The organism is Streptomyces toxytricini (genome assembly GCF_014649915.1).
GTDB classification, from domain to species: Bacteria; Actinomycetota; Actinomycetes; order Streptomycetales; family Streptomycetaceae; genus Streptomyces; species Streptomyces toxytricini.
The window spans coordinates 1-46,666 of the sequence record NZ_BMTY01000035.1; the positions used below are offsets into that span (position 1 = coordinate 1).

The window sequence follows — 46,666 nt, forward strand, 5'->3', positions numbered from 1 at the left end:
CCTTTCGCCCCACCGGCATCAGCAGGTCCCGCTCAGTGCCGGGGCCCGGCCGTTCCCCCGCCCAGACCCGGATCTGGGGGCCTTTTCGGCGGCCGGGAGGCGGTGGCCGCACGAAAGGACGACCAGAGCATCATCCGGAGACGGAAGCGCCCCAGATCGCTACGTGGCCCGGGTTTGCTCGGCGTCTGGTGGCCGTCCGGGGCCGGGCGGCGCGTCAGATCCCTACAGGGGCGCCGCCTGCTCGGCGGCTGACCGCCGGATTGCAGGTGTGGGCAGCGCTGACGCTGCCTGCTTGCCGTCTGTAGCCGAGATGGTAGGAGAGGGCAGCGAGGTGGGGGCGCTTCGCGCCCCGACGGCCTTCAGCCGCCGAAAGCAACGAGTCGAGCAGCGATCTGGGCGCTTCGCGGCCCACCACCGCGGCGGTCAGGCGCCGAGACGTGACGAGAACGGGGCAAACCGGGGTGCTTCGTGACCGAGGGCGGCCGTCCGCCGCGTAATGCCGAAGCGCGCAGCGGTCTGGGGCGCTTCGCGGCCCTCGATGGCGGTCAGGCGCTGAGCAGGCACGGCCATGTGGCGGTCTGGGGCGCTTCGCGGCCCTCGGTGGCGGTCAGGCGCTGAGCAGGCACGCCGTGTGGCGGTCTTGGGCGCTTCGCGGCCCCGGGCGGCGGCCGGACGCCGAGCAGACGGGGGCGTGTAGCGATCTGGGGCGCTGCTGTCTCCCGATGAGACTCCAGGCGCCATTTCGTGCAGGGACGGCGCCCTGGTTCTCCGCCGACGGGTCTGATGATGCGGGTGGGGCGAAAGGGGCTGCCGGAGCGGAAGAGCGCGCTCCCTGATGGCCCGCCATGGATTGCGTTGTTCGGCAGCTCTTTGTCTTTCCGGTGTGGGTCGGCCTGTCAAGGGTGGCCGTCAGGCCATCGCGGAGCGACGCGACCGCAGGGAGCGCCCTTGACGGGCCGGCCCGCGCCGGAAGGACAATGCGCTGACGGGACGCCCCCAGCACGACACCGACACCGAGTCGTCTGCCCCCGCCAATCCGGCTACCGCCGTCTCCCCGACGCCCCGGATCCTCGGCTACCGCTGTTTACCCGGCCCCGGATCCTCGGCTACCGCTGTTTACCCGGCCCCGGATCCCCGGCTACCGCCGTCTCCCCGACGCCCCGGATCCCGGGCTTCCGCCACTGCGCCGCCGCTGTCGCTTCTCTGGTGCCGGGTCGTCGGCCTCCCGCCCTGCTCCCGCTGTCGCCTCTCCGACGCCGGGTCCTCGGATTCCCCCCCCCGCCGCCCCGGCGCCGAGTCGTCCCGCTCCCGCCCGGGGCGGCTGGGCACCGTCGGCCGTCGGGAGTGTTTCGCAAAGCGGACAGCCTGCCCGGCGGGGCAGCTCACGCCGAGGTCCCCCGGCCGCGGCCAGCCCTCGAGCGAAACCGCCCCGCCGCCGGAGGCGCAGGTCGCCGGGCCGTCGTCTCACCCGGATGCCGCACCCGCCGTGCCGCGGGCGGGTGGGGCGGGCAGTGTGGGGCAGGGCCGCTCGCGGCCCCGCCCGGCGCCTCGTGCCGTACGGCACGCCGGGGCCGCAGCCGTACCGGCCGGCCCCGCGCCCGACCCCGAGGAGACCCCCCATGGCACCCTTGCCGGACCCCCGCTGGAGGCATGCCGTCGTCACCGGCGGCGCGGGCTTCGTGGGCTCGCACCTGTGCGCCGCCCTCCTCGCCCAAGGCACCGACGTTACGTGCCTCGACGACTTCAGCACCGGCCTGCCCGACAACACGGCCGACCTGCACGACCACCCGGGCTTCACGCTGCGCCGGGTCGACGTCAGCCGGCCGTTCACCGTCGACCGTCCGCCCGACCTGGTGCTGCACCTGGCCTCCCCGGCGTCCCCCGCCGACTACCTCCGGCTGCCGCTGCACACCCTGGACGCCGGGAGCCTCGGCACCCGCAACGCCCTGGAGCTGGCCCGCCGCAGCGGCGCCCGGTTCGTCCTCGCCTCCACCTCCGAGGTGTACGGCGACCCGCACGAGCACCCGCAGAGCGAGGCCTACTGGGGCAACGTCAACCCGGTGGGGCCGCGCAGCGTGTACGACGAGGCCAAACGGTTCGGCGAGGCGCTCACCACCGCGCACAGCGCCGCCCACGGCACCGACACGTGCATCGTCCGGCTGTTCAACACCTACGGGCCCGGAATGCGCGGCCACGACGGGCGCGCCGTCCCCACGTTCGTCCGCCAGGCCCTCGACGGCGAGCCGCTCACCGTGACCGGCGACGGCCGGCAGAGCCGCTCCCTGTGCTACGTCGACGACACCGTCGCCGGGATCCTCGCCGCGGCCGCCCACGGCATGCGCGGCCCCGTCAACATCGGCAACCCGGACGAGATCACCATGCTGGACCTGGCCCGCCGCATCATCGAACTCACCGGCTCCGCTTCGCAGATACGTTTCATCGCCCGCCCCGTCGACGACCCGGCGGTCCGCTGCCCGGACATCACGCTCGCACGCGGCAAGCTCCAGTGGGAGCCGCGCACCGACATGGCGGACGGCCTGCGGCGGACCATCGCCTGGTTCCGGGCCCGCAACAACAGCCCGGACCGCCGCTCCACGCCGAGTCCCTCCGGAACCTGAAGGACGGTCAGCCATGCGCGTCCTCGGCATCAACGCCCTCTTCCACGACCCCGCAGCCGCGCTCGTCGTCGACGGCCGGACCGTGGCCGCCGCCGAAGAGGAGCGGTTCAGCAGACGCAAACACGGCAAGCGGCCCGTGCCGTTCTCCGCGTGGGAACTCCCCGTCGAATCCGCCCGCTGGTGCCTGCGCAAGGCCGGCCTCCGCCCGGAGGACCTCGACGCCGTCGCCTATTCCTACGACCCGCAGCTCGCCCGCCCGGCCGACGCCATGGGACTGGACGACCCCTGGGACCACCTCCGCCAGACCTACGCCCGCGAAGCCCCCGGCTTCCTGGCGTCCGCCCTGCCCGGCCTGGACCCCGCCAAGGTCCGCTTCGTCCCCCACCACATGGCCCACGCCGCCTCCGCCGCGTTCGCCGCCGACCGGGCCGAGCGCAGCTCCGTCCTCGTCCTCGACGGCCGCGGCGAGCGCGCCTCCCACCTCGCGGCCCGGCGCACCGGAGCCTCCCTGGAGCCGCTCTGCGCGCAGGAACTCCCCCACTCCCTCGGCCTCGTGTACGAGGAGCTCACCGCCCACCTCGGATTCCTGCGCTCCTCCGACGAGTTCAAGGTGATGGCCCTCGCCTCGTACGGCACGCCGCGGATGCTGCCCGAGCTGCGGCGCCACGTCCACCCGACCGGTGACGGCGGTTTCCGGGCGACGGCCGTCCCCTGGCACGAGTTCTGCCCGCCGCGCGGCCCCGACGAGCCGTGGACGCGCGACCACGCCGACACCGCCGCCTCCGCGCAGGCCGTGCTGGAGGAGACCCTGCTCGACCTGGTGCGCTGGCTCCACGGCCGCACCGGCGACCGGACGCTCACCCTGGCCGGCGGCGTCGCCCTCAACTGCGTGGCCAACTCGCGGATCGCCCGCGAGGGCCCGTTCGACCGGGTGTGGGTCCAGCCCGCGGCGGGTGACGCCGGAACGGCGCTGGGCGCAGCCCTCCTCGTGGCCGCCGGCGCCGGCGACGACCCCGGCCCGATGGACGGCGCCGACCTCGGCCGCGAATGGTCCGACGCCGAGCTGGGTGCCTGGCTGAAGTCGGCGGGCGTCCCCTTCGAGCGTCCCCCGGACATCGCGGTCGCCGTCGCGGAGGCCCTCGCCGACAACGCCGTCGTCGCCTGGTTCCAGGGCCGCTCCGAATACGGGCCGCGCGCCCTCGGGCACCGTTCGCTGCTCGCCCATCCCGGGCACGCCGGCAACCTCGAACGGCTCAACGACGTCAAGGGCCGCGAGCAGTTCCGGCCGGTCGCCCCGATGGTCCTCGCCGACCGGGCCGCCGAGCTCTTCGACGGCCCGCTCCCCAGCCCGTACATGCTGTTCGTCCACGACGTGCGGCCGGGCTGGGCCGAGCGGATCCCGGCCGTCGTCCACGTCGACGGAACCGCCCGCATCCAGACCGTCGACGCGGCCCGCGAGCCCCTCGTCGCCCGCATGCTGGAGGCCTTCGAGCGGCTCACCGGGCTGCCCGTCGTCGTCAACACCAGCCTCAACACCGCCGGCCGGCCGATGGTCGACGACCCGCGCGACGCCCTGGAGTGCTTCGGCTCCTCGCCGGTCGACCTGCTCGCCATCGGCCCGTACGCCGTCCGCCGGGGCGCGATGTTCCGCACGTCCCCCGAGGGGTGGTCCGCGTGACCGGACCCGCGCCCCGCTATGCCGTCGTCATCCCCACGGTCGGCCGCCCGCAGCTGACCGCGTGCCTGGAGGCCCTGGCCGCCGCCCGCGGCCCCGGCCCCGGCCGTGTCGTCGTCGTCCACGACCGCCCGGGCCCCGGCGGCACCCTCCCGCCCCTGGAGGTCCCCGACGCGCTGGCTTCACGGACCCTCCTCGTGCCCGGGACCGCCCGCGGCCCCGCCGCCGCCCGGAACGCCGGCTGGCGGGCCGCGGGCTCCGTCCCCTGGGTGGTCTTCCTCGACGACGACGTGGTGCCCGGCCCCGACTGGGCCGAGGCCCTCGACCGCGACCTCGCGGCCGCCGGTCCCGGGACCGCGGCCGTCACCGCCCGGATCGAGGTGCCCCTGCCGCAGGACCGCCGCCCCACCGACTGGGAGCGCTGCACCGCCGGCCTGGCCACCGCCCGCTGGATCACCGCGGACATGGCCTTCCGCACCGCCGCCCTGCGCGCCGCCGACGGCTTCGACGAGCGGTTCCGGCGGGCGTTCCGCGAGGACGCCGACCTGGCCCTGCGCCTTGTGGCCGGCGGCTGGACCCTCGCCGAGGGCACCCGCCTCACCCGGCACCCCGTCCGGCCCGCGGACCGCTGGATCTCGGTCCGCACCCAGGCCGGCAACGCCGACGACGTCCTCATGGACCGGCTCCACGGCCGCGGCTGGCGGCGCCGGGCCGCGGCCCCGCTCGGCCGCCGCCCCGCGCACCTCGCCGTCACCGCCGCCGCCTGCGCGTCCGCGGTGTGCGCGCTCCTCGGCCGCCGCCGCGCCGCCGCCTGGTGCGCGGCCGCCTGGCTCGCCGGCACCGCCGAGTTCGCCGCGGCCCGGATCGCGCCCGGGCCCCGTACCCGGGACGAGGTCCTCACCATGGCCGTGACGAGCGTCCTGATCCCGCCCGCGGCCGCCTGGCACTGGGCCCGCGGCCTCGCCGCGCACCGGCGGGTGCCGCCCACCCCCGCAGCCGGCCCCCCGCCGGCGCCCGCCCCGGAGGGGCGGCGGACCGCAGCCGCCCCGGCGGGTGCGCCGTGACCGCCCGCACCCCGGCCCCCGCGGCGCTCCCCGACCGCGGCCCGGGCGGACCATGGCTGTGGACGGGGCCTCCGGCGGCCGGCCCCGCGCACGACGGCCTGCCCCAGGCCGTCCTCTTCGACCGCGACGGCACCCTCGTCGCCGACGTCCCCTACAACGGCGACCCCCGCCTGGTCCGGCCCGTGCCGACCGCGCGCGAGGCCGTGGCGGTGCTGCGCCGGCTGGGCGTGCCCACCGGCGTCGTCAGCAACCAGTCCGGAGTCGGCCGCGGCCTCCTGACCCACCACCAGGTCCGCGCCGTCGCGGACCGCGTCGACGCCCTGCTCGGCCCGTTCGGCGCATGGGCCGTCTGCCCGCACCGGCCCGAGGACGGCTGCCGCTGCCGCAAGCCGGCGCCCGGCCTCGTCCTCGCCGCCTGCACCGCCCTCGGTGCGGACCCCCGCCGCACGGTCGTCATCGGCGACATCGGAGCCGACGAGGACGCCGCCCGAGCCGCCGGCGCGCTCGCCGTCCTCGTACCCACCCCGGCGACCCGCCCCCAGGAGGTGGGGGCCGCCCGCCACACCGCCCCCGACCTGCTGGCCGCCGTACGCCTCGCGCTCGACCTCGCCCTGCGCCGCGAGCCGGCGCCCCGCCGGGCGGCCTCCCACCCCGGCGGTGACCCGTGGTGAGGGCCCCGCGCACCCTCGTGGTGCGCCTCGACAGCGCCGGCGACGTCCTCCTGTCCGGCCCCGCCGTCCGCGCCGTCGCGGCCGGCTCCTCCTACACGGCCATGCTGTGCGGCCCCCAGGGCGCACCCGCCGCCGCGCTGCTCCCCGGCGTCGACCGGGTCCTCGTCCACCACGCGGCGTGGGTGGGATTCGCCCCGCCGCGGACCTCCCGCGAGGAGTGCGACCTGCTGCTGGACGCGCTCGCCGCCGACCGCTTCGACCGGGCGCTGGTCCTCGTCTCCCACCACCAGAGCCCCCTGCCGGCGGCCCTGCTCCTGGCGCTCGCCGGGATCGGGGACACCGCCGCCGACTGCACCGACTACCCCGGCTCCCTGCTCTCCCTGCGCCACCGCCGCCGGCCCGGCAGGCACGAGGCGGAAGCCGCCCTCGACCTGGCGCGGGACTTCGGCTACCCGCTGCCCGCAGGCGACGACGGTGCGCTGGGGATCCTGGAGCCGCCCGAGACCGTCGGCCTCACCGGCCCCGACCCCTACCTCGTCGTCCACCCCGGAGCGGCCGTCCCCGCCCGGGCGTGGAGCCCCCAACGGGCCGCCCGAGCGGTCGCGGCGCTGCACGACGCGGGGCACCGCGTGGTGGTCACCGGCGGGCCCGCCGAGCGGGAGCTGACCGCCCGCGTCGCCGGCAGGCACGCCCTCGACCTCGGCGGCGGCACCCGCGACCTGCACGAACTCGCCGGAGTGCTGGCCGGGGCCCGGGCGGTCGTCACCGGCAACACCGGCCCCGCCCACCTGGCCAGCGCCGTCGGCACCCCCGTGGCCTGCCTGTTCGCCCCCGTCGTGCCGGCCGAGCGCTGGCGCCCGTACGGCGTCCCGCACGTCCTGCTCGGCGACCAGCAGGCGGCCTGCGCCGCGACCCGCGCCCGCACCTGCCCGGTGCCCGGCCACCCCTGCCTGGACTCCGTACGGGACGAGGAGGTCCTCGCGGCCGTGGCAGCCCTCCTCGGCGCCGCACCCGGCCGCGGAAGAGCCGGCGTCCGCCGCGCAGCCGCCCACGACCTAGGAGCAGCACGGTGAACATCCTCCTGTGGCACGTGCACGGCTCCTGGACCACCGCCTTCGTCCAGGGCCCGCACACCTACCTGGTGCCCGTCACCCCCGACCGCGGCCCGGACGGCCTCGGCCGCGCCCGCACCTTCGACTGGCCCGGCTCGGTCCGCGAGGTGACCCCCGGGCAGCTCGCCGACACCCCCGTCGACGTGGTCGTGCTCCAGCGCCCGCACGAGTGGCGGCTCGCCGAGGAGTGGCTCGGCGGCCGCCGGCCCGGCCGGGACGTGCCGGCCGTCTACCTGGAGCACAACGCCCCCGACGGCCCGGTGCCCTGCACCAGGCACCCCGCGGCCGACCGCGACGACACCGTCCTCGTCCACGTCACCCACTTCAACCGGCTGTTCTGGGACTGCGGCAGCACCCGCACCCGGGTGATCGAGCACGGCATCGTCGACCCGGGCCACCGCTACACCGGCCGGCTGGCCCGCGCCGCCGTCGTCGTCAACGACCCCGTCCGGCGCGGCCGGTACACCGGCACCGACCTGCTGCCCGGCCTCAGCGAGGCCGCCCCGCTCGACGTGTTCGGCATGCGCACCGAAGGACTCGCCGAGCACCTCGGGCTGGACCCGGAGCGCTGCCGCGGCCGGGACCTGCCCCAGGCGCTGCTGCACACCGCCATGGCCGAGCGGCGCCTGTACCTGCACCCCGTCCGCTGGACCTCCCTCGGCCTGTCCCTGCTGGAGGCCATGCACCTCGGCATGCCCGTGGTGGCGCTGGCCACCACGGAGGCCTCGGCCGCCGTTCCGCCCGGTACGGGCACCCTGTCGACCCGCCCCGAGGAGCTGGCCCTGGCGGCCCGCCACTACCTGAACGAACCGGAAGCCGCCGCGGAGGACGGCGCCCGCGCCCGCCGGGCCGCACTCGACCGGTACGGCCTCAAACGCTTCCTGTCCGACTGGGAGCACCTGCTCACGGAGGTACGGTCATGACGCCCCCCGCCCGACCCGACCGCGGCCGCCCGCTGTCGATCGCCCTGGTCTCCGAGCACGCCAGCCCGCTGGCCGCGCTCGGCACCGCCGACGCGGGCGGGCAGAACGTCCACGTCGCCTGCCTGGCCGGCGCCCTCGCCGACCGGGGCCACCGCGTCACCGTCCACACGCGGCGCGACTGCCGCGACCTGCCCGACACCGCGGAGCTCCGCCCCGGAGTGCGGGTGCACCACGTCGACGCCGGTCCGCCGCAGCCGGTGCCCAAGGACGAACTGCTCCCGCACATGGGCGCCTTCGGCAGCCGGCTGCTGGCCGAATGGCGGGCCGGCCCGCCGGACGTCGTGCACTCCCACTACTGGATGTCCGGGGTCGCCTCCCTGACCGCGGCCGGCGTGCTCGGCGTCCCCCTGCTGCACACCTACCACGCCCTCGGCACCGTCAAGCGGCGCCACCAGGGCGCCGCCGACACCAGCCCCGCCCAGCGCATCCCGTGGGAGCGCGACATCGGGCTGCGCTGCGACCGGGTCCTCGCCACATGCCGCGACGAGGTGGGCGAGCTGATCCGGATGGGCGTCCCCGAGGACCGCGCCGACGTCGTGCCGTGCGGCGTCGACCCCGCGCGTTTCCACCCCGACGGCCCGGCCGCCCCCCGGGACCCGGCGCACCCGTACCGGCTGCTGCAGCTCGGCCGCCTGGTACCCCGCAAGGGCGCGGCCGTCTCCATCGCCGCCCTGTCCCGGCTTCCCGGCGCCGAACTCGTCGTCGTCGGCGGACCGCCCGCCGAGCACCTGGACCGCGACCCCGAGGTCGCCCGGCTGCGCGCCGCCGCCCGGCAGGCCGGGGTCGCCGACCGGGTCCGCTTCGCCGGCGGCCTCGGCGGCGCCGACGTCCCCGCCGTGCTGCGCAGCGCCGACGTGGTGCTCTGCCCCGCGGACTACGAGCCCTTCGGCATCGTCCCGCTTGAGGCCATGGCGTGCGGCCGGCCGGTCGTCGCCAGCGCCGTCGGCGGCCAGCTCGACACGGTCGTCCACGGGGAGACCGGGCTGCTGGTGCCGCCCGGCGACCCCGCCGCCCTGGCCCGCGCCGTGTCCCGGCTGCTGGCCGCCCCGCTGCTGCGGGCCGCGTACGGGAAGGAAGCCCGCCGCCGCGCCGTCGCCCGGTACGGCTGGGACCGCGTCGCCGCCGCCACCGAGGCCTCGTACCGGTCGGTCCTGGAACGCCGCTCCCGGCCCGCCGCAGCCGCCCTCGGCGTACGCCGCCCCGCGCCCGCCTGAACCGTCCGCCGCGTCCGGAAGGAGGTGAGGCCGACCGCGTCCCGCGGGCCGGCCCCCACCATGAACCCCCACCCCCGCACGCAGCGCGAGCCCGAGGGCTCCGCGCGCCCCGGCTCGCCGCCCCCGACGGCGGTCCGAGCCCACTGCACCTCCCTGCAGGCCGCCCTGGAGCGGATGTGCCGCGACAGCACCGGCCTCCTCGAACGGTGGGCCGGCGAACTCGCCCGCGCCCTGCCCGCCGGCGCCCGGCTGCTCGCCGCCGGCAACGGCGGCAGCGCCGCGCAGGCCCAGCACCTGACCGCCGAACTCGTCGGCCGCTACCGCCGCGAGCGGCCCCCCTTCTCCGCGATCGCCCTGCACGCCGAAACCTCCAGCGTCACGGCCATCGGCAACGACTACGGCTACGACCACGTCTTCGCCCGGCAGGTCGCCGCCCACGGCCGGCCGGGCGACGTCGCCCTGTTCCTGTCGACGTCCGGCCGCAGCGACAACCTCCTGTCGGCGGCCGCCGCGGCCCGCGAGCACGGCCTGCGGGCGTGGGCCCTGACCGGCCCCGCACCCAACCCGCTCGCCGACGCCTGCGACGAGGCGCTGTGCATCGACGCCGACACCAGCGCCACCGTCCAGGAGGTCCACCTGGTCGCCGTGCACCTGCTCTGCGAGGCCTTCGACGAGGCACTGGACCGGGAGACCGCCGCGACGCCGCGGAGCCCCGGCACCGGCCGGGCCGCCGCCCGCGTCCGCCGGACCGCCGCAGCACGCCCCGCCGGCGCGGCCGACGGCCGGCCCCTCCCCGCCGTGCCCGTGACCGGGAGGACGCCGTGACCGCGTCCTCCGCACAGGCCCCCCTCGTCGTCGTCGGCGACGTCCTCCTCGACCGGGACATCGACGGGGCCGCCGACCGCCTCGCACCCGATGCGCCCGTCCCCGTCGTCGACGTCGCCTCCGACCGCTCCCGGCCCGGCGGCGCAGGACTCGCCGCCGCGCTGGCCGCCGCCCGCTCCGGGCGCGAGGTCGTCCTGGTCACCGCGCTCGGCAGGGACGGCGCGAGCCGCCGCGTCCGCGAGGCCCTGCGGGGCCGGATCCGGCTCGTGGAGCTGCCCCTGTCGGGCACGCTCCCGGTCAAGACGCGCGTCCTGGCCTCCGGGCGCCCCGTGGTCCGCATCGACCGCGGCGGCGGCCGCGCCGGGCCCGCCACCGGGGAGTGCGACGAACTGCTCGCCGCGGCGCACACCGTCCTCGTCGCCGACTACGGCCGCGGCACCGCCGATGCCCTGCGGCCCCTGCTCGCCCGGGCCGCGCACCGGGTGCCGCTGGTGTGGGACCCCCACCCGCGCGGCGGGCCGCCCGTCCCCTGCGCCCGCCTGGTCACCCCCAACGCCGCCGAGGCCCGCGCCCTGTGCCCAGAGGAGGGCAGCGGCACGTCCCTCGGCGCGTACGCACGCCGCGGCGCGCTGCTCGCCGCCCGCTGGCAGGCCGCCTCCGTGGCCGTCACCCTCGGCGAGCGCGGCGCCCTGCTGACCCGCCCCCACGCGGACGCCCCGCTGCTCGTGCCCCCGCCTTTCCGGGCGTACGGGGACACCTGCGGCGCCGGCGACTGCTTCGCCGCGCACACCGCCGCCGCCCTCGCCGACGGCGCCCTCCCCGAGGAGGCCGTCTGGCACGCCGTCACCGAGGCGGCCGCGTTCGTGGCCGCAGGGGGCGCCTCCAAGGCGGCCCTGTGGCGGCGGCCCGACCCGGCCCCCGCCGCGCCCGACGGCTCCGACGCCCTGGCCCTCGTACGGGAGGTCCGGGCGCGCGGCGGCACGGTCGTGGCGACCGGAGGCTGCTTCGACCTGCTGCACGCCGGCCACGTCGGCCTGCTGGACAGCGCCCGCCGGATCGGGGACTGCCTGGTCGTCTGCCTGAACTCCGACGCGTCCGTGAGCCGGCTCAAGGGGCCGGGCCGCCCGCTGACACCGCTCGCCGACCGGACCCGGGTGCTGCAGGCGCTCGGCAGCGTGGACGCGGTCCTCCCCTTCGAGGAGGACACCCCCGCCGAGGTGCTGTCCCTGCTGCGGCCCGACATCTGGGTCAAGGGCGGCGACTACGCGGTCGACGACCTGCCGGAGGCGGCCCAGGTGCGGGCGTGGGGCGGGCAGGCCGTCGTCCTGCCCTACCTCGACGGGCGCTCCACCACCGGCCTGGCCAGGCGCGCGGCGCGCGCCTCGGCGGCCGGGCAGGCCGGGGCCGGCGTCCCGTGAGGGCCGCCCCGCCGCCCGCCGGGCCGGCCGCGGCCCCCGCCGCGACCGGCCCGGCCGCACACCCGTCCCCGCCACCGCCCCGCCGGCTGCGGCGCGCCACACCGCCCAGGGCCGCCGTGCTGCGGGCGCTGGGCCTCGGCGACCTGCTGACCGCCGTCCCGGCGCTGCGCGCCCTGCGGAACGCCCTGCCCGGGCACGAACTGGTCCTGGCGGCTCCGGAGCGCCTCGCCGACGCCGTGCGGGCCCTCGGCACCGTGGACCGGCTGCTGCCCGCGCACGCCCCCGGGCGCGGTGTGCCGACGGCCCTGCCCTGGCCCGGCCCCCCGCCCGACGTCGCCGTCGACCTGCACGGGTGCGGCCCGCCCTCCCGGATGCTGCTCGCCGGCCTGCGGCCGCGCCGCCTGCTCGTCTTCGCACCCCCCGACCGCCCGCAGGCGCCCGGGCCGCGCTGGCGCCCCGACGAGCACGAACGCGACCGGTGGTGCCGCATGCTCCGCTGGTACGGCCTCCACGCCGACCCCGGCGACCTCGCCCTCCCGCTCCCCGACGAGCCCTCGCCGGCGCCCGGCGCGGTGGTCCTGCACCCCGGCGCCGACGCCCCGGCCCGCCGCTGGCCGGCCGAGCGGTTCGCCGCCGTGGGCCGCGCCCTGGCCCGGGACGGGCACCGCGTCGTGGTCGTCGCGGGCCGCGGCGAAGGCCCGCTCGCCCGCCGCGTCGCCGCGTACGCGGGCCTCGCGCCCGATGCGGTCGCCGGCGGAGAACGGGACCTGCCGTTCGGCCGGCTCGCCGCGCTCGTCGCGCACGCCCGCTGCGTGGTGGCGGGGGACAGCGGCGTGGCCCACCTCGCCTCCGCGCTGCGCACCCCCTCCGTCGTCCTGTTCGGGCCGGTCGCGCCCCGCCTGTGGGGACCCCCGCCCGACGGCCCCCACCGCGTGCTGTGGCATCCCTCGCCGGACGACGACCCCCTGCGCCCGGGCGACGCCCACGGAAGGCTGACCGACCCCCGGCTGCTGCGGATCTCCGCCGCCGAGGCCCTGGCAGCCGTACGGGCCCTCCCCGAGCCGCCGGCCAGGGCCTGACGGCTGCCCGGCCGGGATCAGGCGGCCGCGGCCACCGCCGGCGGGGAGACCGCCGCTACGGGGCACGCGGCCCTGACCGGCGCGACCGGCGCGGTGCGGCGGGCGGTGCGGCGGCGGGCCAGCCAGCCGGCGCCGACGGCCGCGGCGATGACGAGGCCGCCGGAGACCAGCGCGGCCCGCACCCCGAGCTGCTCCATCAGCAGACCCAGCACGGGCGGCGCGGCTAGCCCCCAGCCCGTGCGCACCGTGGACCAGGCGCCGAGCACCCGGCCCCGCATGCGCGCCGGCGGGTCGGTCTGCAGCAGCGTCGACTGGGCCGTGTCGCCGACGGACTCGGCGACGGCCATCGGCAGGACCAGCACCAGCAGCACCGCCAGCGACGGCGACAGGCCTGCGAGGATCTGCAGGAGGGCTCCCAGCACGGTGAGTGCGGCGACGAGCCGGACGCCGGGGAGCCGCAGCCGCGCCCCGAGGACCGCGCCGATGATGCCGCCCGCGGCGAGGACCGTGGACACCGCGGAGAAGGAGGCGGCGTCCCCGGCGAGCGGGCCGGTGACGAGCACGACCAGCGTCAGCGAGTAGTTCCGGCCGAAGAGGGCGCTGATGCCGTTGAGACCGGCGAGGGCGACCAGCCGGCGCCGGCCGAGGAAGTACCGCAGCCCGGCCCGCATGCCCGCGGCGGGCTCCGCCCCGTCCCCGGAAGCCCCGCCCGCGGCCGGCGCGGCGTGCTGCTCCGCGCCGGGAGCCGGGCGCAGGAAGGGGATGACGCAGGCCACGAAGAGGAAGGAGAGCCCGTTGACGGCGTACGCGGCGGCCGTGCCGAACGCCGCGACCGTCACACCGGCCAGCGCCGCCCCGACGAGTCGGCCCGCGCTGTGCACCAGCGACCCGACCCCGATGGCGGACGGCACGTCCCGCGCGGGGACCAGGTCGTTTCCGAGGAGCGCGCAGGCGGGCCCGTCGACGGTCGCGACGACGCCCGTGACCACGGCCAGGGCCAGCAGCACCGGCAGGTTCAGCAGGCCGAGGGCGACGAGCAGACAGGTCGTGAAGGCGACCACGCCCAGCAGGGCCTGGCAGACCGCGGCGGTCACCTTGTGCGGGAACCGGTCGACGAGGGACCCGCCGGCCAGGCCGAGGAGCAGTCCGGGGGCCGCCTGGAGGGACACCGACAGGCCGGTGAGGGCGGCCGAGCCGGTGATCTGGAGCACCAGCAGGTTCTGCACCGTCAGCTGGGTCCAGGTCCCTGCGTTGGAGACGAAGTTGGCGGCGGCCCACCAGCGCATCCCGCGGTGGCGCAGGGCGCGCCACGGCGAGCGGTCGCCGGGCGCGCCGGCAGGCGCGGGGGCGGAGGCGGGCGCGGCGGGGGAGGGCGCGGCGGAGCGCGCCGGGGAAGCAGAGGTAGACACAGCGGTACCGGGGAACGGGGCCAGGACGGGTCACGGGCGGATCCGGCGTCTCGGCGCGGCCGGCGCCCGCACCGCATGGTCGCGGTGCGGGCACCGGGGGAATCGTCCCGTTCGGCCCATGCTGGCAGACCGGCTCCGCGAGGGGGGCGTGACCGCCGTCACCGGCCCCCGAATCCGCCCGCCCACAGGGCCCGTTGGGGGCCGGGTGGGTTTGCTCACACCGACCCGGCGGCGCCCGGCCGGTGCACGGGCGGCGCAGCCCGGCGTGCCCGCCCCGGCCCTGCCCCGCACAGTGGAGGCGCAGACACCGCCGGGCCGCGCCCGCGTACGCCCGGCGGCCGGTGTACCGCGACGAAAGGCGTGTGACCGCGATGGACAGCTCCTCGCCCCTCGACCTGCTCGGCAGGCAGGCACTGGTGACCGGCGGGGCGCGCGGCCTGGGCGCCGCGATCTGCCGCCGGCTGGCGGCCGCGGGAGCCCGGGTGCTCGTGGCCGACGTGCGGCGCGACCTCGCCGAGGGCCTCTGCGAGGACCTCACGGCCCGCGGCGGGCAGGCCCGCCACCTGGACCTCGACGTGCGGGACCCGGCACAGGCCGCGGACGCCTTCCGCACCCTCGACGAGTCCGGCGAGGAACTCCACGTGCTCGTGAACTGCGCCGCCGTGGACGTGACGAAGTCCGCCGAGCACCTCACGGCGGACGAGGTCACCCGCGTGGTGTCCACCAACCTGCTGGGCCCGATGTACCTGTGCCTGGAGGCGTACCGCCGGATGGTGGCCCGCGGCGGCGGCCACATCGTGAACATCCTCTCCACCGCCGCCAACCGCACCTGGACGGAGGCCGGCCCCTACGCGGCCAGCAAGACGGGCCTGCGCGCCTTCACCCACACCCTCTTCAAGGAGGCGCAGCGCGACTGCCTGGGCATCGGCGTCACGGGCGTCATCGCCGGCGGCATGGAGACCGCGTTCATCATGGACCGCTTCCCCGACGCGGACGTGTCGATGCTGCAGAGCCCCGACATCGTCGCCGACACCGTCATGTACGCGCTGTCCGTGCCGGGCGGCAGCGCGGTCCCCGAGGTGGTCGTCGTCCCCCGCCGGGAACCGTCCTGGCCGTGACGGCCGCCGGCCCGGCCGGCCGCGGCGGTCAGCCGCCGAGCAGGCGCAGGACTGCCCGCTCGACCGCGCCGCGGGTGGCCGGCGTGCCGAGTTCCGCGTCCTCGCCGAGCCGCCCCAGCGCGGACGCGATGGTGACGCCGTCCTCGTACCGCTCGAAGACCAGCGGATCGATGTAGGAGGCACGGCACACGGCCGGGGTGTTGCCCAGGTACTCGCTGACCTCCCGCACCGCCCGCGCCGCGGCCCGCTTGCGGACGGCCTGCGAGCCGTTCGCCGTACGGGCCGACACGGCGAGGGCGACCGCGGCGAGGACCGTGGCGTGCCAGGTCCGGAAGTCCTTGGCCGTGATGTCCCGCCCGGACCGCTTTTGCAGGTAGGCGTTCAGGTCCGCGGCCCGCACCTCGCGCCAGGTGCGGCCCTCCCGGTACGCGAACAGCCGGGGGCCCGGCTCCTGCCGGCGCAGCAGCGCCCGCACGACGGCCAGGGCCGCATCGTCGACCAGCGCCCGCACCACGTGGCGGCCGGACTTCGCGGGGAAGTCCAGGCAGACCTCCCCGCGGCTGCACCGGGCGTGCTCGCGCAGCAGGGTGGTCAGGCCGTGACTTTCGTTGTCGCGGGCGTACCGCTCCCCGCCGATCCGGAAGAAGCCCAGGTCCAGCAGGCGCGCCGCGCACGCCAGGACCCGGTCCCGGCCGAGGCCGCGGCCCGCGAGGTCCTCCTCGACGGCCTGGCGCAGGCGCGGCAGGCTGCGCGCGACGCGGCGCACGTGCTCGTGCTTGGCCGCGTCGCGCTGCTCGCGGAACGCCTCGTGGTACAGGTACTGGCGGCGGCCCGCCGCATCGGTGCCGATCGCCTGGATGTGGCCGTTGGGCCAGGGGCAGATCCACACCGCGGTCCATGCGGGCGGGATGGCCAGCCGGCGGACCCGCTCCCGCTGCCCGGCGGCCAGCGGGGCGCCTGCGGCGTCGAGGTAGCGGAACCCCCGGCCGTGGCGCACCCGCTGCCATCCGGGCCGGTGCGGGTCACTCGTGCGCAGCCTGGTCACGGGGCGGCCGGTTCAGCGGTCCAGGGCCCGCTGCAGCTCGGCCTTGTCCATCTGCGAGCGGCCCTTGATGCCCTTCTTCTTCGCCTCGTTGTACAGCTGCTCCTTCGTGGGGCCCTCCGAGCCGCTGTGCGACCGCTGTCCGCCCCGCTTGGACGAGGACATGTCCTGCGTGGAGGACCGGCTGGCGGTCTTCGACTCGCCGGAGCGGGCACGCTCCTTGTTCACCGTCCGCGCGGCGATCTCCTCGGCCCGCTTCTCCGACTCGCCGCGGTCCCGCGCGGACTCCTTGATGTGCTCGTACTGTCGCTCCCGCTTCGGGGACGATCCTCGGGGCATCTCCTGCTCCTTCCCGTGCCGTGTGTGCTGTCGGTCGCTCAGCCCTTGCGCCGTGTCTTCGGCGCGTCCGGGGAGCGGACGCCCGAGAACGCCGAGTCGTCCTTGGCCCCGCTGGGGCGCCCGGACCGGCCGCGCCGGCCGAGGTCGTGGTGGCCCTCCTGGGCCTGGCCCGCCATGTCCTCGCCGCGGCGGGTGTGGGACTCCACCGGCGACCCGGTGTCGGGCGGGCCGCCCTTCGAGCCGCCCTTGCGGCGCTTGTCGGGGGAGTCGAAGGAGCGCCGGGCACTCGGGTTGTCCTGCTTGTGCGTCGCGTCGACGTCGCCGGACCAGCCGTGCTGCTCGGTGCCCTCGTGCCGGCTCGGGCCCTCGCCGTGCGGAACGTGTGACTTCGGGCTGGTGGACATGAGCCGATCCTCCTCGCCTCGTGGCCCCCCTCGGGCATCCGCCTGCCCCGTCGGCCCCCGGCCAATCCCCCCGTACAGGGGAGTCCCGCGTGTCCGAGGCGAAGGCCCGGGTAGGCGCGGCCACGTGTCTCCCGTTCCCGACACGGGCGTACGGCCCGGAGGAGGAGTACCCGTGACCGACACCAACACCGGCACCGGCGGCGGCGTGGCCCCCGACCCGACGACCCTGTACCCCCGGCCCGACTTCCCGGAGCAGGAGCAGCAGCCGCCGGGCGCCACCCGGGCGATGGAGCCCCGGCCCGACCACGGCGAGGACTCCTACCGCGGCAGCGGCCAGCTCCTCGGGCTCAAGGCCGTCGTCACCGGAGGGGACTCCGGAATCGGCCGCGCGGTGGCGCTCGCCTTCGCCCGCGAGGGGGCCGACGTGCTGTTCACGTACCTGCCGGAGGAGGCCGAGGACGCCGACACCACGATGCGCCTGGTGGAGGGCAGCGGCCGCCGGGCGGTGGCGGTGCCCTGCGACCTGCGGGAGGAGGAGGCCTGCGCCGCCGTCATCGCGCACGCCGCCGCCGAGTTCGGGCGCATCGACGTGCTGGTCAACAACGCCGCCTACCAGATGGCCCAGCCGGAAGGCATCTCCCACATCAGCACCGAGCAGTTCGACCGGGTCGTGCGGACGAACCTGTACGCCATGTTCTGGCTGTGCAAGATGGCCCTGCCGCACATGCCGGCCGGCGCCAGCATCATCAACACCGCCTCCGTGCAGGCCTACAAGCCGAGCCCGCCGCTGCTGGACTACGCCATGACCAAGGGGGCGATCGTCACCTTCACGCAGGGCCTGGCCCAGATGCTCGCGGAGGACGGGATCCGGGTCAACGCGGTCGCACCGGGCCCGGTCTGGACGCCGCTGATCCCGGCGACGATGCCGGACCCGCAGGAGTTCGGGAAGCAGAGCCCCCTGGGGCGGCCGGCGCAGCCGGCCGAGATGGCGCCCGCGTACGTCTTCCTGGCCTCGTCCCGGGCGAGCTACATCACCGCCGAGGTCCTGAACGCGACGGGCGGGACGCCGCTGCCCTGAGCGCAGCGGCGTCCCGCCGGTCTTCCGGGCCCGCCTGTCAGGCCCCGTCCCGTCCTTCAGGCCCCGTCCCGTCCTTCGTCCTCCGTCTCGATGACGTGCACGGCCGCCTCCTCCGCGGAGGCGGCCCCGCCGTCGATCCCCGCGTCCCGCGCCACCACGGATATGTGCCGCACCGGCATCTGCTCGTCCGAGGCGGTCATCCGCCCGGCGCGCTCGCGGCCCGCCGTGGACCGGTCGCCGCCCGGATCGGCGGTGACGTCCTCGCCGCGGTCGTCGCCGCCGGTGCCGGCGGGCTCGGCGAGGTCCTCGCCCGGGCTCGCCTCCGACCCGCCGTCCGCCTCCGCGGAAGGGTCCGGTTCCGGCTCCTCCTGGGCGAGCCGCTGGTCCAGCGTCTCCCCGTCGCGCTGCTCGCCGGCGGTCGTGCCGTACCGGGTGACCGCCCGCGGGCGGTCGGGCGGCGAGTAGCCGGTGTCGAGCGTGTCGTCCAGGTCCGGTTCGTCCAGGGCGTTCTCCATGTCCGGCTGCAACTCGCCGGGTTCCGCTTCGGCCGGCGGCTGGTAGACGCCGTTGCCCTGCGATTCGCTCGCGCTCATGCTCCGCCTCCTGTCGGGGTGTCCGTGGGTGCTGCGCCGCCTCCGGCGCCGGCTGTCCGCGTCCGCGTCCGGCCCGGACCGGTCTCGAGCAGGCCGAGCATCTCCTGCATGACCCTGTCGAAGTCCTGCCACGGCCCCCGTCGAGCCCCGTCCGCCGGGCGGGCGGCGGGGCCGCCCTGACTGCTCGTCCTCGACACCATCGTGAACCACTCCTCCGTTCGGCTCGACAGCTCCTCCCCGGCGGCGGCCGGGCGGCCGCCCGGGGGTTGCGCGCCTTCCCACGGAGGGCGGCTCCCATGTGCCGCAAGCTGGTGTTTCACCCGTTCGGACAACCCGATCGGACCCGACGGCCCACGGGGGCCGCCCAGGTCCGATGCGGCGTCCCCGGATGGGGACGCGGTGCCGGCCGGGGGTCGGGGCAGGGAGCCCGGCCGGCACCGGGGAGGCCGCAGCCGCGGGACTGAGCGGTTGCGGGCGTGGCCTTGCCGTTCGTGCGGCGCCGCAGTCGCCCGCCGAGGGCTCCGGGAGGTGCCGTTGCCGGAAGGGTGCCGCGGCGCACCCGGCGTCTTTCCCGCGGCCGGCGGCGCAAACCCGCCCGGGACGCGCGCCGCTCCGCCGCATGCCGGACGGCATCGACGTCCCGCGGGCGAAACACCCCGCCGCGCGGCCCAGGCCGCGCCCCCGTCCGGCCCCCGCCTGCGTACGGTGGACCGCTCGCCGCGGCCCGCCGGGAGACCGGTGGCGCAGCCGCGGCTGAGCCGCCGCCGTGCGGGTAAGAGCGGCGAGCGTTCCGTTGGTTCGGTACGGACACGACCCGAAGGGAAGCCCCATGGATGCGATCGTGCTGCTGCGCGAGGACCACAAGACCGTCGAGAAGCTGTTCAAGCGCTTCGAGAAGACCGGCGACGAGGACACGGAAGAGCGCCGGGAGATCGCCGACAGCGTGATCGAGGAGCTCACCGTCCACGCCTGGATCGAGGAGCAGATCTTCTACCCGGCCGCCCGGGAAGCGGCGCCGGACACATCCGACCACGTCCTGGAGAGCGTCGAGGAGCACCACGCGGTGGTGTGGATGCTCTCCGAGCTGAAGGACATGGACCCCTCCGACGAGCGGTTCAAGGCGAAGATGAGCGTCCTCATGGAGAACGTCCGCCACCACGTCGAGGAGGAGGAGAAGGACTGGTTCCCCGACGTCCGCAAGGCCATGGGCCGCAACCGGCTGCAGGAGCTGGGCGAGCGGATGGCGGCCGAGAAGGAGAAGGCCCCGCGCGACCCGCTGACCGTCCCCAGCGCCGACAGCCGCTGACCGCCGCCCGCACCGCCCGCCCGCACCCGCGGGCGGGCGGGCGCCGTGCGGCCGACCGCTCGACCTTCGCCGACGGGGGTGTGGGCGGGTCGGATGCGGGTATCACCACATGTTCCGCGTACCCCCATCCCGCCCCCCACCTCGCGGAACGGAGGCCCCGGTCGCCATGTCCCACTGCAAGACCCCCGACTACCGCTCCGGGCGGCGCGGCAGGCACTGGACCCACGCCCTTCGCAGCGCCGAGAAGGCCGGAGCGGTCATCGTCACCGATGACACGGGCGAGCCCGTCCGGTTCGCCGCCGGAGGCAGCGGCCCCGGCCGCTTCCGGCCGTGGACCGGCCCCGACGGCCACCGCTACGACAGCTACGAGGTGCACCCCGAGTGGTAGCCGCCGAGGCCCTCGCCGCCCTGCAGCGCCTGCCGTCCGCGCGGGGTCACTGCAGGATGCGGGCCTTCGCCCGCTGGAACTCCTCCTCGGAGATGTCGCCGCGGGCGCGGATCTCCGACAGCTTCGCCAGCTGGTCCACCTCGCTGGTGCCGGACTTCCCGGCCGTGCGCCGGATGTAGTCGTCCATGGCCTCCTGCTGCTCCTGCACCTGCTGGAGCTCCCGCCGGCCCATCTTCTTGCCCCTGGCGATCACGTACACCAGGACGCCGAGGAACGGCAGGATGAGCACGAACACCAGCCAGGCGGCCTTGCCCCACCCGTTCAGGTCGTGATCGCGGAAGATGTCGCTGATCACCCGGAACAGCAGGAAGAACCACATGATCCACAGGAAGATCCACATGGTCGTCCAGAAGACGCCGAGGACCGGATAGTCGTACGCCAGAGTCACGGAACCGTCCATTGCTTTCCTCCCAGCGGGGCGATGAGGACGGGATCGACTCTGCGGCCGCGGCGGCCGCCGCGGATCACCCCCGGCGGGTGAACCGGCACCCTGCGCGCGGACGCGCGGCGGGGTCAGCCCCCCGCGGCCGTGACGCGTCCCGTGCGGGCGGCGTCCGCGAGCGCCGCGAAGTCACGCTCGTTCTGGTCGGCGTACGACTCCGCGAAATCCGCGACCGCCCGGTCGAAGGTGTCGGCCGCGCCCAGGTAGGAGGCGATCGCGATCGGGTCGCCGGAGCGGGCGTGCGCGCGGGCCAGCGAGCGGCCGCACACCCGGGCGAGGAGCCGCATGCCCTGCGGGGACATTCCCTCGGTCGTGGCGGAGCCCTTCCAGTCGAGCAGCTGGCGGACGTAGAAGTCGCGCTCCCGGCCGTCGAGGCCGGTCAGGCGCTCCCAGCCGAGGAAGATGTCGCCGGCGGCCTGCATGAGCCGCTGCCCGGCCACGACCCGCTGCCCCTGGTTGTCGTACGCGGACGGCGCGGTGTACGGGGCGAGCACGGACGGGCCGGCCTCCTTGGCCTGGAGCAGCAGCGGGTCGCTCTCGTCCCGGCCGAGCAGCAGGAAGATCCAGCAGCGGGTGCCGACGCTGCCGACCCCGACCACCTTGCGCGCCATGTCGACGACCCGGAACCGCCCGACCAGGGCCCGCAGTTCGGGCGCGAGGCTCTGCGCGTACGTGTCGACGAGCCGGCGCAGGCCGGTGTCCAGGTCGGTCGGGCCGGCTCCGTCCAGCAGCTCGGCCAGCGGCACGACGAGGGGAGGGTCGGGGGCGATCCGCAGCCTCCCGTCGACTCGGTGGGTGAGCTTGGAGAACGCCCGCAGGTGGTCCCTGGAGCGGGCCTTGGCGAAGACCTTGTCCGCGCGGGCCAGCAGGGCCCCGCCGCCCTGCGCGGCCATCGCGCGCAGGTCCGCGGAGTCGTCCCGGGCGTACCAGACGTCGAGGACGCGCATGCCGGAGAAGCCCTGCATCCGCAGCCGGTACGCGCGGACCGCGTCGAGGACGACGGCCGCGCGTTCGGCGGCGTCGAAGCCGTTGTCCCGGCCGGCCGCGGCGAGGCTGGCCGCGAGCCGTTTGACGTCCCATTCGAAGGGCCCGGGATGGGTCTCGTCGAAGTCGTTCACGTCGAAGACGAGGGACCGCTCGGGCGAGGCGAACAGGCCGAAGTTCAGCACGTGCGCGTCGCCGCACAGCTGCACCTCCAGCCCCGTGTGGGGGGCCGTCCCGAGGTCGTGGGCCATGACCGCGGCCGCCCCCCGGTAGAAGCGGAACGGCGACTCCAGCATGCGGGCGCGGCGGATCGGGACCAGTTCCGGCACCCGGGCCGCCTCCTGCTCCAGCAGGATCCCCACCGGGTCGGGCCGGTCCGGGCCGGGCTCGAACCGGGCCTGCTCCGAGCGGCGCACGCTGCTGCGCGCCGCCTTGCCCCGCTCGGCGCGCTCCGACGGGGTGAGCGCGACCGGGCCGCCGCCTCCGGCAGTGAGGGACCTCGTCACGGCGGTGCCTCCTCTCGCCCCGGGCCGGCCGGTGCGCCGGGCCGGGCACACGGGTTCAGATGACGTGCAGGTCGCGGGCGCGCTCCACGGCGTCGCGGCGGCGCGAGACGCCCAGCTTGCGGAAGATGCCGCGCATGTGCGTCTTGACGGTGTTGACGGACAGCCGGAGTTCCGCGGCGACCTCCTCGGTCGACATCATCCGCGCCACCAGGGCCAGCACCTCCTTCTCCCGCGGGCTGAGCTCCTCGACCGGCATGCCGTCCGCGGCGCGCGGTGCGGCGGCCGTGACCCACTCGTAGGAGCTGCTGTGGCCGTTGAGGCCGGCCGCGAGGTGCCGGAGCCAGGGGCCGGCCTCCGCGAAGGGCCGCCGGAGCAGCTCCGGCCGGGCCGTGTCCAGGGCGTGCAGGAGCCGGTCGCGGGCCGCGGCCTCGTCGCCGTCCAGCAGGGCGCAGTGGGCGCGGAGCAGGGCGAGCCGCACCCGGTCCGGGAGCGTGGCCTCCGCCGAACCCTCGGCCCGCTCGATCAGCCGCAGCGCCTGCGCGGACTGCCCGGCGGCCAGGTGCGCCTGCGCGAGCAGCACCGTACGCGCGGGCAGCGCCTCGGGGACGGCCCGCAGCGCGGTGAGCGCCGTGTCGTGGTCGCCGTGGGCCAGGGCGGCGCCCGCGTGGGCCACGGCGAGCCGGGCGGCCGCACCGGGCGGACCGGGCGGCCGCGGCTCGTCCAGTACGGCCAGTGCCGCGTGCCAGCGGCCGCCGGCGACCTCGAGCTGGGCCCGCAGGGCGGAGCGCTCAGCCGCCAGGACCGGGTCGTGCAGGGTGTCGGAGTGGTCCGCGGCGCGGTCCAGGTGGGCGGCCGCGGTCCGCAGGTCGCCCCGCTCGACCGCGACGGAGGCCAGTGCCAGCCAGGCGGCCCCGGAGCGGTTCTCCTCCGGTACGCCGCCGCGGTCCGCCGCGTCCAGGGATGCCGTGCCGTGCTCCTCCGCGGCCGACAGGGCGCCCGCCGCGGCGTCGGCGAGGGCGAGCCGGCCCAGGCAGCGGGACAGCAGGGCCGGCGCCCCGTCGGCACACGCCCGCACCGCCTCGGCGAGGCCCTCCCGCGCCGCCCGGATCCGGCCGTCGCACAGCAGGGCACGGGCGCGCCCGTACAGGCACAGCGGCTCGATCTCGGGATGCCGTGCCCGCTCCTCGCCCGGCAGCAGCAGCACGAGCTCGGCGATGCGCCGCGCGGCCGCGTCGGCCTCGGCCGGGCCGGGGGCGGACAGCAGCCTCAGCAGCTCCAGGGTGAGCAGCTCGGCCGGGCCGGCGGCCGGCTCGTGCACCAGCTCCCGTTCGGCCCGGGGGAGCCTGGCCCGGCAGCCGGCCACGTCGTCGCGGGCCAGGCAGCAGGCCGCGGCGACCAGGGCTGCGGCTGCGCCGGGGGTGTGCTCGGGCATGCGGGCGAGGGCCTCGGCGGGTGCGGCGGCCGGCACGGCGGCGGTGGGAGGTGAGGCAGCGGTGGGCGGTGCGGCGGCCGGCCCGGCGAGCAGCGGGCCCACAGCGAGGTGCCGGACCGCCTGCGCCGCCGCATAGGGCCACTCGCCCCCCGCGGCCGCCTCCTCCACCGCCTCGGCGGTCCGGCAGTGCGCCGCGTACCAGCGGGCGGCCCGGCGGTGCAGCAGGGTCTCCAAGGCGGGCTGCCGGCTGCGCAGCCGCCCGCGCAGCACCGCCGTGAACAGGGGGTGGACCCGGAACCAGCGCGTCCCGGCCACCGGTTCGACGAAGGCGTGGCGGCGCACCAGGTCGTGCAGGACGGCCTCGCAGTCGGTGCGCCCCGTCAGCGCGGCGGCGAGACCGGGATGGACCCGCCCCAGGACCCCCGCCCGCAGAAGCAGCTCGCGGGAGGCGGCGGGCTGGACGGCGAGCACCTCCGTCAGCAGGTAGTCGGAGACGGCCTGCCGGGCAGCGGCCGCGGAGCCGGCGAACTCGAGGGGGTCCCCGGCCCGCGCCATGGCCAGGGCGCACAGCCGCAGTCCTGCCGCCCACCCCTCGGTGCGTTCGAGCAGCAGGTCGACGACGCGCTCGTCCGGCGGGCGGCCGCCCTGCGTCTGGAGCAGGCGGGCGGCCTCGGAGCGGGTGAAGGCGAGCTCCCGTCCGCCGATCTCCGCGAGCCGGCCCTCCACACGGTAGCGGTGCAGCGGCAGGGCAGGCTCGGACCGGCCGATGACGACGAGCCGGAAGGCGGGACCGGCGTGCTCCACGACGAAGCGGAGGCCGGAGGCGGCGTCCGGGCCGCGGACCCGGTCGAGGCCGTCGAGGACGAGGACCAGCGGCGCCGGCAGCTCTTCGAGGGCGGCGGCGATCCGCACCGGCAGGCCGGGATCGGAGCCGTCGCCGCGGCCGCCGTCGCCGCCGACCGGCACCCCGGCGCGGCGGAGTCCTTCCACGGCGTGCGCCCAGAAGCTCTGCGGGGTGTCCTGCTCGTCCAGTGACAGCCACACGACGGGGGAGGAGGATGCCCGCGACCGCGCCCAGGAGGCGACCAGCGCGGTCTTGCCGCTGCCGGCGGCCCCCGTGACCAGCGTCAAAGGACCCTGTATACCGCGGTCGAGCCGCCCGGTCAGCCGCTGCCGGCGCACCAGGCCGGGCGGCGGATCGGGCAGGGCGAACTTCGCACCCAGCACGGGGGCGCGCACGAGGGAGACGGTCATAGGCCCAAGTCCCGTGGAGGCGGCTTCACCGCGGTCGCGGTCCCTTCCGTGCACGATCCTCCGATCGTGTCCGCTCCGCCCGCCGGAGCCGCAGTTCGGCGGCGGACGGAGCCCAGGTCGCTGGCCACTCCATGCTCACGCCCCGTGCCCTTGATCGCCACGCAGCGCTCATCGCCCGGCACGGGGGATGCGCGCCGAACCGTCCGGACCGCCAATGGAGGCCACGTCCCGTACGCCCGACGGCGGAGGTCGACCACGTGAGCACCCAAGCCAAGGCGCGCCTCGCCCTGCTGGCCGGGGCAGCGGCGCTGCTGCTCATGCTGCTGTTCGCCGGCTACCGCAGCGTCCTGCTGGTCGCGGCGGGGCTGGTCGGGGTGGCCGCCACGGCGGCCGCCGCCTGGCTGGTGCTCGCCCACCGCGGGCCGGTGCGCTGGCTGGGGCTGGCGGCCGTCGTGGCGGTGCCCGTCCTGCTCGTCGTCTCGTACGTGCGCGCGGGGCTGCTGTGGGTCGTCCTGTCCTCGGCGGCCCTGTGGTTGGCGGCCGTGGCCGCCGGGCGGTCGGCCCTGGCGGACGAGGCGCACGCCCGCATGCCGGAGTACCCGGCGGACCGGCCCGCACGGCCCTTCCTGATCATGAACCCGCGTTCCGGCGGCGGGAAGGTCGGCGCGTTCCACCTCAAGGAGAAGGCGGAGGAGCTCGGCGCCGAAGTCGTGCTCCTCGAAGGCCCCGAGCCGATGGACGTCACCGCCCTCGCCCGCGGCGCGGTCGCCCGCGGGGCCGACCTGCTCGGCGTCGCAGGCGGCGACGGCACCCAGGCCCTCGTCGCCGCCGTCGCCGCCGAGCACGGCCTGCCGTTCCTCGTGATCAGCGCCGGCACCCGCAACCACTTCGCAATGGACCTCGGCCTGGACCGCACCGACCCGGCGGCCTGCCTGGACGCCCTCACCGACGGCGTCGAACTCCGGGTGGACCTCGGACGCGTCGGGGAGCGCCCCTTCGTCAACACCGCCTCCTTCGGCACGTACGCCGAGGTCGTCCGCAGCCCCGCCTACCGCGACGACAAGATGCGCACGACCCTCGACCTCCTCCCCGACCTGCTGGCCCGGCAGGCCGGGCCCCGGCTCACGGTCCGCGCCGACGGCACCACCGTCGACGGCCCGCAGGCGGTGCTCGTCAGCAACAACCCCTACGGCGCCGGCGACCCCGCCGGCCTCGCCCGGCGCGCCCGCCTGGACGCCGGCACCCTCGGGGTGTTCGCCGTGAAGGTCGCGAGCGCCGCCCAGGCGGCCGGCATCCTCCGCGGCCGCCGCTCCACCGGGCTGGTCGCGCTCGACGCCCGCGAGGTCGTCATCGACGCGGACGCCCCGCACATCAGCGCCGGCATCGACGGCGAGTCCCTGACCCTGCCCACACCGGTGCACTGCCGGATCGAAGCGGGTGCCCTGCGCGTCCTGGTGCCGCGGCGCCGCCCCGGCAACCGCGCCGCAGTGCCCGTCAACTGGGCGGAGATCCGCAGACTGGCCCGGACCATGGGCCGGGCCGCCGCCGGCGGCCGCCCGGTGCAGGGCGGCGAGCGCGACCATCCCGGAGGCCACCGCCACTGGCACCGCCGCATCGCCGGCGAACGGCCGCGCTTCGACTACAGCGGCGCCGTGTACGGGTCGCTGCTCGCCGCCTCGGTCGTCGTCGGCACCGGTGTCGGCGGGCAGTACCCCCGGGTCCACCTGATCGTGCTGCTGCTGTCCACGGCAGTGGTCTTCTGGGCGGCCCACGTCTACGCCCGCCTCTTCGGGGCGTCCCTCGCGAACGAGCCGCTGACCTGGCACGAGTTCCGTACCGTCTGCCGCGACGAGAGACCGCTCATCGAGGCCGCGCTGCCGCCGGCGGCAGCCGTCGCCATCGCCCCCCTGCTCGGCTTCGACGCCCGGGCGACGTCCTGGTTCGCCCTGGCGGTGGCGCTGGCCGGCCAGGTCGGCTGGGCGGTCCTCGGCGCCGTACGGGCGGGCGCGCCGCGGCGCCTGGTGGTCATCACGGCGGTGGTGACGGTCCTGCTGGGCGCGGCCATCGTCGCGGCGAAGGCGGGCCTGTCCCATTGAGCAGCCCTGGCGGAGGCAGGCCGGCGGTTGGGGCCGTCACCCTCTTCGGGTGATGCGCCGGGCCGGCCGCGAGCCCACCGTCGAAGGGCGCAACGGCGCCGCAGGAAAGGGTGGTCGATCATGTGCCGATGGCTCGCCTACACGGGGACGCCCGTCCTCCTGGACCAGCTCCTGTACAAGCCGGCCCATTCACTGATCGACCAGAGCCTGCACTCGCGGCTTGGCGTCGAGACGACAAACGGGGACGGGTTCGGGATCGGCTGGTACACCCAGGAGCCCGACGTGAACACCCCGGCGATCGTCCGCGACGTCGGCCCCGCCTGGAACAACCGCACTCTCCGGGAGATCGCCGAGCACGTCCGGTCGCCGCTGTGCTTCGCCCACATCCGGGCCTCGACCGGGACGGCGGTCCAGCAGACGAACTGCCACCCCTTCCGCCACGGCCACTGGATGTGGATGCACAACGGCTCCATCACCGGCTTCCACGGGCTGCGCCGCGAGCTGTGCATGGCCGTCGACCCCGTCCTCTACCTGGCGATGGAGGGGACCACGGACTCCGAGGCGATGTTCTTCCTCGCCCTGACCTTCGGCCTGGAGGAGGACCCGCCCGGGGCGGTCGCCCGCATGGTCGGCTTCGTCGAGCAGGTCGGCCGCAAGCACGGCATCGAGGCACCCATGCAGATGACCGTCGCCGTCACCGACGGCACCGCGGTGTGGGCGTTCCGCTACGCCAGCGCGGGCGTCGCCCGCTCGCTGTTCTACAGCACCCGAGTGGAGTCGCTGCGGGCCCTGCACCCCGACCTCGAGTACTTGCGGGAGCTGTCCGACGACACCCGGCTGATCGTCTCGGAGCCGCTGGGCGACCTCCCCGGGGCGTGGAACGAGGTCCCCGAGCACTGCTACGGGGTCGTACGCGAAGGGCACGGCGAGATGCACTCCTTCACCCCGCTGCCCGTGTGAGGGAAACTCCCGGGTTCCGCCGTGCATGGCCCGGCCCGCCGCGGGCATCCGCGTCCGTGTACAGCCCCTCTACCGGGAGGTGAGCGGAGCATGGCCGCAGGCAAGAAGGCCAAGAACGTCGGCAAGACCGTCAAGGGCAAGGTGAAGGAAACCACCGGCAAGTCCGTCGGCAACGAGAGCCTCGAGGCAAAGGGGCGGGCGGAGCAGGCGGCGGCCGATGCCAAGCAGGCCGGTCAGAAGGCCAAGGACGCGCTGAAGCACTGACGGGCCGCGCGAGCAGCGGGGGCCGCCGTCACAGGACGGCGGCCCCCGCTGCCGCGTGCGGCCGCTGCCGCGCTCACCGGCGGGCCCGGCGGGTCCGCCGGCGCGGCGGCTCCTCTTCCTCTTCCTCGTCTTCCTCCTCTTCCTCGTCGGCGTCCTCGTACGCGCCCTCGTCCTCGTCCTCCTCCTCGGGAGCGGCTTCGTCCTCGTCCTCGTCCTCGTCCTCGTACTCTTCGTCCTCGGGCGCGCCCTCCTCGTCGGCGTACTCACCGCCCTCTTCGTCGCCCTCTTCCGGATACTCCTCGTCGTCCTCCGGTTCCTCCCCGTCCTCGCCCTCGGCGGACTCCTCCTCCTCGACGGCCTCCTCGTGGCTGCGCACGACCTCGCCGTCCTGGATCTCCCCGCGCCAGCCCTCGGGCTCCTCGTCCGTCAGCGTCACGTACCGGACGAAGTGCTTCAGGTCCAGGCGCAGGCGGCGGCCCTGGGCGCGCCAGATGTTGCCGGTCTTCTCGAACAGGCCGGCCGGGTAGTACTCGACGACGAGCACGATGCGGGTGAGGGACGGCGTCAGCTCGTGGAAGCTGACGCAGCCGCGCGTGGTGCCCTTGGCGCCCTCGGAGGTCCACACGATCCGCTCGTCCGGGACCTGCTCCTGCACGGTGGCCTTCCAACTGCGGGTGGACGGGCCCACCTTCACCTTCCAGTCGCTGGTGGTGTCGGCGCCCTGCGAGACGCTGCGCACGCCCTTGGCGAAGGAGCTGAACTTCTCGTACTGGGTCCAGTGGTCGTACACGGTGCGCACGGGGAGGCCGATGTCCACGGTCTCCGTGATGTGGGTCGGTTTGGAACCGCTCTTGCGGCCCTTGCCCTTGCCGCCGCCCAGCAGCCCGCCGCCCACCTCCTTGACCTTGTCCTTGAGGCCGCCGAGCGAGCCGCCGACGGCCGCCTTGAGGGGCGAGTCGCCCTTGAGCATGCGGCCGCCGATGTCGGCGAGAGTGCCCCCGTTCTTCGCCACGTCCTCCAGCTGGCCGGTGAAGTCGCCGAGCTTCTCCCCGGCCTTGTCGGCGAGTTGGCCGGCCTGCGCGGAGAGGAAACCGGTGACTTCGTCGAGGAGCTGGTTGACGGGGGACGGGGATTCTCCGGAAGGGGCCCGGTCGGCCCGGTCGGTGGTGGCCATCGTGTTACCTCCGCGTCGACGGCTTGCGGGCCGACGTCTTCTTCGCCTTCTTCGCCGGCGAGGCCTTCTTGGCGCTGCCGGAGCCGCCGCCGCGGGCCGGCGGACGGGACGCGGTCTTCTTGGCCGCCGTCTTCTTCGCCGCGGTCTTCTTGGCCGCGGTCTTCTTCGCAGGGGCCGCCTTCTTGGCCGGTGCCGCCTTCTTGGCCGCCGCCTTGCGCGCGGGCGGAGCCGTGGAGGCCTTCTTCGCCGGGGCGCCCCTGGACGGGGAGGCGGCCTTCTTCGCTGCGCCCGTCCGGCCACCGGAGCCGGAGCCGCCGCGGTCCGCGGGGGCGGACTTCCGGGCGGGGGCGGCCTTCTCGGCCGGCTTGCTCCCCGGGGCGGCCTTCTTGGCGGGCTCGCCGCGGGGCGCGGCCTTCTTCGCCGGGGGCTTGGCGGGGGCGGGCGCCCTGCCGGCGGGCTTGGCGCGGGACGAGGTGGCCCGTTTCGAGGCCTCGGAGGGCGTCCGGCGGGTCCGGGAGGCGGCCCGCGCGGGGCGCGGCTCCTCCTCCTCTTCCTCCTCCGGTTCCTCTTCCTCTTCTTCTTCCTCCTCGGGTTCAGGCTCCTCCTCCTCTTCTTCCTCCTCCTCTTCCTCCTCCTCCGCTTCAGGCTCGGCCCAGCGGTCCTCCTCGTACGGGCCCTCCTCCTGGTCCTCGTAGGGCTCGTCCTCGTACGCTTCTTCCTCGGGCGCCTCGTCCTCGTACGCTTCCTCCTCGGGCGCCTCGTCCTCGTACGCCTCGTCCTCGTCGTACTCGTCCTCCTCGCCGTCCCTGCCGGGGGCCGGCCCGCGGGTCAGGTCGAGGGTGCGCTGGTGGAGGGTGTCGGCGAGGTCGGCGATCTGCCGGTTGGCGGCCGCGGTGAGGGCCTTCCGGCCCGCCTGGAGGGCTTCGCCGCGCACCTGCTCACGCAGTTCGGCGACTTGCGGCAGCTCGCTCAGGGTGCGCAGCCCCTGGGTCATCAACTGGCCCGGTTGCAGCCCGAATCTGCGTCCGGCCAGGTACGTGGCGAGCGACAGGGCCATGCGGCCCTTCTTCGCCCGGCCCAGTACGTAGCCTCCCGCGATGGCGGCTGCCAGGGCGATCTTGCTCGTGTCCTGCATCAGCCCTGTCCTTCCGGAGGGGGTGGGGGGCGGCCGGGGCCTGGGGCTCCCGTGGTCCGCGATACCTACAGGCCTGCTCACACTGACGTCCGGTATGCACTGTTATGCGAAAAAAATCCGCAGCAGGAGGTGTGCCGCGCGCCGACCGGGGGAGGGGCCGTGCATCGACGGAGACGACGTTCGAGGGGAGCCCATGACCGCGCCGGAACCCGCCCGCCGCAGGCGCCGCCCCGTGCAGGACGACGACGGGGAAGCCCGGCCCGCCGCCAAGCCGGCGCGCCGGGCCCCCGCCCGCCGGGCGGGGGCCGCCTGGGTGCTCCGGGCCGCCATGGAGCAGCTGTCCGAGCTGCTGGGGCGGCACCCCGACTCGGTTTCCGCGCTGAAGCCGACGGAAGAGGGCTGGGAGGCGGTCGTGGAGGTGGTGGAGCTGCCGCGCATCCCCGACACCACCAGTGTCATGGCCAGCTACCGGGTGGCCCTCGACGAGGAAGGCCAACTGATCTCGTACGAACGGACCCGGAGGTACAGCCGGGGCATGATCGACCGGCCGCGCTGACCGCGGCGGCCGGGAAGGGACGCACCATGACGATGATGCCGCAGGGACCGGGCGCGGGCGTGGCCCGCACCGGAGGCGGCGGCGGAACGAGCAGCCTCTACGACGTCCTGGAGCTGATCCTCGACCGCGGCCTGGTCATCGACGTCTTCGTGCGGGTCTCGCTCGTGGGCATCGAACTGCTCAAGATCGACGCACGGATCGTGGTGGCCAGTGTGGACACCTACCTCCGTTTCGCCGAGGCCTGCAACCGGCTCGACCTGGAGGCGGGGCGCCGTGCGCCCGCGCAACTGCCCGACCTCGTCGACAACATGATGGAGAGCGGCAGCCGCGGCAAGACGAAGGGCGCCCTGAGCGGCGCCGTGGAAGCCGTGACGGACTCCCTCTCCGGCGGCGCCAAGGGGAAGGCCGCCAAGGACGAGGAGCAGGCCGAAGAGGAGTACGCGGAAGAGGAGGCCCCGCGCCGCCGGCGGCCCGCCCGGCGCCCGGTCCGCCGCGAGAGGGAGTGACCCATGCCCGTCTACGTCTACGCCGTCACGCTGGGCGACCACCCGTGCCGCCTGGACGGGGTCTCCGGAGTCGGAGCCGGGTCCGCGCCCCTGCGGACGGTACCGGCCGGGGACCTCAAGGCCGTGGTCAGCGACGTGCACGAGGAGGTCGGCCCGCGCCGCCGCGACCTCGTCGCCCACCAGGCGGTCCAGGACCGCCTCCTGGAGGACGGGACGCCGCTGCCCCTGCAGTTCGGCTACACCGCCCCCGACGACGACGCCGTACGGCAGGTGCTGAAGGAGCAGGCGGACCTCTACCTCGGGGCGCTGGAGCGCGTCCGCGGCTGCGTGGAGTACAACGTCAAGGCCTCGTGGGACGAGGAACACATCCTCCGCCGGATCCTGGAGGAGTCGCCCTCGGCCCGCAGCCTCAACGAGCAGATCCGCGCCGGCACCGACGACCCCCGGCTGGCCCTGGAGCTCGGCCAGTACGTCGCCGACGAGGTGCAGCAGCGGCACTCCGACGCGGCGGCCGGGATCATCGACACGCTCGTGCCGCTGGCCCGCGAACACGCGGTGCACGCCCCCACCGGCGAGGACTTCCTCAACCTCTCCCTGCTGGTCGCCCGCGGCCCCGACGGGGAGGGCGCCCTCCAGGTCGCGCACGCCGACCTCGTGGCGGACGGTGAGACCGGAGTGGAGATCAGGGTGGCCGGCCCGCTGCCCCCGTACAGCTTCGTGGGCTAGAGGAGGAGCCATGGGCCTGCTCGGAAAGCTGTTCACCGCACCCTTGATCCCCGCCCGCGCGGTGGTGTGGGTGGCGCAGCGGGTCGCCGACAAGGCGGAGGCCGAGTACTACGACCCGGCGCCCGTCTGGGCCGAGCTCAGACTGCTGGAGCGGCGGCTCGCCGACGGGGAGATCGACGAGGAGACCTTCGACGTCCAGGAGCGGTTCCTGCTGGACCGCCTCATGGAGATCGAAGAGTTCCACCACCGCAACCCCTGACCGGGACGTGACGGAGGCGAAGACGTGACCGACCCCATGGCCCGCTCCTTCGGCTCGCGCCCCGCGATGGCCGGCTACCCGCCCAGCTCCTCGGCGAGTCTCGCCGACATCCTCGAACGCGTCCTCGACAAGGGCATCGTGATCGCCGGCGACATCCGCATCAACCTCCTCGACATCGAACTCCTCACGATCAAGCTGCGCATCCTCATCGCCTCCGTCGACAAGGCCAAGGAGATGGGCATCGACTGGTGGGAGCACGACCCCGCACTGTCCTCGCGGGGACGCGAGGAAGCCCTCGCCGCCGAGAACCGCCGCCTGAGGGCCGAGCTGGAGGAGATGCGCCGCGCCCCGCTGCCGCCGGACCGGGCCCTGCCGGACACCGCCCTGCCGGAGGCGGCTCCCGACGAGGCGGAGCGCCCCGTACGCCGCACGGGGAAGCGCAGGCCCCCGCCGTGAGCACCCCCCCAGCGGGCCCGTCCCTCGTCTACGCCTACGCCGCCACCCCGCCCGCGCCGGCGCTGGACCACGTCCTGCCCGCCCTCACCGGCGTCGCAGGGCGCCCGGTCGACCTGCTCGCCCTCACCGATGCCGGCCACGGGCCCGCCGCAGCGTTCGCCGTCAGCGACGTCCCCCGGTCCGAGTGGGACGAGGAGGCCCTCAAGGTCCGCTTCGAGGACCTGGACTGGCTGGAGGAGACCGCGCGCGCCCACCACCGCGTCATCGAGGGGCTCGCCGCCCACACCACCGTCCTGCCCCTGCGCCTGGCCACCCTGTACGCGGACCGGGCCAGTGCCCTGGCGGCCCTCCGCCACCACGGCCAGGCGCTCGCGACAGGCCTGGCACGGCTGAGCGCCCACACCGAGTACGGCGTCAAGCTGTACGTCCGCCCGGCCGCCGCCGCGGACCCCGGCGCCACCCCACCTCCCGCGGCCGGCGCCGCCGCGTCCAAACCGGGCGCCGGACGGGCCTACCTGGAGGCCAGGCGCGCCCAGCAGCACGCCCGCGACGACCACTACGCCCAGGCGCGCACCGCCGCCGAGCGCATCGCCGCGCTCGCCGCCCCCCACACCGCCGACCACGTGCGCCACCCCGCCCAGAGCGGCCCGCTCACCGCCTCCGGGGCCGGGGAGAACGTCCTCAACGACGCCTACCTCGTCCCCGACGCCGCGGCGGAAGCCTTCCGGGAGGCCGTGCACAGCGCCGTACGGGGCCTGTCAGGGGTCCGGCTGGAGCTGACGGGCCCGTGGGCCCCGTACTCCTTCGCCGCGCCGCCGCCCCCGCCGACCGCCGCCGCGCCGTGAACGCCCCCGACCGCCGCGCCGCCGGCCTGCCCGACCGGCAGGTCGCCCTCGTCGACCTCCTCGACCGGCTGCTCGCCGGCGGCGTCGTCATCACCGGCGACATCGTCCTGTCGATCGCCGACATCGACCTCGTCCGCATCTCCCTCCGGGCCCTCATCAGCTCCGTCGCCACCGCGGAGGCCCCGCGCCCGGACGAGGACGGCGCCCGCCATGGCTCCTGACACCCCCGCCGCCCCGCAACCCCAGCCCGCGCAGCCCTCGCCGCCCGCCACCGGGCCGGAGCGGCCCGCTCCCGTTGCGCCGGAACCCGACCTCCGGCGGGTGGGCAGCGCGATGGCCGACGCGCTCCGGCTGCTCCCCGCGACCCCCGCCGCGGAAGCCGCCGACCGAACGGCCGGCCCCGGCCACCGCATGCGCACCGGCCCCGACACCGTCGGCGACGACCTCGTGAAGCTCGTCCTGACCCTCGTCGAGCTCCTCCGCCAGCTCATCGAACGGCAGGCGCTGCGCCGCGTCGACGCAGGCGGGCTCACCGAGGAGCAGGAGGAGGAGTTGGGCGCCACCCTCATGGCCCTGCACGACCGGATGACGGAGCTGTGCACCGAGCACGGCTACTCCCTCGCCGACCTCAACATCGACCTCGGCCCGCTGGGCCCCCTCCTGCCGCCCTCCGGCTGAACCACGCCCGCGGCGCCGCCGTCAAGCCCCGACTTCCAGGGGCGTGCCGGTCACGCCGCCCCCGGGGCTCAATGGAGTCACGGGCCGCCCCGGACACCGCGGCCGGCCCGATCCGCCGACCCCGGGAGACACCATGACCACCCGCCCGCGCCCCTCCTCCCTCCTGACGGCCGCCCTCGCCGCCGGAGCCGTACGCATCGCCCCCGGCGCCCAAACCACCCGCACTCCGGCAGCCCCCGGCACGGCGCCCGCCGTCCCCGCCCTGCCGCCGTACGGCAGCCCAGCCGCCCGGCCGCGCCCCGCCATGGTCCGGAGGGTCGGGCTCCCGGTGAGGGGAGCGGCCGTGTAGCCGGCGCGGCCGGCCCCGCGTGCGCGCCGGAGGTGCCGCTGCTCGGCGCGGCTGTGCGTGCTGCCGACCGGACTTTCGCATGCGGTGTCGGAAACGATTCCGTCCGCGGCGGGCCTGTCGGGCCGTCAACTTTCGATGACGTGCAGATGGTCCCTTCGTCGTACGAGAACACCGCCTGCCGTCGATAACGTTGTGGTCATGACAGATGGAAAGGTGGAGAAGCCCGACGGCTCCACACCCCTCAAGACCGCCGCGGGCGTCGCCGTCGGCCTCGTCGTCGGCCTCGGCCTGATCGCCCTCCTGTGGCGGGCGGGCTGGCGGGTGCCGTTCGTGACCGGATGGCTCTCGCTGAAGATCGCCGTCAAGGCGGGTGTCCTCACGGTGGGCGGCCTGATCGCCTTCGCAGCATGGCGGCACAAGCGGCGCACCGCCGCACACGACGGCGACGCGCCCGGCGCAGAGTCGCAGCCGCCCTCATGACCTGCGGCCGGGCAGTGGGGGTCCGACACCCCCGCTGCCCGGTCGCAGGCCGCACCCCGGGCGCGGCGTGCTCGTTGACCGGACATGAAGAAGATCATCACTACTGCCCTGACCGCTCTCGCCGCCGCTTTCACCGCAGCGCTCGCCGCCGGCCCGGCCGCCGCCGACGAGACCCACCGCGACTCCCACAACGCCCCCGTCGTCGCCCTGGTCAACACCGGCCAGATCGACGACCCGATGGAGGACGTGCTGGAGCACCTGCTGCTCTTCGGCGACCTCCGCATCGCCGACTGACCGCCGTCGCTGCGGAACTTTCGTCCAAGACGGGCCGCCGCGCATCGGCGATCGTGGGTCCATGAGCAGCAACGCAGCGGGGGAGAGCCCCGCGGACCCCAGCGCAGGGGACCGGTGGCAGGTCGCCCGGCCGGCCGCGGTCCCCTCCCTCGGCGGCGTCGCCATGGCCGGGTACCGCGACCGCACCGGCGGCCCGTTCGACCTGCGGGTCCTCCCGCAGCCCGCCGTGATCGTCGTCCTCGGCCTCGGGGACGCCCCCCTCACAGTCGACGGCGGCGCCGGTCCGCCGCAGCCCGTCCGCAGCCTCGTCGCGGCGCCGACGCCCGGCGCGGCCCGCATCCGCGGCGAACGGGTCCGCTGCATCGAGATGCGCCTCTCTCCTCCTGCCGCCCACACCCTGCTGGGCCCCGCGCTCCGCGAACTCGACGGCACCGTTGCGCCGCTGGAGGACCTGTGGGGCAAGCGCGAGCGCCTCCTGCGGGAGCGGCTCGCCGACACCGCCGCCTGGAGCGACCGCTTCTCGCTGGTGAACCGCTTCCTCTCCGACACGGCCGCCCGTGGCCCGCGTACGGCCCCCGAGGTCGCCGCGGCCTGGGAGCACATCACCGCCCGCGGCGGACGCGTGCGGGTCGCGGACCTCGCCGCCTCCTGCGGGTGGAGCCGCAAACGGCTGTGGTCCCGCTTCACCGCGCAGACCGGCCTCACGCCCAAGCGGGCCGCCATGCTCGTCCGCTTCGACCGCGCAGCCCGCGCCCTGCGCGCCGGCGCCGACGCCTCGGAGGTCGCCTCGGCCTGCGGCTACGCCGACCAGTCCCACCTCCACCGCGACGTCACCGCGTTCGCCGCCTGCACCCCCGCAGCGCTGGCCGCCCTTCCGTGACGCACCCCCGGCCGGTCCGACGCCGGCCGGCACCCGACCCGATCACCCGCATGAGGAGACGACAGACCGTGACGAGCACCGAAGTCCGCCCGGCGGACCCGACCGACCGCCCCCTGGCCGTACGGCTCGCCTTCGGCGGCCTGGCCGCTCAGGCGCTCCGCGCGGCGGTCCGCCTGCACATCGTCGAACTGCTCGGCAGCGGGCCACGCCGGGCCTGCGACGTGGCCGCCGCCGCGGAAGCCGAACACCAGCCGGTGACCCGGCTGTTGCGCGCACTCACCGGGCTCGGCCTGCTGGAGGAGCCGACACCCGACACCTTCTCCGCCACCCCCGCCGGCGCCCTCCTGCACCCCGACCACCCCCACTCGCTCGCGTCCTTCGTGCGGGTGTTCACCGACCCGGCGATCGTGCGGGCCTGGGAGCACCTGGACGACAGCGTCCGCACCGGCGACGCCGCCTTCGACACCGTCTTCGGCACCGACTTCTTCGACCACCTCGCCCGCCACCCCGAGCTGTCCGCCGACTTCGACACCGCGATGGGCCAGGCGACCGCCGAGGCCGCCTCCGTGCTGCCGCACGCCTACGACTTCGCCCGGTTCACCGCCGTCACGGACGTCGGCGGAGGCGACGGCACCCTCCTCGCGGCGGTCCTCACCGCCCACCCGCACCTCACCGGCACCGTCCACGACACCGCCCGCGGCCTGCGCGGCGCACCGGAGACGCTCCGCCGGCACGGCGTCACCGGGCGCTGCACCCCAGCCGCCGGGGACTTCTTCCGGTCCGTCCCGGCCGGCTCGGACCTCTACCTCCTCAAGAGCGTCCTGCACGACTGGCCCGACGACCGCGCGGTCACCATCCTGCGCCACTGCCGCGCCGTGCTGCCGCCCGGCGGACGCGTCCTGATCGTCGAACCCGTGCTGCCCGACACCGTGGAGGACACCGGTGCCGCCGCGCACGCCCTGGACGGCGCCGTCACCTACCTGAGCGACCTGAACATGATGGTCAACCTCGGCGGGCGGGAGCGGACCCGGGCCGATTTCCACGACCTGTGCGGGCGCGCCGGGCTCTCCCTCCTGTGGGCCGCCCCCCTGGAGGGGGCGGCCCCGTACTTCCTCCTGGAGGCCGCCTCCGCCTGACCGCGCGGCGGCCGTCAGGCCGCCTTGCGCACCGCCACTTCGGCCGCCCTGGCCACCAGGGAGTCCTCCCGCTGCGCCGTCGCCTCCGGCTTGGTGCTGAGGACGGCGATCACCACCGGCGGCCGGCCGGGCGGCCAGGCGATGCCGACGTTGTTGTTGACGGCGTACGAGCCCGCTCCGGTCTTGTCCGCGACGGCCCAGTCCGCGGGCAGGCCGGCCCGGAGCCGGTCCTTGCTGGTGGTGTTCCCGAGCAGCCAGCCGGTCAGCAGCTCCCGGTGCCGCGGCCGGAGGGCGTCGCCGAGCACCAGGCGGGCGTACGTCCGCGCGATCGCGCGGGGGCTGGTGGTGTCGGTGGACACCCAGGGCTCTGCGGAGTTCAGCTCCGGCTCCCACCGGTCCAGCCGCGTCACCGGGTCGCCCAGGGACCGGCAGAAGGAGGTGATCGCGGAGGGCCCGCCCAGCTCCTCCAGCAGCAGGTTCCCGGCCGTGTTGTCGCTCTGCGCGATGGCGGCGGAGCACAGCTCGGCCACCGTCAGCCCCGCGGCGATGTTCTTCTCCTGCCGCGTGATCTCGCCGCCGCCCGCCCGGTCGACGTCCGCCTGCGTGTAGTGGATCCGCTTGGCCAGGTACTCCCCTCCCCGGTCGAACCGCTGCATCACCGCGGCCGCCGCGAGCGTCTTGAACAGCGAACACTGCGGGAACAGCGCGTCGGCGCCGTGCGCCACCGTCCGCCCCGTGGCGGTGTCCCAGGCGTACACGCCCAGGCGCGCCCCGTACTCGCGCTCCAGCGCGCGCAGCGCCGGAACGGCCGCCCCCGCGCCTGCGCCGTCTCGCGCCCCTGCCGCGTGCGCCGTGCCCGTCGGCAAGGCGGCGGCCAGCGCCGCCCCCGCCCCGATGGCCAGGGCCGTACGGCGATTCGTGGTCATGTGGACCTCCCTGTCGCTTCACCTGCGCTCTCGTAGGGGGAAGACACCGACAAGATCAATTCGGTTCCAACCGGCAGGCATCCGGAAATGGCCGGAAGGCGGCGTCCCAGCAGAATGGTGCACAGGACATGATTCGTGCGACGCGAGGACGACGACCGCCCGGGAGGCATCGTGAGTGACCGGCCCGTCCTGCTGCCCTACGCCGACCCCGCCTTCGTGGCGAACCCGTTCCCGCTCTACCGGCAGCTGCGCGAGGAGGGCCCGGTCCGCCGCGCCGTCATCGCCGGCGGCCTCGAAGCCTGGCTCGTCACCCGTTACGAGGACGGACTGGCGGCCCTGTCCGACTCCCGCCTCAGCAGCGACGTCCGCGACGCCGCCGACGCCCGCCTCCAGCAGCAGCTGCCCGCCACCGAACGCGAGTCGCTGCTCGGCACCATGCTCCGCAGCGACCCGCCCGACCACACCCGGCTGCGCCGCCTGGTCTCCAAGGCGTTCACCGCCCGCCGCGTCGCCGGCATGCGGCCGCGCATCCAGGCGATCACCGACGACCTGCTCGACGCCGTCGTCCCGGCCGGCCGCGCCGACCTCGTCGCCGACTTCGCGCTGCCGCTGCCCGTCACGGTGATCAGCGAGCTGCTCGGCGTACCGGTGGACGACCGCCACGACTTCCAGCACTGGACCGACCGCATGATCATGCGGGGTGCGGAGCCCCCGGACCCGGCCGCCGTCGAGGAGGCCTGGCGGCACATGCACGGCTACGTCACCGGCCTCGTCCAGGCCAAGCGGGCACACCCCGTCGACGACCTGCTGAGCGCCCTCGTCACCGCCCGGGACGAGGACCGGCAGCTGACGGAGCCCGAGCTCACCGCCATGGTGTTCCTGCTGCTCGCCGCCGGCTACATCACGACCGTCAACCTGATCGCCGGCGGCATCGCCACCCTGCTCGACCACCCCGACCAGCTGGACCTGCTCCGCGCCGACCCAGGGCTGCTGCCGGGCGCCGTCGAGGAGTTCCTCCGCTACGACGGCCCGGTCAGCCCCGGCATCGCCCGCTTCGCCCGAGAGGACGTCGAGATCGCGGGCGTGGCGATCCCCCGCGGCGCGACCGTGCTGATCGCCTCGGCCATCGCCGACCGCGACCCGGCCCGGTTCCCCGACCCCGAGCGCCTCGACATCACCCGGAAGGACAACGCCCACCTGGCCTTCGGGCACGGCATCCACTACTGCCTGGGCGCACCGCTCGCCCGGCTGGAGGGCCAGATCGCCATCGGCACGGCCCTGCGCCGGCTCCCCGGCCTCGCCCTCGCCGTCCCCCGCGCCGAACTCCGCTGGCGTCCCGGCGGGCTGCGCGGCCCCCAGGCCCTTCCCGTCACCTTCACCCCGGGGGAGAAGGCCGACCCCGCGCCCCTCGGCTGAACCGGCCCGGCCGTCCGGGTGGTCCGCGGGCCGCATCCGACGCCTCCCCGCCCCGCGCGGGCAGCGTGGTGGGAAACGGAGGAGAGGGACGCGATGCCGCTCTACCTGTCGAGGTTCAGCTACACACCGCAGACGTGGGCGAGGCTGACGGAGCACCCCGAGGACCGCGCGCAGGCCGCCCGCACGTACATCGAGTCCGTCGGCGGGAAGCTCCACGGCTTCTGGTACGCCTTCGGCACGCACGACGGCTACAACCTGTGGGAGGCCCCGGACAACGTGTCCATGGCCGCGGTCGCGCTGGCGATCAGCGGGGGAGGGGCGCTCGGCTCGTTCGAGACGACCGTCCTGCTGACCGTCGACGAAACACTGGACGCCCTGCGCAGGGCCGGGCAGATCGGCTACCGGGCCCCCGGCGCCGAGGGCTGAGCTGCGGCGGCCCGGCGCCCCCGCCGCGGGTCCGCCCGCCGTGCATCCGCCGGCCGGCCGTAAGCCGAAGGGAAGGATGTACCGGGCCGCCGAACGGACAGGAGCCGGGCATGGACACCGCCGGAGCACGCGCCGCAGCCAGGCGCCCCCTGCCGCTGCTGCTCGCCCTGCTCGCCGCGGCCTACGGCGTCGCCGCCCTCGGCGCCCTGGCCGGCAGCGGCTCACGCGAGGTCTACGCCTCGCTCCGGCTGCCCGCCTGGGCGCCGCCCGGCTGGCTGTTCGGACCCGTGTGGACCGTCCTCTACGCCACCATCGCCGTCGCTGCCTGGCTCGTCGTCCGCCGGGGCCACCCCGAGCTGCGGCGCCCGGCGCTCCTGTGGTGGTCCGCCCAGCTGCTGCTGAACCTCGCCTGGACGCCCCTGTTCTTCGCCGCAGGCCGCTACGGACTCGCGCTCGCCGAGATCTGCCTGCTCCTGGCGGCGGTGGCCGCGACGATCGCAGTGTTCGCAAAGGCCTACCGGCCGGCCGCGCTGCTCCTCGTCCCGTACGCGCTGTGGGTGGCCTATGCGACCGCCCTCAACGCCTCCATCTGGCTCCTCAACCGCTGACCGCCCCGCCGGGCAGCCGCGCGCCGCCGTCCGCCGAGCCGGGCAGCAGCACCGCGGCGGAGTGCGGGGAGACGCGGTAGCGCCGGTACGCGCTGGCCAGCAGCCGGCCGCGGCGGTCGGTGAAGGTGCCGCGAACCTCGTACGCGCCGCAGGACGCATGGCCCGACGGCAGCCGCTCCGGGCGCAGGCGGATCTCGTAAGGGCCGCCCGCCCGGAAGCTCCCGAGGTGCGTCTCGCAGGGGAGGCCGGGTACGCCCTCCCGGCTGCGGACCTCGGTGTACGTGAGCCCGTCGACGTCCCGGCCCAGGCGGAAGACCAGCGACAGCGTGACGACACCGCCCTCGGGCAGGTCGAGGGGCTCGAGGGTGTCGGAGTGCTGCGCAACACGGATTCGGACGGACGCGCCCTCCTCCTGGAGGAGCACCATGTCCACGAGTTCGAAGTCGGCGGCGCCGGGTCGGCCGTTCATGGCCGGCACCTGCCCGGCGGCCGGTGCCGGAAACCCCGGACCGCCCGCCGGGCGGACCCCCGTGCCGCCCCGGCCGCTCAGGTGTCCTTGCCCCGGCCGCTCATCATGTCGCGGAGCCGGTCCACGAGGCCCACGCCCGGGGCGAGCAGCTTGTTCGCCGGCGGCTGGTCCGGGGCCGCCGGGTGCGGCCGGGTCGGCGCCGTCTTCTTCGCCTGGCGGACCTTGTCGCCCAGTTCGTGGAGCGTCTCCGCCGAGCAGGCGGCGCGCAGCCGGGGGAAGAGGTTCGCCTCCTCGTCCGCGACGTGCTCGCGGATCTCCGCCATCAGCTGCCGCACCAGCCCGTCGAACCGCGGGTCGTCGGCGTCGCAGCCCTCCAGCTCCTTCATGGTCCGCTCGGCGGCAGCGTGCTCCTCCAGCTCCTTGTCGGCGAGTGCGCCGCCGGACGGGACGTGCTCGCGGACCGCCGGGTACAGGTAGGCCTCCTCCGCCACCGAGTGGCGCACCAGCTCGATCGTGACCCGGTCGACCAGGTCCTTGCGCCGGGGGTGCCCCGACGGCAGCTCCTCGATGTTGGTGAAGAGCTCGGCCACCTCCTCGTGGTCGGTGGTCAGCTCGGCGATCACGTCCCCGCCGTGTCCCATGTGGCTCCTCCTCCGTACGGGCGGCCGAGCCGGTCGCGGCCGCGGCCACCAGTGAAAGCCGCCCCGGGACGCCCGGACGCCATTGCGCCGGGCGGGCGTGTGTCGCGCCGCCGTGTGACCGACGCCACCCTCCGACCAGTGATTTCTCCCATTCCGGTCCGGTTGTCCGGGCCGCTATGGTCGTCGTTCCCCCCTCCTCCGGCACCCGGATGGCCCCCTGTGTCCACGACGTCCAGCCTCGCCCCGGTGATCACCGCCACCGCGCAGTGGCTCACCCGCGCCTATCCCGCTTCGGGCGGCGCCCTCCAGCTCGCCCTCGCCGAGGCGCAGGCCCTCCAGGCCGCGACCGTCGCCGCGTGGCTGCGCTACCCGACCCGGATGGACGCGGAGCTGGCGGCCCTCACCGGGGCCCGCGGGTCCGGCTCCCTGGACTGGGCGGCCGGCGCGGACGACGGCCTGCCGCTCCCGGGCCCCTACGACGGCGCGCACGACGCCGACCCGGTCGCCCCCGCCCCCGTCGAGGACGCGGAGGCGTGGCGCAGCTGGGTCGACGAGGCGGTCGCCAGCTGGGCGGCCTGCCTCCTGGCCCGCCCCGACCTGGCGTCGGCCGCGGTGGACGCCCTCGCCGGCACCGAGCACGCCGGGGCGGTACCCGTCGGCTTCCGCCGGCTGACCAGCCCCACGGAGGGCGACGTCGCCGCCGCCGCACTCCTGCGCCACCCCGACCTCCTGGAACCGGTCGCCCGGCTGTACCGGGACGGGCTGCTGGAACGCCTCGGCCGCCGCCCCGCCGAAGCCTGACCACGGCCACGCCGGCCTTCCCTCCCCGCTCTCCGCGCCGCCCCTCCACGACTCCGGCCCGCGCGTGCCGATCATGAGCGATGATGTTGCCTGCACAGACAGGAAGTTGACGGAGCAGCAGCAGTTGGGGGGCCACCAGCAGTGGACGACGCAGTCGAATTGGCGGACATGATCGCGCAGTTGCGCGCGGAGCTGAGTCGTGCCATGACGGCCGGAGACGACTCCGACCTGCGGTTCCGCGCCGAACAAGTGGAGTTGGAACTGACCGTCGGCATAGAGCGCACCAACGAGCCGGGCGTCAAGGTCCGCTTCTGGGTGTTCGACGCCGGCGTGGCCGCCAAGCGGTCGTCGACCGTCACCCAGCGCCTCACGCTGACGCTCCAGCCGGTGCACACCGACCTGCCGGACGAGCCGGCGCTGATCTCCGGCGCCGAACTGACCGGTGAGGACTGACGGGACGGCCGCGGCGCCCGGGGGAGCAATGGGCAGCGGCGGGCTGGACCCGCACCGCATCGCCGAGGTCATCGTCGCCACCGCGGCCGGCAACCGCCGCGGATCCGGCTACCGCGTCGCGCACGCCGTCGTCCTGACCGCCCTGCACGTCGTGGCGGGAGCCTCCGGCGTACGCGTGCGCTTCGACGCCGACCGGCCCGGCCAATGGGCGGCGCCGGCGCGGCTGGCCTGGTCCGACCCGGAGACCGACGTGGCCGTGCTGGAGTTCGCCCCGCCGCCCGGCGCCCCGCCGGTCGGCCCGGCGCCGTTCGGGCGGATCGGCGACGAGCGGCACGCCGTCATCGACGTCCACGCGGCGGGCTTCCCCCTGTGGAAGCGCCGCCGCGGCCCCGACGGCCGGCAGTTCCGCGAACTCCACCAGGCGGACGGCACCGTGGCGGCCCTGTCGAACCTTCGGACGGGCACCCTGGAGGTCACCGTGCCGGTGGCCGCCGCCGACCCCGACCCACAGGTCTCCCCCTGGTCCGGCATGTCGGGCGCCGCGCTGTGGGCCGGCTCCCGCATCGTCGGAGTCGTCGCCGAACACCACCGCTGGGAGGGCCTGGGCAGGCTGACCGCCGCCCGCATCGACCACACCCTGCGCCGCGTGGACGCACCCCACCGCGACCGCCTCGCCCGACTCCTCGGCATCGGCGCGCCGTTGGCGCTCCCGGACGCGGCGGCCGGCGCGGTCCCCGGCTCCGGCGCCCCGCCGGCCGCCCGGACCGTCAAGGTCGTCGGCCTGCCCGTCGCCCACGGCCTGGAACTCTTCAAGGACCGCGACGAGGTCCGCGCCCGCATAGGCCGGCACCTCGCCGACCCCGCGATCCGCATGGTCACCGTCACCGGCCGCCGCGGCATGGGCAAGAGCGCCGTCGCCGCGAAGGTCGTCGCCATGCTGGAGCAGGGAGACTGGCCCGGCGGCACCGCAGCGGTGTCCCCCGCGGCGATCGTCAACGTCAGCACCCGCACCGGCGGGCTCTCCCTGGAGCGGCTGTACTTCGACTGCGCCCGCGCCATGCCCCCCGCCCGCGAGGCCCGCCTGCGGGAGGTGTGGGCGGCGAACCACCCAGTCCCGGACAGGATAGGAGAGCTGTTCGCCGCGATGGGCGAGGACCTGTTCGTCGTCCTGGTGGACAACCTCGAGGACCTGCTCCAGGACGACGGCACGCCCGACGACCGCGAACTCGCCGTGTTCTTCGACTGCCTCTTCCGGGCCCGGCGCGCCCCCCGCCTCCTCGTCACCTCGCAGATCCCCCTCCGGCTGCCCCCCGAACTGCGCCGCTTCACCGCCGAGGTCGAACTCTCCGAAGGGCTGCCGGCCGCCGAATCCGTCGCCCTGCTCCGCGAACTCGACCAGGACGGCGCCCTCGGCCTCGCCCGGCTGTCCGACGCGCAGCTCCTCAAGGCGGCTCTGCGCGTCCACGGGGTGCCACGCGCCCTGGAGCTCCTCGTCGGCGCCATGGCCGACGACATCCTCGAACTGCCCACCCTCCAAGAGGTCCTGGAGGACTTCACCCTCCGCGGGGACGTCGTCGCCGGTCTCGCCCAGGACCGGCACCGCCGCCTCGGCGAGGACGCCCGCACGGTCCTCGGCGTCCTCGCCGTACTGCGCACGCCCGTTTCCCGGGAAGCCGTCGAGTGGATCGCCGGAGGCCTCCTGCCCGGCCTCGACACGCCCCGCGTCATGGCACAGCTCCTCCGGATGCGCATGCTCTCGGCCGACCGGGCCACACGCACCTATGCGCTGCACCCCCTGGACGCCGACCTCGCGTACGGGGCCCTGCCGGCCGGCGGCCCGCTGGGAAGGCAGGCCCTGGAGCGGCGCGCCGCCGACTGGTACGCCAGGACCGCCCCGCCCCCCGCCGACTGGCGCGACCTGGACGACGTACAGGCCCACCGCCGCGAGTTCGGCCACCGGCTGCGCGCCGGCGACGCCGACCGGGCGGCGCTCGTCCTCGGCGCGATCGGCCCCTGGATGACCCGGCACGGATCGGCACTCGCCGTCATCTCGATGCACCTGACCCTGGAGGGAAAGTTGACCGACGACCCCGCACGCCTCGCCCACCTCATCAGCCACGGGCATGCCCGGCTGAGCGCAGGCCCCCTGAGCCAAGCCGTCGACCTCTTCACGGAGGCGGCCGGCCTGGCCGAGCGCCTCGGCGACCGCACAGCGCTCCAGGACGCCGTGTTCTGCCTGGGCGACGCCCACCGCCAGCTCGGCCGCCTCGACCACGCGGCCGGCCCGCTCGCCCGGGCCGCGGACCTGGCACGCGACAACGGCGACACCGAGGCCGAGGCGCACGCCGTGCTCAGCCTCAGCCTCGCCCACACCACCCTCGGCGACGGCGAGGCGGCGTTGGCCGGAGCGGACCGCCTCAGCGGCATCGCCGCCGACACGCAGGACCCCCTCACCGCCGCCCGCGCATGGAACGCCCGCTTCACCGCCCTGCTGGCCCTCGGCCGCTGGGAGGAGACCGTCACCGCCGGCGAGCAGGCCGTACGCGCCTACGCCGAAGCCGGGGTCCGGGAGGCCACCGACTACGCGCTCAACGCCCAGGGCGTCGCCCGCCTCGCCCTCGGCCGCCCGGACGAGGCGGCCGCCTCGCTGGAGGCGGCGCTCGCCGCCGCGTCCGCCATGGAGAACCCGCGCACCGAGGGCGTCTGCCTCTACAACCTGGCCTGGACGCACTGGACCCGGGGCCGGTTCGAGGAGGCCGCGGCGACCGCGGAGCGCGCCGGGGCCTCGCTGCAGCGGGCCGGCGCCGCCGAGGCGGGGGCCGGCGGCGCACTCGCCGACGCGGCCCGCGCCCGGGCGGCCGGTGACCCGGAGGCTGCGGCGGACGCCCTTGACCGGGCCGCCGCGCAAACCGGCCGCAACGTCGAGATGGTCCGCCCGGCCTGGCTCACCGAGGAGGCGCGGACCCTGCGCACGGCCGCATCCTGACCGCCCCCGGCGGCCCGGCCCTGGCACGCCGGCCCCGGAACGCCGGGGCCCGGCCGCCGGGGTCAGCCGGGCTGCCGGGGTCAGCCGGGCTGCCGGGGTCAGCCGGGCTGCCGGGGTCAGCCGGGCTGCCGG

General features: G+C 76.0%; 49 protein-coding genes. 36 read left to right on the forward strand and 13 right to left on the reverse strand.

Annotation, left to right across the window (positions count from 1 at the left end):
• The first annotated feature begins 1,619 nt into the window (after positions 1-1,619).
• From IE170_RS31090 to IE170_RS31135, 10 genes are read left to right on the forward strand one after another with little or no spacing between them, the layout of a single operon-like run.
• Positions 1,620-2,618, forward strand: coding sequence for an NAD-dependent epimerase/dehydratase family protein (locus IE170_RS31090; protein WP_189812821.1), 999 nt, complete (start codon positions 1,620-1,622; stop codon positions 2,616-2,618).
• Positions 2,619-2,631: 13 nt separating this feature from the next.
• Positions 2,632-4,296, forward strand: coding sequence for a carbamoyltransferase family protein (locus IE170_RS31095; RefSeq protein WP_189812822.1), 1,665 nt, complete (start codon positions 2,632-2,634; stop codon positions 4,294-4,296).
• Positions 4,293-5,357, forward strand: a complete 1,065-nt coding sequence (locus tag IE170_RS31100) for a glycosyltransferase family 2 protein (RefSeq protein ID WP_189812823.1) — start codon at positions 4,293-4,295, stop codon at positions 5,355-5,357. Before IE170_RS31095 ends, IE170_RS31100 begins: the two co-directional genes overlap by 4 nt.
• Positions 5,354-6,028 (forward strand): D-glycero-alpha-D-manno-heptose-1,7-bisphosphate 7-phosphatase, encoded by a 675-nt coding sequence (locus tag IE170_RS31105; protein WP_189812824.1) that lies wholly within the window; start codon positions 5,354-5,356, stop codon positions 6,026-6,028. The genes IE170_RS31100 and IE170_RS31105 overlap by 4 nt, the downstream gene beginning before the upstream one ends.
• Positions 6,025-7,101 carry a glycosyltransferase family 9 protein gene (locus IE170_RS31110; protein ID WP_189812825.1) on the forward strand — a complete coding sequence of 359 codons (1,077 nt, stop codon included), beginning with the start codon at positions 6,025-6,027 and terminating at the stop codon, positions 7,099-7,101. Before IE170_RS31105 ends, IE170_RS31110 begins: the two co-directional genes overlap by 4 nt.
• Positions 7,098-8,063, forward strand: a complete 966-nt coding sequence (locus tag IE170_RS31115) for a glycosyltransferase (protein ID WP_189812826.1) — start codon at positions 7,098-7,100, stop codon at positions 8,061-8,063. Before IE170_RS31110 ends, IE170_RS31115 begins: the two co-directional genes overlap by 4 nt.
• Complete coding sequence (locus IE170_RS31120; protein ID WP_189812827.1) at positions 8,060-9,337, forward strand: glycosyltransferase; 1,278 nt, start codon at positions 8,060-8,062, stop codon at positions 9,335-9,337. The genes IE170_RS31115 and IE170_RS31120 overlap by 4 nt, the downstream gene beginning before the upstream one ends.
• 60 nt (positions 9,338-9,397) lie before the next feature.
• Positions 9,398-10,162 (forward strand): D-sedoheptulose-7-phosphate isomerase, encoded by a 765-nt coding sequence (locus IE170_RS31125; RefSeq protein WP_189812868.1) that lies wholly within the window; start codon positions 9,398-9,400, stop codon positions 10,160-10,162.
• Positions 10,159-11,580 (forward strand): D-glycero-beta-D-manno-heptose 1-phosphate adenylyltransferase, encoded by a 1,422-nt coding sequence (gene rfaE2, locus IE170_RS31130; protein ID WP_189812828.1) that lies wholly within the window; start codon positions 10,159-10,161, stop codon positions 11,578-11,580. Before IE170_RS31125 ends, rfaE2 begins: the two co-directional genes overlap by 4 nt.
• Entirely contained in the window at positions 11,577-12,659 is a 1,083-nt protein-coding gene (locus tag IE170_RS31135) for a glycosyltransferase family 9 protein (RefSeq protein ID WP_373299085.1), read from the forward strand. Before rfaE2 ends, IE170_RS31135 begins: the two co-directional genes overlap by 4 nt.
• A 17-nt stretch (positions 12,660-12,676) precedes the next feature.
• Here IE170_RS31135 and IE170_RS31140 read toward each other — a convergent pair whose 3' ends face one another.
• Positions 12,677-14,068, reverse strand: a complete 1,392-nt coding sequence (locus tag IE170_RS31140) for an MFS transporter (protein WP_189812829.1) — start codon at positions 14,066-14,068, stop codon at positions 12,677-12,679.
• A gap of 371 nt (positions 14,069-14,439) precedes the next feature.
• Here IE170_RS31140 and IE170_RS31145 point away from each other — a divergent pair, with 371 nt between their 5' ends.
• A complete protein-coding gene (locus IE170_RS31145) occupies positions 14,440-15,186 on the forward strand; it encodes an SDR family oxidoreductase (RefSeq protein WP_189812870.1) in 747 nt (248 codons plus the stop codon).
• Positions 15,187-15,214: 28 nt separating this feature from the next.
• On the opposite strand, the gene IE170_RS31150 is transcribed toward IE170_RS31145, so the two are convergent.
• The 3 genes from IE170_RS31150 to IE170_RS31160 are packed head-to-tail and all read right to left on the reverse strand — an operon-like array spanning position 15,215 to position 16,971.
• Positions 15,215-16,231, reverse strand: coding sequence for a DNA topoisomerase IB (locus IE170_RS31150; RefSeq protein WP_189812830.1), 1,017 nt, complete (start codon positions 16,229-16,231; stop codon positions 15,215-15,217).
• Positions 16,232-16,243: 12 nt separating this feature from the next.
• Positions 16,244-16,567, reverse strand: coding sequence for a plasmid stabilization protein (locus IE170_RS31155; RefSeq protein ID WP_189812831.1), 324 nt, complete (start codon positions 16,565-16,567; stop codon positions 16,244-16,246).
• 38 nt (positions 16,568-16,605) lie between these two features.
• Positions 16,606-16,971: a hypothetical protein gene (locus IE170_RS31160; protein WP_189812832.1), complete on the reverse strand. Its 366-nt coding sequence runs from the start codon at positions 16,969-16,971 to the stop codon at positions 16,606-16,608.
• Positions 16,972-17,143: 172 nt separating this feature from the next.
• On the opposite strand from IE170_RS31160, the gene IE170_RS31165 reads away from it, so the two are divergent.
• On the forward strand, positions 17,144-18,049 hold the full coding sequence (locus tag IE170_RS31165; protein WP_308428446.1) for an SDR family oxidoreductase: 906 nt from the start codon (positions 17,144-17,146) through the stop codon (positions 18,047-18,049).
• Positions 18,050-18,105: 56 nt separating this feature from the next.
• Here IE170_RS31165 and IE170_RS31170 read toward each other — a convergent pair whose 3' ends face one another.
• Positions 18,106-18,642, reverse strand: coding sequence for a DUF5709 domain-containing protein (locus IE170_RS31170; RefSeq protein ID WP_189812833.1), 537 nt, complete (start codon positions 18,640-18,642; stop codon positions 18,106-18,108).
• A gap of 829 nt (positions 18,643-19,471) precedes the next feature.
• Between IE170_RS31170 and IE170_RS31175 the strand changes: the two genes are divergently transcribed.
• Together IE170_RS31175 and IE170_RS31180 are read left to right on the forward strand one after the other, a co-directional pair.
• Positions 19,472-19,948: a hemerythrin domain-containing protein gene (locus tag IE170_RS31175; RefSeq protein WP_189812834.1), complete on the forward strand. Its 477-nt coding sequence runs from the start codon at positions 19,472-19,474 to the stop codon at positions 19,946-19,948.
• A gap of 166 nt (positions 19,949-20,114) precedes the next feature.
• On the forward strand, positions 20,115-20,336 hold the full coding sequence (locus tag IE170_RS31180; protein ID WP_125543256.1) for a hypothetical protein: 222 nt from the start codon (positions 20,115-20,117) through the stop codon (positions 20,334-20,336).
• Positions 20,337-20,382: 46 nt separating this feature from the next.
• On the opposite strand, the gene IE170_RS31185 is transcribed toward IE170_RS31180, so the two are convergent.
• From IE170_RS31185 to IE170_RS31195, 3 genes are all read right to left on the reverse strand, one after another.
• Positions 20,383-20,796 (reverse strand): SHOCT domain-containing protein, encoded by a 414-nt coding sequence (locus tag IE170_RS31185; RefSeq protein WP_189812835.1) that lies wholly within the window; start codon positions 20,794-20,796, stop codon positions 20,383-20,385.
• A 113-nt stretch (positions 20,797-20,909) separates the two neighbouring features.
• Entirely contained in the window at positions 20,910-22,328 is a 1,419-nt protein-coding gene (locus IE170_RS31190; RefSeq protein ID WP_189812836.1) for a DUF2252 domain-containing protein, read from the reverse strand.
• 55 nt (positions 22,329-22,383) lie between these two features.
• Positions 22,384-25,014 (reverse strand): winged helix-turn-helix domain-containing protein, encoded by a 2,631-nt coding sequence (locus IE170_RS31195; RefSeq protein WP_189812837.1) that lies wholly within the window; start codon positions 25,012-25,014, stop codon positions 22,384-22,386.
• A gap of 257 nt (positions 25,015-25,271) precedes the next feature.
• Here IE170_RS31195 and IE170_RS31200 point away from each other — a divergent pair, with 257 nt between their 5' ends.
• The 3 genes from IE170_RS31200 to IE170_RS31210 all read left to right on the forward strand — a co-directional run bounded on the left by IE170_RS31200 (position 25,272) and on the right by IE170_RS31210 (position 28,334).
• Entirely contained in the window at positions 25,272-27,110 is a 1,839-nt protein-coding gene (locus IE170_RS31200; RefSeq protein WP_308428447.1) for a diacylglycerol/lipid kinase family protein, read from the forward strand.
• Positions 27,111-27,230: 120 nt separating this feature from the next.
• Entirely contained in the window at positions 27,231-28,070 is an 840-nt protein-coding gene (locus IE170_RS31205) for a class II glutamine amidotransferase (RefSeq protein WP_189812838.1), read from the forward strand.
• Positions 28,071-28,160: 90 nt separating this feature from the next.
• Complete coding sequence (locus IE170_RS31210) at positions 28,161-28,334, forward strand: CsbD family protein (protein WP_189812839.1); 174 nt, start codon at positions 28,161-28,163, stop codon at positions 28,332-28,334.
• Between the two features lie 73 nt (positions 28,335-28,407).
• Here the strand turns inward: IE170_RS31210 and IE170_RS31215 are convergent, their stop codons facing one another.
• Together IE170_RS31215 and IE170_RS31220 are read right to left on the reverse strand one after the other, a co-directional pair.
• Positions 28,408-29,508: an SRPBCC family protein gene (locus IE170_RS31215; protein WP_189812840.1), complete on the reverse strand. Its 1,101-nt coding sequence runs from the start codon at positions 29,506-29,508 to the stop codon at positions 28,408-28,410.
• 4 nt (positions 29,509-29,512) lie between these two features.
• Positions 29,513-30,643: a histone protein gene (locus tag IE170_RS31220; RefSeq protein WP_189812841.1), complete on the reverse strand. Its 1,131-nt coding sequence runs from the start codon at positions 30,641-30,643 to the stop codon at positions 29,513-29,515.
• Between the two features lie 193 nt (positions 30,644-30,836).
• Here IE170_RS31220 and IE170_RS31225 point away from each other — a divergent pair, with 193 nt between their 5' ends.
• The 13 genes from IE170_RS31225 to IE170_RS31285 all read left to right on the forward strand — a co-directional run bounded on the left by IE170_RS31225 (position 30,837) and on the right by IE170_RS31285 (position 37,808).
• On the forward strand, positions 30,837-31,199 hold the full coding sequence (locus IE170_RS31225) for a gas vesicle protein GvpO (RefSeq protein ID WP_189812842.1): 363 nt from the start codon (positions 30,837-30,839) through the stop codon (positions 31,197-31,199).
• A gap of 26 nt (positions 31,200-31,225) precedes the next feature.
• On the forward strand, positions 31,226-31,705 hold the full coding sequence (locus IE170_RS31230; RefSeq protein ID WP_189812843.1) for a gas vesicle structural protein GvpA: 480 nt from the start codon (positions 31,226-31,228) through the stop codon (positions 31,703-31,705).
• 3 nt (positions 31,706-31,708) lie between these two features.
• The gene (locus IE170_RS31235) at positions 31,709-32,431 is read left to right on the forward strand and encodes a GvpL/GvpF family gas vesicle protein (protein WP_189812844.1); all 723 of its coding nucleotides are present in this window, start codon (positions 31,709-31,711) and stop codon (positions 32,429-32,431) included.
• Between the two features lie 10 nt (positions 32,432-32,441).
• Positions 32,442-32,690 (forward strand): gas vesicle protein GvpG, encoded by a 249-nt coding sequence (locus tag IE170_RS31240; RefSeq protein ID WP_189812845.1) that lies wholly within the window; start codon positions 32,442-32,444, stop codon positions 32,688-32,690.
• A 36-nt stretch (positions 32,691-32,726) separates the two neighbouring features.
• A complete protein-coding gene (locus IE170_RS31245; protein ID WP_189812872.1) occupies positions 32,727-33,146 on the forward strand; it encodes a gas vesicle protein in 420 nt (139 codons plus the stop codon).
• Positions 33,143-33,991 (forward strand): GvpL/GvpF family gas vesicle protein, encoded by an 849-nt coding sequence (locus IE170_RS31250; protein WP_189812846.1) that lies wholly within the window; start codon positions 33,143-33,145, stop codon positions 33,989-33,991. Before IE170_RS31245 ends, IE170_RS31250 begins: the two co-directional genes overlap by 4 nt.
• Entirely contained in the window at positions 33,988-34,212 is a 225-nt protein-coding gene (locus tag IE170_RS31255; RefSeq protein ID WP_229885326.1) for a gas vesicle protein, read from the forward strand. The genes IE170_RS31250 and IE170_RS31255 overlap by 4 nt, the downstream gene beginning before the upstream one ends.
• A complete protein-coding gene (locus tag IE170_RS31260) occupies positions 34,202-34,669 on the forward strand; it encodes a gas vesicle protein K (RefSeq protein WP_373299087.1) in 468 nt (155 codons plus the stop codon). Before IE170_RS31255 ends, IE170_RS31260 begins: the two co-directional genes overlap by 11 nt.
• A 133-nt stretch (positions 34,670-34,802) precedes the next feature.
• Complete coding sequence (locus tag IE170_RS31265) at positions 34,803-35,018, forward strand: hypothetical protein (RefSeq protein WP_189812848.1); 216 nt, start codon at positions 34,803-34,805, stop codon at positions 35,016-35,018.
• Positions 35,019-35,216: 198 nt separating this feature from the next.
• Positions 35,217-35,498: a hypothetical protein gene (locus tag IE170_RS31270; protein ID WP_189812849.1), complete on the forward strand. Its 282-nt coding sequence runs from the start codon at positions 35,217-35,219 to the stop codon at positions 35,496-35,498.
• An 84-nt stretch (positions 35,499-35,582) separates the two neighbouring features.
• On the forward strand, positions 35,583-35,792 hold the full coding sequence (locus IE170_RS31275; protein WP_189812850.1) for a hypothetical protein: 210 nt from the start codon (positions 35,583-35,585) through the stop codon (positions 35,790-35,792).
• 61 nt (positions 35,793-35,853) lie between these two features.
• On the forward strand, positions 35,854-36,672 hold the full coding sequence (locus tag IE170_RS31280) for a helix-turn-helix domain-containing protein (RefSeq protein ID WP_189812851.1): 819 nt from the start codon (positions 35,854-35,856) through the stop codon (positions 36,670-36,672).
• Between the two features lie 50 nt (positions 36,673-36,722).
• The gene (locus IE170_RS31285; protein ID WP_189812852.1) at positions 36,723-37,808 is read left to right on the forward strand and encodes a methyltransferase; all 1,086 of its coding nucleotides are present in this window, start codon (positions 36,723-36,725) and stop codon (positions 37,806-37,808) included.
• 14 nt (positions 37,809-37,822) lie between these two features.
• Here IE170_RS31285 and bla read toward each other — a convergent pair whose 3' ends face one another.
• Positions 37,823-38,734: a class A beta-lactamase gene (bla, locus tag IE170_RS31290; RefSeq protein WP_189812853.1), complete on the reverse strand. Its 912-nt coding sequence runs from the start codon at positions 38,732-38,734 to the stop codon at positions 37,823-37,825.
• Positions 38,735-38,905: 171 nt separating this feature from the next.
• On the opposite strand from bla, the gene IE170_RS31295 reads away from it, so the two are divergent.
• From IE170_RS31295 to IE170_RS31305, 3 genes are all read left to right on the forward strand, one after another.
• Positions 38,906-40,150, forward strand: coding sequence for a cytochrome P450 family protein (locus IE170_RS31295; protein ID WP_189812854.1), 1,245 nt, complete (start codon positions 38,906-38,908; stop codon positions 40,148-40,150).
• A 93-nt stretch (positions 40,151-40,243) separates the two neighbouring features.
• Positions 40,244-40,576: a GYD domain-containing protein gene (locus IE170_RS31300; RefSeq protein ID WP_189812855.1), complete on the forward strand. Its 333-nt coding sequence runs from the start codon at positions 40,244-40,246 to the stop codon at positions 40,574-40,576.
• A 110-nt stretch (positions 40,577-40,686) separates the two neighbouring features.
• Entirely contained in the window at positions 40,687-41,184 is a 498-nt protein-coding gene (locus IE170_RS31305; protein WP_189812856.1) for a TspO/MBR family protein, read from the forward strand.
• Here the strand turns inward: IE170_RS31305 and IE170_RS31310 are convergent.
• Both IE170_RS31310 and IE170_RS31315 read right to left on the reverse strand, forming a co-directional pair.
• The gene (locus tag IE170_RS31310) at positions 41,174-41,653 is read right to left on the reverse strand and encodes a rho GDP-dissociation inhibitor (protein ID WP_189812857.1); all 480 of its coding nucleotides are present in this window, start codon (positions 41,651-41,653) and stop codon (positions 41,174-41,176) included. The two genes, IE170_RS31305 and IE170_RS31310, sit on opposite strands and share 11 nt — an antisense overlap.
• 77 nt (positions 41,654-41,730) lie before the next feature.
• The gene (locus IE170_RS31315) at positions 41,731-42,294 is read right to left on the reverse strand and encodes a hemerythrin domain-containing protein (protein ID WP_189812858.1); all 564 of its coding nucleotides are present in this window, start codon (positions 42,292-42,294) and stop codon (positions 41,731-41,733) included.
• Positions 42,295-42,513: 219 nt separating this feature from the next.
• Here IE170_RS31315 and IE170_RS31320 point away from each other — a divergent pair, with 219 nt between their 5' ends.
• From IE170_RS31320 to IE170_RS31330, 3 genes are all read left to right on the forward strand, one after another.
• On the forward strand, positions 42,514-43,095 hold the full coding sequence (locus IE170_RS31320) for a hypothetical protein (RefSeq protein ID WP_189812859.1): 582 nt from the start codon (positions 42,514-42,516) through the stop codon (positions 43,093-43,095).
• 141 nt (positions 43,096-43,236) lie between these two features.
• A complete protein-coding gene (locus IE170_RS31325) occupies positions 43,237-43,548 on the forward strand; it encodes a trypco2 family protein (protein ID WP_189812860.1) in 312 nt (103 codons plus the stop codon).
• A gap of 28 nt (positions 43,549-43,576) precedes the next feature.
• A complete protein-coding gene (locus tag IE170_RS31330; protein WP_189812861.1) occupies positions 43,577-46,534 on the forward strand; it encodes a trypsin-like peptidase domain-containing protein in 2,958 nt (985 codons plus the stop codon).
• Positions 46,535-46,666 lie beyond the last annotated feature (132 nt).

What these genes read in the sequence shown, in the direction of transcription:
- IE170_RS31090 (WP_189812821.1), top strand. Translation starts at nt 1,620, where the DNA reads ATGGCACCCTTGCCGGACCCCCGCTGGAGGCATGCCGTCGTCACCGGC.
- IE170_RS31095 (WP_189812822.1), top strand. Translation starts at nt 2,632, where the DNA reads ATGCGCGTCCTCGGCATCAACGCCCTCTTCCACGACCCCGCAGCCGCG.
- IE170_RS31120 (WP_189812827.1), top strand. Translation starts at nt 8,060, where the DNA reads ATGACGCCCCCCGCCCGACCCGACCGCGGCCGCCCGCTGTCGATCGCC.
- IE170_RS31125 (WP_189812868.1), top strand. Translation starts at nt 9,398, where the DNA reads ATGAACCCCCACCCCCGCACGCAGCGCGAGCCCGAGGGCTCCGCGCGC.
- IE170_RS31145 (WP_189812870.1), top strand. Translation starts at nt 14,440, where the DNA reads ATGGACAGCTCCTCGCCCCTCGACCTGCTCGGCAGGCAGGCACTGGTG.
- IE170_RS31155 (WP_189812831.1), bottom strand. Translation starts at nt 16,567, where the DNA reads ATGCCCCGAGGATCGTCCCCGAAGCGGGAGCGACAGTACGAGCACATC.
- IE170_RS31160 (WP_189812832.1), bottom strand. Translation starts at nt 16,971, where the DNA reads ATGTCCACCAGCCCGAAGTCACACGTTCCGCACGGCGAGGGCCCGAGC.
- IE170_RS31170 (WP_189812833.1), bottom strand. Translation starts at nt 18,642, where the DNA reads ATGAGCGCGAGCGAATCGCAGGGCAACGGCGTCTACCAGCCGCCGGCC.
- IE170_RS31175 (WP_189812834.1), top strand. Translation starts at nt 19,472, where the DNA reads ATGGATGCGATCGTGCTGCTGCGCGAGGACCACAAGACCGTCGAGAAG.
- IE170_RS31180 (WP_125543256.1), top strand. Translation starts at nt 20,115, where the DNA reads ATGTCCCACTGCAAGACCCCCGACTACCGCTCCGGGCGGCGCGGCAGG.
- IE170_RS31185 (WP_189812835.1), bottom strand. Translation starts at nt 20,796, where the DNA reads ATGGACGGTTCCGTGACTCTGGCGTACGACTATCCGGTCCTCGGCGTC.
- IE170_RS31195 (WP_189812837.1), bottom strand. Translation starts at nt 25,014, where the DNA reads ATGACCGTCTCCCTCGTGCGCGCCCCCGTGCTGGGTGCGAAGTTCGCC.
- IE170_RS31205 (WP_189812838.1), top strand. Translation starts at nt 27,231, where the DNA reads ATGTGCCGATGGCTCGCCTACACGGGGACGCCCGTCCTCCTGGACCAG.
- IE170_RS31210 (WP_189812839.1), top strand. Translation starts at nt 28,161, where the DNA reads ATGGCCGCAGGCAAGAAGGCCAAGAACGTCGGCAAGACCGTCAAGGGC.
- IE170_RS31215 (WP_189812840.1), bottom strand. Translation starts at nt 29,508, where the DNA reads ATGGCCACCACCGACCGGGCCGACCGGGCCCCTTCCGGAGAATCCCCG.
- IE170_RS31220 (WP_189812841.1), bottom strand. Translation starts at nt 30,643, where the DNA reads ATGCAGGACACGAGCAAGATCGCCCTGGCAGCCGCCATCGCGGGAGGC.
- IE170_RS31225 (WP_189812842.1), top strand. Translation starts at nt 30,837, where the DNA reads ATGACCGCGCCGGAACCCGCCCGCCGCAGGCGCCGCCCCGTGCAGGAC.
- IE170_RS31230 (WP_189812843.1), top strand. Translation starts at nt 31,226, where the DNA reads ATGACGATGATGCCGCAGGGACCGGGCGCGGGCGTGGCCCGCACCGGA.
- IE170_RS31235 (WP_189812844.1), top strand. Translation starts at nt 31,709, where the DNA reads ATGCCCGTCTACGTCTACGCCGTCACGCTGGGCGACCACCCGTGCCGC.
- IE170_RS31240 (WP_189812845.1), top strand. Translation starts at nt 32,442, where the DNA reads ATGGGCCTGCTCGGAAAGCTGTTCACCGCACCCTTGATCCCCGCCCGC.
- IE170_RS31245 (WP_189812872.1), top strand. Translation starts at nt 32,727, where the DNA reads ATGGCCCGCTCCTTCGGCTCGCGCCCCGCGATGGCCGGCTACCCGCCC.
- IE170_RS31260 (WP_373299087.1), top strand. Translation starts at nt 34,202, where the DNA reads ATGGCTCCTGACACCCCCGCCGCCCCGCAACCCCAGCCCGCGCAGCCC.
- IE170_RS31265 (WP_189812848.1), top strand. Translation starts at nt 34,803, where the DNA reads ATGACCACCCGCCCGCGCCCCTCCTCCCTCCTGACGGCCGCCCTCGCC.
- IE170_RS31270 (WP_189812849.1), top strand. Translation starts at nt 35,217, where the DNA reads ATGACAGATGGAAAGGTGGAGAAGCCCGACGGCTCCACACCCCTCAAG.
- IE170_RS31275 (WP_189812850.1), top strand. Translation starts at nt 35,583, where the DNA reads ATGAAGAAGATCATCACTACTGCCCTGACCGCTCTCGCCGCCGCTTTC.
- IE170_RS31280 (WP_189812851.1), top strand. Translation starts at nt 35,854, where the DNA reads ATGAGCAGCAACGCAGCGGGGGAGAGCCCCGCGGACCCCAGCGCAGGG.
- IE170_RS31285 (WP_189812852.1), top strand. Translation starts at nt 36,723, where the DNA reads ATGAGGAGACGACAGACCGTGACGAGCACCGAAGTCCGCCCGGCGGAC.
- bla (WP_189812853.1), bottom strand. Translation starts at nt 38,734, where the DNA reads ATGACCACGAATCGCCGTACGGCCCTGGCCATCGGGGCGGGGGCGGCG.
- IE170_RS31300 (WP_189812855.1), top strand. Translation starts at nt 40,244, where the DNA reads ATGCCGCTCTACCTGTCGAGGTTCAGCTACACACCGCAGACGTGGGCG.
- IE170_RS31305 (WP_189812856.1), top strand. Translation starts at nt 40,687, where the DNA reads ATGGACACCGCCGGAGCACGCGCCGCAGCCAGGCGCCCCCTGCCGCTG.
- IE170_RS31310 (WP_189812857.1), bottom strand. Translation starts at nt 41,653, where the DNA reads ATGAACGGCCGACCCGGCGCCGCCGACTTCGAACTCGTGGACATGGTG.
- IE170_RS31315 (WP_189812858.1), bottom strand. Translation starts at nt 42,294, where the DNA reads ATGGGACACGGCGGGGACGTGATCGCCGAGCTGACCACCGACCACGAG.
- IE170_RS31330 (WP_189812861.1), top strand. Translation starts at nt 43,577, where the DNA reads ATGGGCAGCGGCGGGCTGGACCCGCACCGCATCGCCGAGGTCATCGTC.